Source organism: Streptomyces sp. NPDC003300, assembly GCF_040610915.1.
Taxonomy (GTDB): Bacteria; Actinomycetota; Actinomycetes; order Streptomycetales; family Streptomycetaceae; genus Actinacidiphila.
Map to the genome: position 1 here is coordinate 113,656 of NZ_JBEXNE010000020.1, position 40,975 is coordinate 154,630.

Annotated in this window: 39 protein-coding genes, 3 tRNA genes and 1 pseudogene (1 of these 43 cut by a window edge); 20 read left to right on the plus strand and 23 right to left on the minus strand. The window is 72.6% G+C overall.

Going from position 1 to position 40,975, the window contains the following annotated elements:
- The 3 genes from ABZX65_RS26245 to ABZX65_RS26255 form a co-directional block, all read right to left on the minus strand.
- Positions 1–193, minus strand: the 5' end (the start) of a protein-coding gene (locus ABZX65_RS26245; protein WP_355344731.1) for an ABC transporter ATP-binding protein. 1,541 nt of this gene lie to the left of the window's left edge; 193 of the gene's 1,734 nt are visible here — the first part of the coding sequence; the start codon lies at positions 191–193; the stop codon falls past the left edge of the window.
- A 188-nt stretch (positions 194–381) separates the two neighbouring features.
- Positions 382–1,827 (minus strand): FGGY family carbohydrate kinase, encoded by a 1,446-nt coding sequence (locus ABZX65_RS26250; RefSeq protein ID WP_355344733.1) that lies wholly within the window; start codon positions 1,825–1,827, stop codon positions 382–384.
- A gap of 116 nt (positions 1,828–1,943) precedes the next feature.
- Positions 1,944–2,243: a YtxH domain-containing protein gene (locus tag ABZX65_RS26255; protein ID WP_355344861.1), complete on the minus strand. Its 300-nt coding sequence runs from the start codon at positions 2,241–2,243 to the stop codon at positions 1,944–1,946.
- A gap of 210 nt (positions 2,244–2,453) precedes the next feature.
- Between ABZX65_RS26255 and ABZX65_RS26260 the strand changes: the two genes are divergently transcribed.
- The 3 genes from ABZX65_RS26260 (at position 2,454) to ABZX65_RS26270 (ending at position 2,834) form a co-directional block, all read left to right on the plus strand.
- Positions 2,454–2,526 (plus strand) — tRNA-Asn (locus ABZX65_RS26260).
- A 5-nt stretch (positions 2,527–2,531) separates the two neighbouring features.
- Positions 2,532–2,604, plus strand: a tRNA-Asn gene (locus tag ABZX65_RS26265).
- A gap of 156 nt (positions 2,605–2,760) precedes the next feature.
- Positions 2,761–2,834 (plus strand) — tRNA-Ile (locus ABZX65_RS26270).
- 237 nt (positions 2,835–3,071) lie between these two features.
- On the opposite strand, the gene ABZX65_RS26275 is transcribed toward ABZX65_RS26270, so the two are convergent.
- The 4 genes from ABZX65_RS26275 to ABZX65_RS26290 form a co-directional block, all read right to left on the minus strand.
- Entirely contained in the window at positions 3,072–3,338 is a 267-nt protein-coding gene (locus tag ABZX65_RS26275; RefSeq protein WP_355344736.1) for a DUF4235 domain-containing protein, read from the minus strand.
- Positions 3,335–3,955, minus strand: a complete 621-nt coding sequence (locus ABZX65_RS26280) for a DUF3618 domain-containing protein (RefSeq protein ID WP_355344739.1) — start codon at positions 3,953–3,955, stop codon at positions 3,335–3,337. Before ABZX65_RS26280 ends, ABZX65_RS26275 begins: the two co-directional genes overlap by 4 nt.
- Entirely contained in the window at positions 3,952–4,392 is a 441-nt protein-coding gene (locus ABZX65_RS26285; protein ID WP_355344864.1) for a phage holin family protein, read from the minus strand. Before ABZX65_RS26285 ends, ABZX65_RS26280 begins: the two co-directional genes overlap by 4 nt.
- 140 nt (positions 4,393–4,532) lie before the next feature.
- Positions 4,533–5,459: a hypothetical protein gene (locus ABZX65_RS26290; protein ID WP_355344742.1), complete on the minus strand. Its 927-nt coding sequence runs from the start codon at positions 5,457–5,459 to the stop codon at positions 4,533–4,535.
- Here ABZX65_RS26290 and ABZX65_RS26295 point away from each other — a divergent pair.
- Positions 5,436–5,639 carry a hypothetical protein gene (locus tag ABZX65_RS26295; RefSeq protein ID WP_355344745.1) on the plus strand — a complete coding sequence of 68 codons (204 nt, stop codon included), beginning with the start codon at positions 5,436–5,438 and terminating at the stop codon, positions 5,637–5,639. The genes ABZX65_RS26290 and ABZX65_RS26295 overlap by 24 nt on opposite strands.
- A gap of 174 nt (positions 5,640–5,813) precedes the next feature.
- Positions 5,814–5,990 (plus strand): hypothetical protein, encoded by a 177-nt coding sequence (locus ABZX65_RS26300; protein ID WP_355344748.1) that lies wholly within the window; start codon positions 5,814–5,816, stop codon positions 5,988–5,990.
- Between the two features lie 62 nt (positions 5,991–6,052).
- Here ABZX65_RS26300 and ABZX65_RS26305 read toward each other — a convergent pair whose 3' ends face one another.
- The 3 genes from ABZX65_RS26305 to ABZX65_RS26315 all read right to left on the minus strand — a co-directional run bounded on the left by ABZX65_RS26305 (position 6,053) and on the right by ABZX65_RS26315 (position 9,027).
- On the minus strand, positions 6,053–6,895 hold the full coding sequence (locus tag ABZX65_RS26305) for a helix-turn-helix transcriptional regulator (RefSeq protein WP_355344751.1): 843 nt from the start codon (positions 6,893–6,895) through the stop codon (positions 6,053–6,055).
- Positions 6,896–7,036: 141 nt separating this feature from the next.
- Positions 7,037–8,005 (minus strand): SDR family oxidoreductase, encoded by a 969-nt coding sequence (locus ABZX65_RS26310; protein WP_355344754.1) that lies wholly within the window; start codon positions 8,003–8,005, stop codon positions 7,037–7,039.
- Between the two features lie 215 nt (positions 8,006–8,220).
- The gene (locus ABZX65_RS26315) at positions 8,221–9,027 is read right to left on the minus strand and encodes an SDR family oxidoreductase (protein ID WP_355344757.1); all 807 of its coding nucleotides are present in this window, start codon (positions 9,025–9,027) and stop codon (positions 8,221–8,223) included.
- Between the two features lie 248 nt (positions 9,028–9,275).
- On the opposite strand from ABZX65_RS26315, the gene efeU reads away from it, so the two are divergent.
- The 4 genes from efeU (at position 9,276) to ABZX65_RS26335 (ending at position 15,616) form a co-directional block, all read left to right on the plus strand.
- Positions 9,276–11,402 carry an iron uptake transporter permease EfeU gene (efeU, locus tag ABZX65_RS26320; RefSeq protein WP_355344760.1) on the plus strand — a complete coding sequence of 709 codons (2,127 nt, stop codon included), beginning with the start codon at positions 9,276–9,278 and terminating at the stop codon, positions 11,400–11,402.
- Between the two features lie 131 nt (positions 11,403–11,533).
- Positions 11,534–12,784 carry an iron uptake transporter deferrochelatase/peroxidase subunit gene (efeB, locus tag ABZX65_RS26325; protein WP_355344867.1) on the plus strand — a complete coding sequence of 417 codons (1,251 nt, stop codon included), beginning with the start codon at positions 11,534–11,536 and terminating at the stop codon, positions 12,782–12,784.
- 149 nt (positions 12,785–12,933) lie between these two features.
- Entirely contained in the window at positions 12,934–14,448 is a 1,515-nt protein-coding gene (locus tag ABZX65_RS26330; protein ID WP_355344763.1) for an aldehyde dehydrogenase family protein, read from the plus strand.
- Between the two features lie 154 nt (positions 14,449–14,602).
- Positions 14,603–15,616: a hypothetical protein gene (locus ABZX65_RS26335; RefSeq protein ID WP_355344766.1), complete on the plus strand. Its 1,014-nt coding sequence runs from the start codon at positions 14,603–14,605 to the stop codon at positions 15,614–15,616.
- A gap of 28 nt (positions 15,617–15,644) precedes the next feature.
- Here ABZX65_RS26335 and ABZX65_RS26340 read toward each other — a convergent pair whose 3' ends face one another.
- Complete coding sequence (locus tag ABZX65_RS26340) at positions 15,645–16,151, minus strand: MarR family transcriptional regulator (protein WP_355344768.1); 507 nt, start codon at positions 16,149–16,151, stop codon at positions 15,645–15,647.
- Positions 16,152–16,300: 149 nt separating this feature from the next.
- Here ABZX65_RS26340 and ABZX65_RS26345 point away from each other — a divergent pair, with 149 nt between their 5' ends.
- Positions 16,301–17,311, plus strand: coding sequence for an NADP-dependent oxidoreductase (locus ABZX65_RS26345; RefSeq protein ID WP_355344771.1), 1,011 nt, complete (start codon positions 16,301–16,303; stop codon positions 17,309–17,311).
- Between the two features lie 118 nt (positions 17,312–17,429).
- Positions 17,430–17,858: an organic hydroperoxide resistance protein gene (locus tag ABZX65_RS26350; protein ID WP_355344774.1), complete on the plus strand. Its 429-nt coding sequence runs from the start codon at positions 17,430–17,432 to the stop codon at positions 17,856–17,858.
- A gap of 59 nt (positions 17,859–17,917) precedes the next feature.
- Here the strand turns inward: ABZX65_RS26350 and ABZX65_RS26355 are convergent, their stop codons facing one another.
- Entirely contained in the window at positions 17,918–18,628 is a 711-nt protein-coding gene (locus ABZX65_RS26355) for a TetR family transcriptional regulator (RefSeq protein WP_355344777.1), read from the minus strand.
- A gap of 149 nt (positions 18,629–18,777) precedes the next feature.
- Here ABZX65_RS26355 and ABZX65_RS26360 point away from each other — a divergent pair, with 149 nt between their 5' ends.
- Together ABZX65_RS26360 and ABZX65_RS26365 are read left to right on the plus strand one after the other, a co-directional pair.
- On the plus strand, positions 18,778–21,333 hold the full coding sequence (locus tag ABZX65_RS26360; RefSeq protein ID WP_355344780.1) for a glycoside hydrolase family 3 C-terminal domain-containing protein: 2,556 nt from the start codon (positions 18,778–18,780) through the stop codon (positions 21,331–21,333).
- A gap of 545 nt (positions 21,334–21,878) precedes the next feature.
- Positions 21,879–22,649, plus strand: coding sequence for an EI24 domain-containing protein (locus ABZX65_RS26365; RefSeq protein ID WP_355344783.1), 771 nt, complete (start codon positions 21,879–21,881; stop codon positions 22,647–22,649).
- A 75-nt stretch (positions 22,650–22,724) separates the two neighbouring features.
- Here the strand turns inward: ABZX65_RS26365 and ABZX65_RS26370 are convergent, their stop codons facing one another.
- Positions 22,725–23,642: an SGNH/GDSL hydrolase family protein gene (locus ABZX65_RS26370; RefSeq protein WP_355344786.1), complete on the minus strand. Its 918-nt coding sequence runs from the start codon at positions 23,640–23,642 to the stop codon at positions 22,725–22,727.
- 257 nt (positions 23,643–23,899) lie between these two features.
- On the opposite strand from ABZX65_RS26370, the gene ABZX65_RS26375 reads away from it, so the two are divergent.
- Both ABZX65_RS26375 and ABZX65_RS26380 read left to right on the plus strand, forming a co-directional pair.
- Entirely contained in the window at positions 23,900–24,394 is a 495-nt protein-coding gene (locus tag ABZX65_RS26375; RefSeq protein WP_188285125.1) for a DUF3145 domain-containing protein, read from the plus strand.
- A gap of 56 nt (positions 24,395–24,450) precedes the next feature.
- Positions 24,451–25,356 (plus strand): NAD(P)-dependent oxidoreductase, encoded by a 906-nt coding sequence (locus tag ABZX65_RS26380; protein ID WP_355344789.1) that lies wholly within the window; start codon positions 24,451–24,453, stop codon positions 25,354–25,356.
- 173 nt (positions 25,357–25,529) lie between these two features.
- On the opposite strand, the gene fabF is transcribed toward ABZX65_RS26380, so the two are convergent.
- From fabF to ABZX65_RS26405, 5 genes are all read right to left on the minus strand, one after another.
- Positions 25,530–26,798 (minus strand): beta-ketoacyl-ACP synthase II, encoded by a 1,269-nt coding sequence (gene fabF / locus ABZX65_RS26385; protein ID WP_355344792.1) that lies wholly within the window; start codon positions 26,796–26,798, stop codon positions 25,530–25,532.
- Between the two features lie 79 nt (positions 26,799–26,877).
- The gene (locus tag ABZX65_RS26390; protein ID WP_355344795.1) at positions 26,878–27,126 is read right to left on the minus strand and encodes an acyl carrier protein; all 249 of its coding nucleotides are present in this window, start codon (positions 27,124–27,126) and stop codon (positions 26,878–26,880) included.
- A 70-nt stretch (positions 27,127–27,196) separates the two neighbouring features.
- Entirely contained in the window at positions 27,197–28,207 is a 1,011-nt protein-coding gene (locus ABZX65_RS26395) for a ketoacyl-ACP synthase III (protein ID WP_355344798.1), read from the minus strand.
- A gap of 13 nt (positions 28,208–28,220) precedes the next feature.
- A complete protein-coding gene (locus ABZX65_RS26400) occupies positions 28,221–29,171 on the minus strand; it encodes an ACP S-malonyltransferase (RefSeq protein ID WP_355344801.1) in 951 nt (316 codons plus the stop codon).
- A gap of 89 nt (positions 29,172–29,260) precedes the next feature.
- The gene (locus ABZX65_RS26405) at positions 29,261–30,466 is read right to left on the minus strand and encodes a helix-turn-helix domain-containing protein (RefSeq protein ID WP_355344804.1); all 1,206 of its coding nucleotides are present in this window, start codon (positions 30,464–30,466) and stop codon (positions 29,261–29,263) included.
- A 369-nt stretch (positions 30,467–30,835) separates the two neighbouring features.
- Between ABZX65_RS26405 and ABZX65_RS26410 the strand changes: the two genes are divergently transcribed.
- Positions 30,836–31,552 carry a pirin family protein gene (locus ABZX65_RS26410; protein WP_355344807.1) on the plus strand — a complete coding sequence of 239 codons (717 nt, stop codon included), beginning with the start codon at positions 30,836–30,838 and terminating at the stop codon, positions 31,550–31,552.
- 18 nt (positions 31,553–31,570) lie between these two features.
- On the opposite strand, the gene ABZX65_RS26415 is transcribed toward ABZX65_RS26410, so the two are convergent.
- Entirely contained in the window at positions 31,571–32,389 is an 819-nt protein-coding gene (locus ABZX65_RS26415; protein ID WP_355344810.1) for a serine hydrolase domain-containing protein, read from the minus strand.
- A gap of 133 nt (positions 32,390–32,522) precedes the next feature.
- On the opposite strand from ABZX65_RS26415, the gene ABZX65_RS26420 reads away from it, so the two are divergent.
- Complete coding sequence (locus tag ABZX65_RS26420) at positions 32,523–33,032, plus strand: MerR family transcriptional regulator (RefSeq protein WP_355344813.1); 510 nt, start codon at positions 32,523–32,525, stop codon at positions 33,030–33,032.
- On the plus strand, positions 33,032–34,054 hold the full coding sequence (locus ABZX65_RS26425) for an aldo/keto reductase (protein WP_355344816.1): 1,023 nt from the start codon (positions 33,032–33,034) through the stop codon (positions 34,052–34,054). The genes ABZX65_RS26420 and ABZX65_RS26425 overlap by 1 nt, the downstream gene beginning before the upstream one ends.
- A 61-nt stretch (positions 34,055–34,115) precedes the next feature.
- On the opposite strand, the gene ABZX65_RS26430 is transcribed toward ABZX65_RS26425, so the two are convergent.
- The 3 genes from ABZX65_RS26430 to ABZX65_RS26440 form a co-directional block, all read right to left on the minus strand.
- Entirely contained in the window at positions 34,116–34,859 is a 744-nt protein-coding gene (locus ABZX65_RS26430) for a DUF4429 domain-containing protein (RefSeq protein WP_355344819.1), read from the minus strand.
- Between the two features lie 47 nt (positions 34,860–34,906).
- Positions 34,907–35,260, minus strand: a complete 354-nt coding sequence (locus ABZX65_RS26435; protein WP_355344822.1) for an MmcQ/YjbR family DNA-binding protein — start codon at positions 35,258–35,260, stop codon at positions 34,907–34,909.
- 77 nt (positions 35,261–35,337) lie between these two features.
- Positions 35,338–36,504 carry an alpha/beta hydrolase gene (locus ABZX65_RS26440; RefSeq protein ID WP_355344870.1) on the minus strand — a complete coding sequence of 389 codons (1,167 nt, stop codon included), beginning with the start codon at positions 36,502–36,504 and terminating at the stop codon, positions 35,338–35,340.
- 404 nt (positions 36,505–36,908) lie between these two features.
- On the opposite strand from ABZX65_RS26440, the gene ABZX65_RS26445 reads away from it, so the two are divergent.
- Positions 36,909–37,175, plus strand: coding sequence for a small hydrophobic protein (locus ABZX65_RS26445; protein ID WP_355344825.1), 267 nt, complete (start codon positions 36,909–36,911; stop codon positions 37,173–37,175).
- A gap of 113 nt (positions 37,176–37,288) precedes the next feature.
- Here ABZX65_RS26445 and aceE read toward each other — a convergent pair whose 3' ends face one another.
- Positions 37,289–40,036, minus strand: coding sequence for a pyruvate dehydrogenase (acetyl-transferring), homodimeric type (gene aceE / locus ABZX65_RS26450; protein WP_355344828.1), 2,748 nt, complete (start codon positions 40,034–40,036; stop codon positions 37,289–37,291).
- Between the two features lie 411 nt (positions 40,037–40,447).
- On the opposite strand from aceE, the pseudogene ABZX65_RS26455 reads away from it, so the two are divergent.
- Positions 40,448–40,876, plus strand: a pseudogene (locus ABZX65_RS26455) (DUF3052 domain-containing protein); the annotation flags it as partial.
- Between the last annotated feature and the right edge of the window lie 99 nt (positions 40,877–40,975).

The window sequence follows — 40,975 nt, forward strand, 5'->3', positions numbered from 1 at the left end:
TCACCCCGATCATGACGCCGCCCAGCCCCACGATGTAGCCGGTGTCGCCCTTCACCACCCCGTTGTCGATGATGTCGGCGTTGAGCGTGGGCAGGTAGAGCGTGGCTATGGTCTGGACGAGTTGGAGCAGTACCAAGAGACCGATGGGTCGCTTGTACGGGCCCAGGTGGGCCCGCAGGAGTCTGATCAGCACACTGAAACCTCGGTGTCGGCGGTACGGGCGCCGCGTACCCGGCGGGACGTACGCAGGCGGCGGAAGGCGCGTACGGAGACGCAGCGCGGGGGAGGGGACGTTGCCCCGGCCCGCCGAGCTTTGCCCGCCCTTTGCCCGTGTTGATCGGCGGAGGATCTTATCTTCCGACACCGCCGGGCCGCATGGGATTAAAGCGAGGCAAAGGCCCCCGGGTGAGTCTGCTCGCGCACCGCGACGTACTGCTGACGCACCGCTGACCCCACGGCCGAGTCGTCGCCCGGCTCCAGCAGTTGCGTGGCCGCCTCGGCCCACGGCGGCGGCTCGGTCTGCGACTGCGAGCCGAGCACCGCGCCCAGCGACCAGGCGGCCTGCCGCGCCGCGCCCAGCGCCGCGTACTCGGCGGCCGGCGGGACGACGACCTGCGTGCCGAACAGCGCGGGCGCGATGGCGCGCACCGCGGGCAGCTCGCCCGCCGCGCCCAGCAGGAACACCCGGCGCACCTCGACGCCCTTGTTGCGCAGCACGTCCAGCGCGTCCGTCAGCCCGCACAGCATGCCCTCGAAGGCGGCCCGCGCCAGGTGCTCCGGCTTCATCGAGTCGCGCCGCAGCCCGGCCAGCGTCCCCGCGGTGTGCGGCAGATCGGGCGTCCGCTCGCCCTCCAGATACGGCAGCAGCACCAGTCCGTACGCGCCGGGCGTGGACTGGAGCGCCAACTCGGACAGCCCGGCCAGGTCGGTGCCCAGCAGATCGGCGGTGCCGCGCAGCGTACGGACGGCGTTGCGCACCTGCACCACCGGCAGATGGCGGCCGGTCGCGTCGGCGAAGGCGGTGACCGTGCCCGTCGGGTCCTTCAGCGCCTCGTGGTGCACGGCGAAGACGGTGCCCGCCGCGCCCAGGGAGACCACCGCGTCGCCGGGGCCGAGGCCCAGGCCCAGGGCGGCGGCCATGTTGTCGCCGGTGCCCGCGGAGATCAGCAGGCCCTCGGGGGTCTGTCCCGCGGGTTCGGCGGGGGCCAGTACGTCGGGGAGCGCCACCTGGTGGCCGAGCGCCCGCTCGACCAGATCCGTGCGGTACTCGCCGGTGGCCGCCGACCAGTAGCCGGTGCCCGAGGCGTCGCCGCGGTCGGTCGTACGGCGCGCGGGCCGCCCCAGCAACTGCCACACCAGCCAGTCGTGCGGGAGCATCACCTGGGCTATGCGCGTGGCCGTCTGCGGTTCGTGCTGCGCGATCCAGCGCAGCTTCGCCACCGGATACGCGGCCTGCGGCACCGAGCCGACCGCCTCGGCCCACCCGGCCGCCCCGCCCAGCTCGTCGGTGAGGTCCACGGCCTGCGCCTGCGCCCGCTTGTCGCCGCGCAACAGGGCCGGGCGTACGGCCACCCCGCCCGCGTCCAGGGCCAGCAGCCCGTGCTGCTGCCCGGAGATGCCTATCGCCTGCACCCCTTCGAGGACGCCGTCCTTGGCCGCCTCGCCCAGCGACAGCAGCCACGCCTGCGGGTCGATCTCGGTCGGCTTCTCGCCGTCGTCCAGAGGGTGCGGCGCATGGCCCTGCCTGAGTACCGCCCCGGTCTCGCTGTCGCACACGACGACGGTCGTACCGGTGGTGGAGCTGTCTATGCCCGCGACTTTCCCCATGGACGAGATGATGCCCCACGGGGGGCGGGTACGGGGTGACAGCTGTGCATCAGGTTGCGTCAGGTGTTCGAGAAATGGGCGGGGTGCGGGCGGGATGCGGGCGGGGATGCCCTTCCTCAGGTGTTGGAGGTGCCCCAGTCGTCCTCGGGCGGCGCGCTGCGGTCGCGCAGTGCCTTCACCCGCTCGGTCACCGACTCCGGCAGCCGGTCGCCGACCTTCGCCGTCACCGTGTCCGCGGCCTTCACCGCGGCGTTCCTGCCGGTCTGCGCGGCGCTCTCCGCCGCGTTGCGCACCGCCGGGTTCTGCGCGACGCGCTGCGCGCTCTTGCGCAACTGCTCGTACCGCTCGCGCCCGGCGCGCGCGCCGAGCACATAGCCGACGACGGCTCCACTGATGAACGTCAGCCGGTAGCGCATGGGCTCCACCCTCTTTCCGTCGGACACGTCAGGCATAGGACAAGTCGGGCCAAGGTGCCGTGTGCTGCGCGCCTACCCTGTGCACCCGGGTGACAACCCTGGCGCAACTGGTTGGCGGAGCACCCCCTCACTTGCGCTAATGTATGTGTCGCAGCGAACGCGCGCCGTCCGGGGACACCCTGACGAGTGCATTCGGTGCACGCAGAGCGATCCCCTGTAGCTCAATTGGCAGAGCAGCCGGCTGTTAACCGGCAGGTTACTGGTTCGAGTCCAGTCGGGGGAGCTCGGTCCCCTGTAGCTCAATTGGCAGAGCAGCCGGCTGTTAACCGGCAGGTTACTGGTTCGAGTCCAGTCGGGGGAGCGCCGGATCAGGACCCCGTTGGGGTCCTTTTTCATGTCCCGGGGAACCAACTCCCCGCCCCCGCGAGTCCACCCAATGACGCGTCTGTGACCCGCGAGGGCGACAGATCGTATGAGCAGCTATGCTGCGGCAGACGGCGCGCGAGGCGCACCGTACGGGGCGGTAGCTCAGCCGGTTAGAGCAGCGGACTCATAATCCGTCGGTCGTGGGTTCGAGTCCCACCCGCCCCACCCTGCGCCGTGCCGCAAAGCCGGCACTTCGCGGACGGTCTCCGGGGGCGGCGATCATGGCGGCGACACCCCCCGCGCGAGCATCCGTCCGAGTGGCGTCCGCGGCACGTCCTTGACGGGGCCGGGTGCGGTCGCCCTGGCGGCCTTGTGGCACAACTCGGCGGGGGACAGGGCTGATCGGCGTGAGACCGCGCGGCGCGGCCCCGCTTTCCGCGTGCGCGGGGCGCGGGTCGCGGGTCAGGCCGGCCAGGTGCCGGTGAGCCGCCGGGTGGCGGTGGCGCCGCTCCGGCTGACCGCCGCCTTCACGACGGCGAAGATCAGCCCGTGCAGCGCGGCCGCGATCAGGACCTCCTTCCAGGCGCGCTCCTCGTCCAGCGCGTCCGGGGTGTCGTCGTCGTGCCCGACCACCTTCCACGTCTGCTTGAAGGCGGCTCCGGCCAACGCGCCACTGGCCACGCTGAGCAGGAGACCGACCGGGCGGTAGACGATCTTCGCGGCGTTCACTTGCGGCCCCTCTTCCAGCGGACGGTGAAGAACACCACGGCGGCGCCGATCGCCGCGGCGACGGCCGCGCCGGGGCGGCGCTTGACGGCGTCGGCGGCCTGCTGGGTCTTCTCGGCCAGGGGCTCGGGGGTCTTCTCGCTGACCTTGGCGGCCACTGCCGCGGTGCCCTCAGCGATCTTGGCCGAGGCGGCGGCGGCCTTCTCCCGCACCGGTTCCGGCGTCTTGTCACGGACCAGCGCGCCGACTTCGGCCGCCTTCGCCCGGGCCGAGGCCGACGCGTCGGCCGCCGTGTCCTGAGCGGTGTCCTGGGCCTCGTCCTTCGTGGTCTGGGCGCGGTCCTTCAGCTCGGTGACCTTGCTCTGGACCTTGTCCTTGACCTCGGCGGCCTTGTCGCCGACCTTGTCCTTGACCTCGGTGGCCTTGTCCTTCGCCTGGGCGGCCTTGTCGCCGACCTCGTCCTTGATGTCGGCGGCCTTGTCCTTGGCGCGGGCCTTCACGTCGGCCTTGGCGGCCAGTTCCTCCACCGTCTCGCCGAGCTGCTCACGGGTGCTCTCCACCTGGGCGCGCAGTTCCTCGGGGGTGGACGGGTCCTTCTCGTCATGCGGGTCGATGGTCATCGCTTCGTCTTTTCCTTGATGGTGGCGACATCGGCCTTGACACCGGCGATCGCCTGCTCGGGAGCCGGCGGCGTCGCGCGGCTCACTTCCTTCTTCCCCGCCAGCGCCAGCGTGGCGGCGAGCGCCAGCAGCGCCACCGCGACGATCAGCGCCGACAGCCACACCGAGAACGTGAGGGCGAGCGCCGCGACCGCCGTGGCGGCCAGCGCCTCCAGACCGATGAAGGCCAGCAGCCCCGCACCGCCGAACAGCCCGCCGCCCATGCCGAACCGTTTGCCCTTCTGGGCCATCTCGGCCTGGGCGAGCCGCATTTCCTCGCGCACGAGCTGCGACATCTGCTGTGTCGCGCGCGACACCAGCTCACCGACCGACGGCTCGCCCGAGCCGTCCGCCGCTCCGGAGCCGTCCCCTGCCGCCCGAGTTCCGACGGGATCCATCACCACTCACCGGTCCTTCCGTCTCCTATGCGCCCGGCTACCCGGGCCGGACGGGCGCACACGCGCTTCGGCAGGCGGCCGCGTGCCGGTCACATCGGTTCGGCTCGGGCGGGGGACGTACGGGGAAGGCGCGGGCACCCTCAGGCGAAGGTGTTCTTGTAGAAGAGGCTCGCGTCGAAGCTGGGGTCGGTCGTGGTGCCGGTCTTGCCGGAGAAGCCGAAGGCGAGGCGGGGCTGGCCGTCGGCCACCCAGATCGCGCAGCCCTGCGGCTCGCGGCCCGGGATCGTCGCCCCCGCGGTGGTGCGGAAGACCTCGCCGTGCTCGCCCCCGGCGTCGTTCATGCTGACGGCGGCGAGGTAGGACGGGCCGCCCGACCTGCCGTAGAGGAGGTAGGCGTACTCGCCGTACAGGGTGACGCCCTGGAAGGCGGCGTCGTCCGGGATCTTCAGTTGGGCGTTGGTGGGCAGCGCGCGTTCGGCCTTCCTGTCGTCCTGGGAGAGCCGTCCCGCCACCGCGTCCGCCAGCGGGAAGACCACCAGCCGCCAGGGGTTGGGCGAGGTGGACTGGGTGGCGTAGCGGACCAGCAGCATGTTGTTGACGGGGTCGATCGCGGGGCGGGGCAGGCCCGCGTAGGTGGTGATGGTGGGCGTACGGTCCTGGATCGGGATCACCGACGGGTTGCCGTAGGTGAGGGTGATGCCCTCGGTGTAACGGAACCGGGTGAGCCGGTAGCCGCTGTCCTCGTACGCCCCCTTGGCGACGTTGTAGTTGTCGCCCTCGATCCACAGGTACGGCGCGGAACCGGCGCCGGTGGGTTCGACGGCCATCGAGGAGCCGTGGCCGAACTGGTGCAGCGCCATGGTGCCGAGCACGTTGCCCGCCAGGTCGGTGCGGACGATCCAGATGTCGCCGTAGTGGATGTGCGCCTTTGACGGGTCCCCGTCGTCGGAGTCGTTCTCGTTGTCCCCGGGGCGGTGCTGGGCGAAGTAGATGTGGCCGTTGACGTTGTCGTAGGCGAAGGACTGCATGGCCCAGGACGTCTCGTGCAGCCGCTTGCGCCAGAACACCTGGTCCCCGCCGCCCTCCAGCGAGAAGGGCGCGGTGACCGGCAGGTCGGCGGCGGCCGGTCCCGCGGCGGCGAGGACTCCGGCCGCGCCGAGCGCCCCGGCGGCCGTGAGGCCCGCCCCCGCGCGCAGCAGCCCCCGGCGGCTCTCACGCTGCGCTACACGCTCTGCCCCGAACGCTGACCGGCGCTGACCGAACGCCGACCGAAGGCCGACCGGCGCTGAGAGGCGCCGTCCGGGGGCGCGGAGGGGCCGGCCGCGCGTCTGCCCGGAGTGGGATGGATTACACCCGGGGGGTCCGGGGGATGGGCTCGGCGTATACCGGGCGTTTATCGGATCGTGGATATGTTTGCGCCCATGCCCAGCACGCCTCCGGCTCCCGATTCCGCGTTCGCCGACGCGGCCGAGCTCAATGCCCGGATACGTCGGCTCAGCGCGGGTCGCACCTCGTGGACCCCGGACGAGCTGACGGAACTGGCCCGCCTCCAGGCGGAGTGGCAGCTCGCGGTGGAAGGCGAGTCGGAACAGGTCTGACCCCGGACCGCGGCGGTACGGGGCCGTACCCGTACGGGCCGTACCCGTACGTGACTCGCTGACTACGCCGTCGCGCCGCGCTCGCCCAGTGACGACAGCAGCTGGAGCTTCTCGTAGGAGTCGGTGCCGGGGGTGGCGGTGAAGACCAGGAGGGTCTGGGACTGGGCGGGGTCCTGGAGGACCTGGCAGTGCAGGTGGAGGATGCCGACCTCGGGGTGACGGATCCGTTTGAGGTCGTCGGGGTGGCGGACGCCGATCTCGTGGGCGCTCCAGAGGGTGGCGAATTCGGGGCTCACGGCGAGCAGGGCGTCGACGAGGGCGGCGGCCCGCGAGCCGGGACCCTGGCGGGAGAGCGTCTCGCGCAGCCCGGCGGTGAAGATCCGGCTGTGGGTGGGGTGGTCGGCCTCGGGGTAGATGCGGCGGGTGACGGGGTCGGTGAACCAGCGGTAGCCGAAGCTGCGGGCCATCCCGGTGTGCCCGGTCTCGTCGCCCAGCAGGGCGAGCGCCATCCGGGTCTGCGTCAGCGTCTCGCCGAGATCCGTCATGACCTGCGCGGGAGTGTCGTCCAGGCGCCCGAGAATCCGCATCAGGCCGGGGCTGACGTGGTCGCTGCCCGATCCGCGCTCCGGGGCGCTGTGCCCCGCCATCCGGAAGAGGTGGTCGCGCTCGTCGAGCGAGAGATGCAGGCCGCGCGCGATGGCGCCCAGCATCGGCGCGGACGGCTGCGGGCCGCGGGCCTGCTCGATCCGGCTGTAGTAGTCGGTCGACATGCCGGACAGCGCGGCGACCTCCTCGCGCCGCAGCCCCCGCGTACGCCGCCGCGGCCCGCGCGGCAGCCCCACGTCCTCGGGTTGCAGCGCCTCACGCCGGGTGCGCAGGAAGTCCGCCAGCTGTTCTCGGTCCATGACCCCAGTCTCCCGCCTGTCCGGTCGCGGTCTTCCGCCTGTACGTCCGCGCCCTCCCGCCTGTCCGGTCCCGGTCTCCCGCCTGTACGTCCGCGCCCTCCCGCCCGTACGGCCACGGCTTCCCCCCCGCACGTCCGCGGCTCAGCTCTCGGCGGCCACGCCGTCCGGGAAGCGCACCCCGGCCAGCTCCTCCGACACCTGCCAGACCCGCCGCGCCTCCTCCTCGCTCCGCGCCGACCGGTACAGCGGCTGCTCCACCACGGGGCCGGTCAGATGCCCGAGGCCGCCGGGACCGTAGAAGGCGCCGCCGACCGCCCCCGGCGCGGTCGCCGCGTACAGCACCGGCCGCAGCCCGTCGTCCACGGTCTGCACGAACAGCCCGAGCCTGGACTGCCAGCGGAAGGCGCGGTCCATCCAGGTCGTCCGCTTCGCGCGGCCCAGATTCGGCCCGGCCGTCTGGAGATTGGTCGAGGTCAGGCCCGGATGCGCGAGGGTGCTGGTGATGCCCCAGCCGCCCGCGACGCTGCGCCGGTGCAGTTCCAGGCCGAACATCAGCACCGCCAGCTTCGACTGGCTGTAGACCTTCATCGGCGCGTAGCCGCGCTCCGCCTGGAGGTCGTCCCAGGCCAGCGCCCCCTGGCGGGCGCCGATGCTCGACTGGGTCGCCACCCGCGCGCCGCCCGCGGCGCGCAGCAGCGGGAGCAGATGCGCGGTCAGCGCGAAGTGCCCGAGGTGATTCGTCGCGAACTGCAACTCCAGGCCGTCCGCGGAGGTCTGCCGGGTCGCCGGGGTCATCACCGCCGCGTTGTTGACGAGGATGTCGACCGGCCTGCCCTCGGCGACCAGCGTCCGGCCGAGCGCGGCGACCGACTCCAACGACGCCAGGTCCAGCTCCCGCGTCGACACCCGCGCGCCGGGCACCTCGGCCCGGATCCGCTCCACGGCCGCCGCGCCCTTCGCCGCGTTCCGCACCGGCAGCACGACCTCCGCGCCCGCCCGTGCCAGCCGCCCGGCGAGCCCCCGCCCGATCCCGTCGCTCCCGCCCGTGACGACGGCGAGTTTTCCGCTGAGATCGGGCACCGCGGTGTCCAGTGCGTTCTTACGTGTCATGACGGTTCGCTCCTGACGGTGAGTGGGGGCGGGCGATGCCGCATTCGCGGGGGCGGGCGAGCGCTTTCCAGCGGAGGGGGAGGGGTGGGGAGGAACACAAAGGGACGGCGTGCGGATACGTATCCCGTGCGGCGGGCGAGGGAACCGCCAGGTCGGAGGAGCAACCCGCCCGGCTGGAGCGGGAACCCGCCGGATCAGAGCGGGAACCCGCCGGGTCAGAGCAGGAACCCGCCCGACGCCTCGATCCGCTGTCCCGTGATCCACCCGGTCCCGTCGGACAGCACCGCGGCGATCACCCCGCCGATGTCCTCGGCGGTCCCGACCCGGCCGAGCGCGGCCTGGCCGGAGAGCGCGGCCCTGACGCCTTCGTCGTCCCGCATGAAGCCCCCGCCGAAGTCGGTGCCGGTGGGGCCGGGCGCGACGGCGTTCGCGGTGATGCCGCGCGGGCCCAGCTCCTTGGCCAGATAGCGGGTGAACACCTCCACGGCGCCCTTCATCGACGCGTACGCCGACAGGCCCTCGCTGGTGAAGCGGGTCAGCCCGGTGGAGAGGTTGACGATCCGGCCGCCGTCGGCGAGCAGCGGGACCAGCCGCTGGGTGAGGAAGTAGACGCCCTTGAAGTGGACGTTCAGCATCGTGTCGAAGCCTTCCTCGGTGGCTTCGAGGAAGGGTTCCGTCACGGCGGAGCCCGCGTTGTTGACGAGGTAGTCGAAGTCCGACCGCCCCCAGCCCTCCTTGAGCAGCCGCCGCACCTCGTCGGCGAAGTCCGCGAATCCGGCGGTTCGCGCGGTGTCCAGGCGGAGCGCGTACGCGGTGCGGCCGAGCGCCCTCGCCTCGGCGACCACGGCCGCCGCCTCGTCCTCGTGCGACCGGAAGGTGATGATCGGATCGACGCCGTCCGCGGCGAGCCGCAGCGCGGTGGCGCGGCCGAGCCCGCGGTTGGCGCCGGTGACGATCGCGATCCTGGCCGGTGCGGTGCTGTCCGTGGTCGTGCCGGTGGTCGTGTCCGTGTGCGTGGTCATGACTCCAGCGTGGGCGGCGGTGACGGCCGGATGAAGGCCCCACTTGTCCAGGGATCGCCGATCCCACCTTGAGCGGGGGAGCGGCCCGCGCGGCCCGCGCACATCCGGTGTCATCCGGTGTCACGTGGTGTCCTTTTTACCCAATACGGAACCGGAGCATAGAGACTTCGCGGGCCCCGATCCGCAGGATAGGTATGCCTAAGTCAGGCCAGGCACACCTAAGCACGGGTCCGGGAGGACGAACATCGATGTGGGACGACGCGTTTCCGAGCTTCCTGATCGGACTCAGGGAAGGTCTCGAAGCCGGGCTGATCGTCTCGATCCTGGTGGCCACCCTGGTGCGCGGCGACGCCAAGTCCCGGCTCCCGCAGGTGTGGACGGGCGTCCTGGCCGCCATCGCCCTGTCGATGAGCTTCGGGGCGGTCCTCACCTTCACCGCCGCGAATCTGTCGGCGACCGCGCAGGAGGCGTTCGGCGGCACGCTCAGCGTCGTGGCCGTCGCCTTCGTCACCGCGATGGTCTTCTGGATGCGCCGCTCGGCCCGCAATCTGTCCGGTGAGATCCGGGAGAAGGTGACGGCCGCGCTCGCCATGGGCGGCGGCATGCTGATCCTCACCTCCTTCCTCGCGGTCGGCCGCGAGGGCCTGGAGACCGCGCTCTTCCTGTGGACCACCGCCCGCGCCGCGGGGGAGTCCGGCGGCCCGCTGGCCGGCGCCGCGATCGGCCTGGTGCTGGCCGCGGGGCTCTGCTGGGGCCTGTACCGGCGGGTGCTCAAGATCAATCTGAGCCGCTTCTTCACCATGACCGGCGCCGTCCTGATCGTCATCGCCTCGGGCGTCCTCGGCTACGGCCTGCGCGACCTCCAGGAGGGCGGCGTGCTCGCCGGGAAGACGGCGTACGCCTTCGACCTCAGCGCGCACATCGACGCCGGTTCCTGGTACGCCGCCCTCCTCCAGGGCGTCCTCAACCTCACCCCGGCCATGACCTGGCTCCAGGTCGCCGCCTACGTCGGCTACCTCGCGATCGTCATGACGCTGTTCGTACGCGGCCTGCGCAAGCCCGCGCCCGCGCCCGTGTCCAAGAAGGCGGCCGAGGCACCGACGGCCGAGCCGACCGCGGCGGAGACGGCGCCCGCTTCCGCACCGGCCCCCGCCGCCGCACCGGACCCGGCCCCTGTGCCCGCTGTCACGGCGGCGCCCACCCGCAGCCGCACCCGCTCCCGTCCCGTATGGCTGCTCCCGGCCGCCGTCGTCGCGATCCCCGCCGTGATCGGCGGCCTGGTCGTGGCCTTCGGCGACGGCAAGCCCGCGGGAGCGCAGACCGTCGCCGTCTCGCCGACCGAGTGCGGCAAGGGCTTCAGCGCCCCCCAGCCCGGCCGCCGGACCTTCTCGATGCGCAACACCGGCGACAAGGCGTCCGAGGTCTATCTGATCAACCCCGCCACCAACGCCGTCTACGGCGAGATCGAGGGCCTGGCCCCCGGCACCACCCGCGACCTGGTCGCCACCGTCGGCAGCGGCGAATACGCCTGGCGCTGTGTGCCGACCAGCGGCAAGGCGGTCACCTCGACGTCCGTACGGGTCTCCGGCGGCAGCACCACCAAGGCCGTCCTGCCGCTGGCCGCGTCCGAACTCCAGCCGCCGCTCGCGTCGTACCGCGACTATGTGAACACCGGGCTCGGCACGCTGGTCGGCCAGACCGGCACACTGACGGCCGACCTCGCGGCGGGCGACCTCACCGCGGCGCGCGCCGACTGGCTCACCGCGCACGACACGTACTCCGCGCTCGGCGCCGCCTACGGGACCTTCGCCGACTTCGACGCGAAGATCAACGGCCGCAAGGACGGACTGCCGGGCGGTGAGAAGGACCCGTCCTTCACCGGCTTCCACCGCATCGAGTACGGGCTGTGGCACGGCGAGTCCGCGGCCTCGCTCAAGCCGCTCGCCGTCCGGCTCGGCGCCGACGTGGCGGGCCTGCGCAAGGCGTTCCCCACGCAGGACTTCGACCCGTCCGACCTGCCGCTGCGCAGCCACGAGATCCTGGAGAACACCCTCCAGTTCGAGCTGACCGGCGACACCGACGAGGGCAGCGGGACGAATCTGGCGACCGCGAACGCCAACCTGGCCGGTACGAAAGAGCTGTTGACGGTGCTGCGGCCGCTGATCACCCGGCGGGACCCGCGGCAACTGGCCCTGATCGACGCGGACATCGCCCGCCTTCAGAGGCTGCTCGACGGCGCGCACAAGGGCGCTGCCTGGACCCCGGTCGGCTCGCTCGACGCGGCGGCCCGCGCGACGATCGACGGCGCGACCGGTCAGCTCCTGGAAGACCTCGCGCCCGTCCCCGACCTGCTCGAAATCCGGAAGTCCGCATGAGGCGCGAGGACCGTACGGCGCCAGGACCCGAACAACTCCCCGAAGGGAAGCAGCAGATGCCCGCCGACTCCACCCGACCCGAAGGCCACGAGGGCTACGGGGGTGACGCGGCGGGCGGCGGCACCTGCCCGATGGGCGCGGGCCGCAGGTCCTTCGTGAAGACCGCGCTCGGCGCGGGCGCGGGCGCGGCGGCGCTGGCGGGCGGCGGCCTCGCGCTGAGCACGGCGGCCGGCGGGAGCAGCGCCCAGGCGGCCGACGCGGGTCAGCGCGGCCAGGCCGCTGCGGTGGACTTCCACGGCGCGCACCAGGCGGGCGTCATCACCCCGCAGCCCGCCGCGGCGACCTTCGTCTCGCTGAACGTCATCGCGGACACCAGGGCCGAACTCGCCGACCTTTTCAGGACGATCACCGAGCGGGCCCGCTTCCTCACCGCGGGCGGCACCCCCGACGACCTGGGCGTCGGCGCGCCGCCGTCCGACAACGGCATCCTCGGCCCGACCGTCCCCGCCGACGCGCTCACCGTCACCGTCGGCGTCGGCTCCTCGCTCTTCGACGACCGCTACGGCCTCGCGGGCGCCAAGCCGCGCCGCCTCACCCCGATGAGGACCTTCCCCAACGACAACCTCCAGGCCGCGCAGTGCCACGGCGACCTGTCGTTGCAGATCTGCGCGGGCAGCACGGACACCGTCCTGCACGCGCTGCGGGACATCGCCCGGCACACCCGCGGCGGCATGCAGATCAAGTGGCGCATGGACGGCTTCCAGAACGCGCCCCGGCCGACCGGCGCGCAGCGCAATCTGCTCGGCTTCAAGGACGGCATCGCCAACCCGGACGTGCGCTCCGGCCGGGAGATGGACCGGCTGGTGTGGGTGACGGACGCGCTCGGCGAGCCCGCGTGGGCGGCGGGCGGCAGCTACCAGGCGATCCGGATCATCCGGATGCTGGTCGAGTTCTGGGACCGGGTCTCGCTCACCGAGCAGGAGTTGATGTTCGGCCGCCGCAAGGACACCGGCGCGCCCCTGGACGGCGCGAAGGAGACCGACACCCCGCTCTACGCCAAGGACCCGCAGGGCAACGCGATCCCGCTGGACGCGCACATCAGGATGGCCAACCCGCGCACCGCCAGGACCGACGACTCCCGCATCCTGCGCCGCGGTTACAACTACGACCGGGGCGTGGACGCGGTCGGCAACCTCGACATGGGGCTGGTCTTCTGCTGCTACCAGCAGGACGTACAGCGGCAGTTCGAGGCCACCCAAACCCGGCTGATCGACGAGCCGCTGGTCGACTACATCTCCCCGGTCGGCGGCGGCTACTTCTTCGTGCTGCCCGGCGTCCGCGACACCAAGGACTGGCTCGGCCGCGGCCTGCTCTCCGCCTGAGCCTCCGCCCGACCCTCCGCCTGACATTTCGTCAGCACGCCGTCGGGCCGGGCGGATCAGGTGCCGTCCGCCTCTCCTCATCTGACGGTCCGTCAGGCATGCTGTGCCCGTGCCGGATTCCGGTGGGACCGGCGGCCGAGGAGGCGGGCATGGCGGTGGACAGGGCGGCGGACGGGCCGACGGATACGTCAACAGGTACGGACGGGACGGCGATCGAGGACGCGCTGTTCATCGGCGGGCGGTGGACCGCCCCGGAGCGCGGGCACTACGACGTGCTGAACCCGGCCACCGAGCGCGTGGTCGGGCGGGCGCCGGATGCGAGCCCGGAACAGGCGCTCGCGGCCACCGCCGCCGCCCGGCAGGCGCTCGACGGCTGGTCGCGCACCCGCCCCGAGGAGCGCGGCCGGATACTGGAGCGCGCCGGGCGGATCATCCTGCGCGAATTGAAGCCGTACGCGGCCCTGGCGGGCGCCGAGAGCGGCGCCACCGCCGCGACCGCCCGCGGCATGCAGGTCGGTGTGGCCGCCGCCCGCTTCCTGCGATACGCGCGCGGCGCGCTCGAACCCACCGAGACCGCGCTGCTCCCGCAGCTCAACGAGGCGTCCGCGATGGGCGCGGGCGGCGTCTTCGGCGCGCTGGCGGTCCGGCAGCCGGTCGGCGTCGTCGCCTGCGTCACGTCCTACAACAACCCCTGGGCGAATCCGGCGGGCAAGGTCGCGCCCGCGCTCGCGATGGGCAACACCGTCGTGGTCAAACCCGCCCCGCAGGACCCGCTGTCGGTCTACCGGATGGCGGAGGCGCTGACCGAGGCCGGGCTGCCGCCGGGTGTGCTCAACGTGGTGACCGGCTCGGGCGCCGACGTCGGCGAGGCGGTCGTCGGGTCGCCCGACACCGACATGGTGAGCTTCACCGGCTCCACGGCCGTCGGGCAGCGCATCGCGGAGACCTGCGGGCGCGGTATGAAACGGCAGTTGATGGAACTCGGCGGCAAGGGCGCCGCGCTGGTCTTCGACGACGCCGACCTCGACTCGGCCGTCGCCGGGATCGGCACCACCTTCAGCTTCTACAGCGGCCAGATCTGCACCGCCCCCACCCGCGTACTGGCCCAACGCGCGGTCTACCCACGGCTGGTGGAGCGACTGGCCGGGTACGCGCGACGGCTCGTCGTCGGCGACCCCGCCCAACCCGCCACCGTCGTCGGCCCGGTCATCTCCGCCGCCCACCGCGACCGCGTCGAGGCGTATGTCGCGCTCGGCCGCAAGGAGGGCGCCACCCTGCTGGCGGGCGGTGAACGCCCGCCGCTGGAAAGGGGGTTCTACGTCGCCCCCACACTGCTGGCCGACTGCGCGCCCGACATGCGGGTGGTCCGCGAGGAGATCTTCGGGCCCGTCGTCGTGGTGCTGCCGTTCGACGACGAGGACGAGGGCGTCGCGCTCGCCAACGACAGCGACTACGGCCTGATCGACTACGTGTGGTCCGCCGACGTGCCCCGCGCGTTCCGGGTCGCGCGGCGGCTGCGCGCGGGCGGCGTCGGGATCAACACCGTGGGCCGCAACATGGAGGCGCCCTTCGGCGGCTTCAAGCGCAGCGGCGTCGGCCGGGACGTGGGGTCGTACGCGCTGCACGCCTACAGCGAGACGCAGAGTCTCGTCTGGCCCGGCTGAGCCGCCGCCGGGCATCGGCCCGACGCTGTACAGACCGCCCCGACCTGGCCTGAGCTGCGGCGACTTGTCCGCAGGGGAGTTTCCCGGCGAAGCCGGGACAAGCGGAACTCCGGGGTTCCGCCGCACCGCGACGGTCCCTTACAGTCCATCCGCCATGAACTACTGCCACACGTGCCGACGACACCTCAACGGCGCCTTCTCCTGCCCCGGATGCGGCGCGATCGCGGACCGGTCGGGGCTGCCCGACGAGGCCGACACGGCGCAACTGCCGCCGGTCACCGAGGAGGCCGCCGCAGGGGACGGCGCCGACCCGGCGCCGCCCGCGAGCGCGGCGACACCGGAGGCCCCCGTCGAGGGCTCCCTCGTGGACGACCTCCTCAGGGACTCGGGCCTCGGCCCGGACGCGGGCCCCGCCGCCGTCCCGGCCGCCCCCGCCCCGACCGCCGCCGAGCCCGAGCCCGGCAGCGCGGGCACGGGTACGGGCAGTGCCGTCGGAGTCGGCCCCGGCGTCGGCGAGGGCCCGGACACGGACCCCGGCACGGCGGGCGACGACAGCGCGTACGGCGGGACGTACACCGCCCCGTACGCCGACCTGTACGTCCCCGCGTACGGCGAAGCCCCGCGACGGGACGCCCCCACTGCCCTGGCCGACAGCCTGCTTGGAGCCGGTGGCGGCGGCTACCGCGAGGACCACGACCTGCGCGGGACCGCCAGGCGCCGCCGCGGCCGTCACCAGCGGGCGGCGATCCTCGGCGTCGGCGCGGTCGCGGTCGTCGGCTCGCTGACGATGTTCGGCGTCGCGGCCTTCTCCGGCGGCTCGCCGAGCCCGTCCACCGATCCCGGCCCCGGCGTCTCCGCGATCTCCCCCTCGCCCGACGCGCCCCGGCCGTCCACCGGCGCGAGCGGCACCCCCGGCGTCCCGAAGGGCGGCGGCCGGACCAGCGGCAGCGCGTCGCCCTCGGCGTCCGACAAGGCGTCCGGCTCGCCGTCGGCGTCGGCCTCGCGTTCCGAGAGCGCGCCCGCGTCCAGCCCCGCGGGGAAGCCCTCGCGCACCGCGAGCGCGTCGCCGACGAGGACGACCGCCGCGCCGCCGACCACGACCGCGCCGCCGTCCTCGCCCGCGACGCCGTCGCCGACGTGCACGCATGTGCTCTGGTGGTGCCAGTAGGGTCTCCGCGGGGACGGATCAGCGGGCGTCAGCCGTCGCCCTCGCCCGGCTCGCGGCCCGCGCCCGGGGCGTCACCGAGACTGTGGTCGCGGTGCGCGCCGTCCGCCGGGTCGTCGCCCAGCATCTGCCGCAACAGGTCACGCAGCATGGTGCGTTCCTGTTCGGAGAGCCCGGCGAGCGGTTCACGGGCGAAGTCCAGGGAGTCGCGGAGTTTGTCGGCGACGGCGTGGCCCTCGGCGGTGGCCGCGGCCAGCTTGATCCGGCGGTCGGCCGGGTCGGTACGGCGCTCGGCCAGCCCCCTGACCTCCAGCCGGTCGATGATGCCGGTCACATTGGACGGCTCGCACTTCAGCCAGCGGGCGATCCGCCGCATGGGCAGCGGCCCCGAATTGAGCAGCGCGAGCACCTTGGCCTGCGCGCCGGTCAGCCGGTGGCGGGCGGCGGCCGACTCGTACTCCTGGTGGTAGCGGGCGGCGACGGTGCCGATCAGGCCGACGACCTCGACGGTCAGGGGATCGCTTCGGCGACGTGTCATGACCAACAGTTTACCCAAATGTTTGACATCATGAAACATCAAGGTCCATGGTTAGTTCAGCACCTGAATTATTTCCATGGTTGATCAGCGGTTGATCAGTGATCGACGCCGACCAGTGGTCGAACCGTCGCCGAAGGAGGACTTCCCCCATGCCGAAGAGCCGTGAATGGCACCTGGTCGCCCGCCCCAAGGGCTGGCCGGTGCCGGAAGACTTCGCGCTGGTCGAGACCGACGTCCCCGAGCCGGGCCCCGGCCAGATCCTGGTCCGCAATCTGCACCTGTCGGTCGACCCGTACATGCGCGGCCGGATGAACGAGGCGAAGTCGTACGCGCCGCCGTACGAGCTGAACCAGCCGATGCACGGCGGCGCCGTCGGCCGGGTCGTGGCCTCGCGGGCCGAGGACTTCGCGGTCGGCGACCATGTGCTGCACGGCCTCGCCTGGCGGGAGTACGCCCTGGTGGACGCCGCGCGCGCCGTCCGGGTCGACCCGGACCAGGCGCCGCTCACCGCGTATCTCGGAGTCCTCGGCATGACCGGGCTCACCGCCTACGCGGGTCTGCTGAGGGTCGCCGAATTCGCGCCGGGCGAGGTCGTCTTCGTCTCGGGCGCGGCGGGCGCCGTCGGCGGCCAGGCCGGGCAGATCGCCCGGCTCAAGGGCGCCTCGCGGGTCATCGGCAGCGCGGGCTCCGCGGAGAAGGTCCGGATGCTGGTGGAGGAGTACGGCTTCGACGCCGCCTTCAACTACAAGGACGGCCCGGTGGCCGGGCAGTTGAAGGCCGCCGCGCCCGATGGCATCGACGTGTACTTCGACAACGTCGGCGGGGAGCACCTGGAGGCCGCGGTCGGCGCGATGCGGGTGCACGGCAGGGCCGCCCTGTGCGGGGCCATCGCGCAGTACAACGCGACGGAGCCGGTGGCGGGGCCGCGCAATCTCGGCCTGATGGTCGGCAGGCGGCTCACCCTGCGCGGCTTCCTCGTCACCGACCACGAGGACCTTCGCCCCGAGTTCGTCCGCGAGGCCGCCGGCTGGCTGCGTGACGGCCGGCTGCGGTACCGCGAGACGGTGGTGGAGGGAATCGAGAACAATCTGGAAGCGTTCTTGGGCGTGCTGCGCGGTGACAACACCGGAAAGATGATCGTCTCTCTTCCGGCGGAGTGACCCGCCGTCCGGCCGCCGACCGACCGGCCGGGCTCGACACCCGGCCGGAAATTCAACAAAATGTTGCAGGCGTGCTCGCGTGCCTTGCGGGCCGCCCGCCCCTCAGGAGGACACTTTCATGAGCATCCAGCCCGTAGACGTCCTGTACACCGCCGTCGCCACCGCGGAGAACGGCCGTGACGGCCGCGTCGCCACCGACGACGGCAAGCTCGACGTCATCGTGAACCCGCCGACCGAGATGGGCGGCGCGGGCAACGGCACCAACCCCGAGCAGCTCTTCGCCGCCGGGTACAGCGCCTGCTTCCAGGGCGCGCTGGGCGTCGTCGCCCGCCAGGCCAAGGCCGACATCAGCGGCTCCCGCGTGACCGCCAAGGTCGGCATCGGCAAAATCGCCTCCGGCGGCTTCGGCCTCACCGTCGAACTGGCCGTCTCCATCCCCAACGTGGACGACGTCACCGCCAAGGACCTGGTGGAGAAGGCGCACCAGGTGTGCCCGTACTCCAACGCCACGCGCGGCAACATCACGGTGGACCTGAGCGTCGTCTGAGTTCTCCGCCGCTCACCCGGTCGGCCCCGGTAAGGACCGCGCTCCCAGGAGCGCGGTCCTTACGGCGCTCCGGCCGTCCCCGGCTCCGACGGCGCTCCGGCCGTCCCCGGCTCCGACGGCGCTCCGGCCGTCCCCGGCTCCGACGGCGCTCCGGCCGTCCCCGGCTCCGACGGCTGTCCGGCCGTCCCCGGCTCCGACGGCGGGGCCAGCAGCGCCAGGAAGTCGCGGAAGGCCGCCGACATGTCGACCGCGCCGGGGTCGAGGAGCCACTGCACCTGGAGGCCGTCCATCACCGCCGCCAGCAAGGTGGCCGCCCGCTCGGGGGTGAGGCCGCCCGGCAGCCGGTCGCCGTACTCGGCGCGCAGCGCCTGCGCGCCGCCCTCGCGGACCCGCGCGTAGCGCTCGCGGAAATACTCCTGCGCCGGGTGCCCCTCGGTGACGCTGTCGCCGACCAGCACCGTGAACGCCTGGACGATGCCGGGCCTGGTCGCGTTGTACTCGACCAGCTCCGCCACCACCTCCAGCGGCCACGACCGGCCGTGCAGCGCCGCCGACGCCATGTCCCACTGGTCGCGCGCCTCCAGCACGGACACCAACAGGGCGTCCTTGGTGGGGAAGTAGTGCATCAGCCCCTGCTGCGTCAGCCCCACCCGCTCGGCCACCGCCACCAATGTCGCGCCCCGGTAGCCGCGCTCGGCGATCACCTCCGTCGCGGCCTGGATGATCTCCGCCCGCCGGTCGCCCCGCCGTTCACTCCTGGTTCCCGCCACGCCACCCCGCCCCCTTCCCCTGCCGCTCGGGAGCCTTTGCCGCTCGGGAGCCTACAAGATTACGAAATGGCATCTATCCCTACCGTACGACAGGTAGCGTGGGCGCGGTGGGACGGGAGCGGTACGGGACAGGCGGAAGGGGACGGAAGATGACGGCGATCAGCGGGGCGGCGGCCGGAGCAGGGGACGAGGGCGTACGCGCGGACGCGCGCGGGGACGCGGAGCGCGAGCGGGCGGTCGACGCGGCGCTCGGCAAGCTCGACCTCGACGCCAAGACGCGGCTGCTGGCGGGCCAGGACATGTGGACGCTGCCCGCGCTGCCGCAGATCGGCCTCGGCTCGCTGGTGATGTCCGACGGCCCGATCGGCGTACGCGGCAAGCGCTGGACGGCGGGCGACCCGTCGACCGCGCTGCCCAGCCCCACCGCGCTCGCCGCGTCCTGGGACCCCGAACTGGCCCGCCGCGCAGGCCGGTTGCTCGCCCAGGAGGCGCACCGCAAGGGCGTCCACGTCCTGCTCGCGCCGACCGTCAACCTGCACAGGTCGCCGCTGGGCGGACGGCACTTCGAGGCGTACAGCGAGGACCCGTATCTCACCGGCGCCATCGGCACCGGTTATGTGCGCGGTGTCCAGGACGGCGGAGTGGGCGTCACCGTCAAGCACTTCGTCGGCAACGACGCGGAGACCGAGCGCTTCACCGTCGACAACCGGATCGCGCCCCGGCCGCTGCGCGAGCTGTACCTCGCGCCCTTCGAGGCGATCGTCGCGGGCGCCCGGCCCTGGGGCGTCATGGCCGCCTACAACGCCGTCAACGGCACGACGATGACCGAGCACGACCCGCTGGTCAACGGCGTGCTGCGCGGCGAGTGGGGCTTCGACGGCGTCGTCGTCTCCGACTGGCTGGCCGCCCGCGACACCGTCGGCGCGCTCCTGGGCGGCCTCGACGTCGCCATGCCGGGACCGGTCACCGTCTACGGCGAGGCGCTGGCCGCCGCCGTACGCGCGGGGGCCGTCGAGGAGGCGGCCGTCGACACCGCCGCCCGCCGGGTCCTGCTGCTCGCCGCCCGCACCGGCCTGCTGGAGGGCGCGCCGCCCGCCGTCGCCGTGGCCGACCGGCCCGCCCCGGCCGACGGCGACGCGCTGGCCCGCGAGATCGCCCGCCGCGGCTTCGTGCTCGTACGCAACGAGGTACGCGGCAACGCGCCCGTGCTGCCGCTCGCGCCGACCCCGCTCGGCGGCGGCATCGCCCTCATCGGCGCCGCCGCCCGCGACCCGCGCGTCCTGGGCGGCGGCTCCGCGCAGGTCTTCCCCGACCACGTCGTCTCGCCGCTCGACGGCCTGCGGGCCGCGCTGCACGCGGGCGTCGCCCTCAGCCACAGCGTCGGCGCCGACCCCACCGAGGAACTGCCCGTCGCCGGACCCGGATTCGCCCTCACCGCCGTCGCCCGCGACGAACACGGAGCCGAACTGGGCTCGGAGGAGCTGCCCAACGGCCAGCTCCAGTGGCTCGGCGAACTGCCGGAAGGCGTCGCGTACGACGCGCTGCACACCGTCGAGACCCGCGGCTGGTTCACCCCGCGGGTCAGCGGCGCGCACCGCTTCGGCACCCGCGGCACCGGCGGCTTCACCCTGACCGTCGGCGGACACGTGCTGTTCGACGGCGTCGAGGGCAGCGAGCACGAGGACCCGTTCGAGGCGTTCCTCGGCACGCCCGCCGAGCACGGGACCGTCGAACTGGCGGCGGGGGAGCGGGTCGAGATCAGCCTCGTGCACGCCGTGCCCAAGAGCGTCGAACTCCCCATCCTCGCTGTCGGGTTCGCCCTGCTGCACGGCGAACCGGCCCGCGACCCGGAGGAGTTGCTGGCCGAGGCCGTCGAGACCGCGCGGGCCGCGCACACCGCCGTCGTCGTGGTCGCCACCACGGAACGCGTCGAGTCCGAGGGCTTCGACCGGCGCGATCTGCGGCTGCCCGGCCGCCAGGACGAACTCGTCGCCCGCGTCGCCGCCGTCAATCCGCGGACCGTGGTCGTGGTCAACTCCGGCTCCCCGGTGGAGCTTCCGTGGCGCGAGGACGTGGCCGCCGTACTCCTCGGCTGGTTCCCCGGGCAGGAGGCCGGGGCCGCCCTCGCCGACGTCCTGCTCGGCGTGGAGGAGCCGGGCGGGCGGCTGCCCACGACCTGGCCGGTACGGCTCGCCGACGCGCCCGTCAGCCGGGTCACGCCGCAGGACGGCGTACTCGCCTACGACGAAGGGGTGTTCATCGGGTACCGCGCGTGGGAGCGGCAGGCCGTCGCCCCCGCCTATCCCTTCGGGCACGGGCTCGGGTACACCGACTGGGAGTACGAGTCGCTGGTCGTCGCCGAGAGTTCGGAGCCGGACGTGCTGGTCACCGCGACCGTGCGGGTGCGGAACGCCGGGGCGCGGGCCGGGCGTGAGGTCGTCCAGCTCTACCTCGACGGGGCGTCGTCCGAGGGGGCGACCTCGGACGTCGCGCGGCCCGGGCGGTGGCTGGCCGGATTCGCTTCCGTCGCCGCCGAGGCGGGGGAGGCCGTCGAGGTGACCGTCCGGGTGCCCCGGCGGGCCGCCGAGGTCTGGGACGAGGATGCCGCCGCGTGGCGGCTCGTGCCCGGCGCCTACGCCGTGGTCGCCGGCCGCTCCATCGCCTCGCCCCGCCTCACGGCCCCGCTCTCCGTCCCCGCCCCCTGACCCCGCCCTCCCCCTGCCTTCGCCGGGGGGACCCCCACCCGTGCAGGTGGGGATTCGGCTGCCGGCCTCCCTGCGGGGGTCCCCACCGTCGCCGACCGCGCGCCGTGCGATCCGAGATTCGGCGGTTGGCCGTCCCGCAGGGATCTCGCGTCCGGCGACGGCGGTCCGTGTGGTTCGGGTACCGGCGGTTGGCCGTCCCGCGGGTCTCTCGCGTTCGGCGACGGCGGTCCGTGTGGTTCGGGCTACGGCCAACGGCAGCCCCGCAGGAGCTCTCGTTGTTGGCGACTGCGGCCCGTGCGATCCGAGATTCGGCGGATGGCCGTCCTGCAGGGATCTCCCGTCCGGCGACCGTGGACTGTGCGGTTCGGGCAACGGCCAACGGCAGCCCCGCAGGGGATCTCGCCTTCGGCGAAGGCGAGTTGGGCGCTGCGCGTGGTGGCTGGCGGGCGGGTTGGGCCGAAGGCTGACCCGGCGGCGGCGGGTGTCGGGTCGCGCTTGTATGCCTCGCGGCGGCGGCCGACGTGCTTGTCCTCTAAGCTCCGCGCATGCGGGAGATCTGGGGTGGAGTGCGGCTGCTGTATCTGGGCCAGAAGTGGGCCGCAGGCCACGGGCGGGAGTGGCGGCTGGGGATGGTGCCCGCGCTGATCACGTTGGTCGGGTACGCGGCGGCGCTCGTGGCGCTGCTGGTGTGGACGGACGACATGGTCGCGTGGGCGACGCCCTTCGCGGATCACTGGGCGTCGCCGTGGTCCGGGGCGTTCCGGGGGCTGTTGGACGCGGTCGTGGTCGGGGGCGGGCTGCTGCTGGCGGTGATCTCGTTCACGGCGGTGACGCTGCTGGTCGGGCAGCCGTTCTACGAGACGGTCGCGGCGCGCGTGGACCGGGCCGAGGGCGGGGCGCCCGAGGGGCCCGAGCTGGGGCTGTGGCGGGAGTTGTGGGTCTCGACGGTGGACAGCGTCCGGGTCCTGGTGCGCGTCGCGGCCTTCGGGATCGTGCTGTTCGCGCTCGGCTTCGTGCCGGTCCTCGGCCAGACCGTGGTGCCCGCCGTCGGCTTCTGCGTCTCCGGCTTCTTCCTCACCCTGGAACTCGCCGCGGTCGCGATGCAGCGCCGCGACGTACCGCTGCGCGAACGCATCCGCGTCCTGCGCGCCCGGCTGCCGCTGGTCCTCGGCTTCGGCGTGCCGCTCGTCCTGGCCTTCCTCGTTCCGCTGGTGGCGGTCTTCCTGATGCCCGGTGCCGTCGCGGGCGCGACGCTGCTGGCCAGGGAAGTGCTGCCGCCGGGCGAGCCCGCCGAGGAGGGCCGGCCCGACGACTGAGGGCCGCCCCCCGCACCGTCCCCGGCCCCGCCGCCGAAAAGGCCGGATCCCTCCGCGAAATGACCGGTTCTGCCCCTACTCCGGACTCGCGCCGAAGGCGACTCGGGCCAGAATCCTGGCCAGTTGGGCCTGCCCCCGCTCGTTGGGGTGGAACCAGTCCCAGCGGCTCAGGTCGTCCGTGCCGAACGGGTACGCGAAGACCGCGCCGCCGTCGTAGCGGCAGCGCTCGTACTGTCCGCAGACCTGCCCGAGCACCTTGTTGTACGCGATCACGCGGTCCCGTACGGTGTCCCGCCGCTGTTCGGCCGCCGCGCTGTGCGAGTCCGCGTCGCGCAGCATCGAGGGGCACAGGCCGAGCTTCCAGACCTGCTTGCCCAGGACGTTGGTCCGCCCGACCGACCACAGCCGTTTGAGGTCGGGGATGCTGGCCACCAGCACCTGCGTTCCGGGCAGCACGCGGTGCAGATACGACAGCGCGCGGGCGAAGTCGGCCCGGAAGTCGGCGATCGAGGTCATCGCGGCGGCGGTGGCGGTGCACGCGTCGTTCGCGCCGATCAGCACGGTGACCATGGCGGGCCGGTGGGCCGCCGCGGCCTCGGCCTGGGCGGGCAGGTCCGCGACCAGGGCGCCGGACTGGGCGAGATTCCAGCTCCTGGTGGCGGGCACGGTCGCGGCCAGCCGGTGCGTCACGCTGTCGACCTTGTCGCGGTCGCCGGTGGACCACGACACGTCGGGGCAGTCCGACAGCGGCGAACAGGCGTCGAAACCGCGGGTGATGGAGTCACCGAGCGCGGCCACCGACGGCGGACGGACGTTCCAGGGGCGGGTCGGCGAGGGCTTCGGGGACGGGTCGCGCGGCCCCGAAGCGGAATGCGAGGTGTGTGCGGAGGGTTCACCCCGACCGCCGTCGGGCGGAGACCCGCTGACGGTGCATCCGCCCAGGAGAACGGCCCCTACGGCCAGTGCGAGGCCACGGCGCAGCATCGGTCGCATCCGGTGCTCCCTCCGACGAGTGGGTGACATCTCGTACCAGCACGACGGTACGTGACTCCCTCAAGGACGCCGCACGGTAGCTTTTTCCCTGACACCCGGGCGAAAAGACGGGAGATCGGCGACTGCCGGGCGTCAAACGTAGATTGTTGTCCTGATTGTGGTGAATAGTGCAGAATGTCTAATGTTGCCCCGAGAGCAGCCAGTTCGGGTGTGAGGCCGCTGGGGAAGGCGAACCTCGTCCCACACTGGAGGTACCGGTGACGACACGTGGAGTTCTGTACGTGCACGCCGCACCGCGCGCGCTCTGCCCACACGTCGAATGGGCCGTCGCGGGCGTCCTAGGCGTGCGCGTCACACTGGACTGGATCCGGCAGCCCGCCTCGCCGGGTACCTGGCGCGCCGAATTCTCCTGGCAGGGAGAGCCCGGCACCGCGTCCAAACTGGCGTCCGCGCTGCGCGGCTGGCACCAACTGCGCTTCGAGGTCACGGCGGAGCCCTGCGCGACCGCCGAGGGCGAGCGCTACAGCGCCACCCCCGAACTGGGCATCTTCCACGCCGTCATCGGCATGCACGGCGACATCCTGATCCCCGAGGACCGGCTGCGCGCCGCGATGCAGCGTGCCCGCATGGGCGAGGCCGACCTGGAGAGCGAGCTGTCCGGGCTGCTCGGCAAGCCCTGGGACGACGAGTTGGAGCCCTTCCGCTACGCGGGCGAGGGCGCCCCCGTCCGCTGGCTCCACCAAGTGGTCTAATCCCGTCGGCGGTACGTCGGCGCCCCGAGCGGGGCCGCGCGGCATAGCCTGCCGGTATGTCCGACACTCTCACCGTCGCGGTCCTCGGCACCGGAATCATGGGCGCCGGGATGGCCCGCAATCTGTCCGCCGCCGGGCACGAGGTCCGTGCCTGGAACCGCACCCGCTCCCGCGCCCAGCCGCTCGAAGCCGACGGCATCCGCGTCACCGACGACCCGGCCGACGCCGTACGCGACGCCGACGCCGTGATCACCATGCTCTTCGACGGGCCCTCCGTCCTGGAGGTGATGCGCGCCGCCGCGCCCGCCCTGCGCGAGGGCGTCGTCTGGGTCCAGAGCAGCACCGTGGGGCCCGACGCGCTGGCCGAACTGGGCGCGCTGGCGGCCGAGACCGGGGCGCACTTCCTCGACGCGCCCGTCCTCGGCACCCGGCCGGTCGCCGAAGCCGGGGAGCTGACCGTACTGGCCGCGGGCCCCGCCGCCGCCCGCCCGGTCGCGGAACGGGTCTTCGACGCGGTCGGCCGCACCACCATCTGGCTCGGCGACGAGGGTACGGCCGGGGCCGCCAGCAGCCTCAAGCTCGTCCTCAACACCTGGGTGCTGGCCGTCACCCACGGCACCGCCGAAGTCATGGCGCTCGCCAAGGGGCTCGGCGTCGACCGCGACCACATCCTCGAAGCCATCGGGGGCGGCCCCCTCGACCTGCCCTACCTCCGCGCCAAGTCCGCCGTCATCCTCAGCGGCGACTTCGCCCCCAACTTCACCGTGGACGCCGCCGCCAAGGACGCCGGACTCATCCTCGGCGCCGCCGACCGGCACGGCATCCGCCTCGACCTCACCGCCGCCGGGGCCGACCGCTTCCACCGCGCCTCCGCCCAGGGCCACGGCGACGAGGACATGGCCGCCTCGTACTTCGCGAGCTTCCCCGCCCCCGACCCCGACCTCGACCCCGAAGCGAAGTAGCGCCCCTCTTTTTTTGCCGCCGTCTCGCCTCCGGGCGCTTGGATCCGCCCTGTGGCTCGCCGGCTACCGGTGAACCCCGCCGCGCCAGTGCGCCCGGCGGTCCGACCTCACGCGTGTGCCCCTGCCGGACCGACCGGCAGGGGCACACGCGTCACAGCTCAGCGGGCAGCGCCTCAGCGGTTCCAGGAGCGGAGCGCCAGCACCACGTTGTGGCCGCCGAAGCCGAAGGAGTCGTTGAGGGCGGCGATGGTGCCCTCGGGCAGCGGGCGGGCCTCGGCGCGGACGATGTCGGCGTCGGCCTCCGGGTCCGGGTCGTTGAGGTTGATCGTCGGCGGGGCGATGCGGTGGTACAGCGCGAGAACGGTCGCGACCGTCTCGATACCGCCCGCGCCGCCCAGCAGGTGACCGGTCATGGACTTGGTGGCGGAGATCGCCATGTGGTCCACGTCGTCGCCGAAGACCTGGCGCAGCGCCTTGATCTCCGCGACGTCACCCTGCGGGGTCGAGGTCGCGTGCGCGTTGACGTGCACGATCTCGGCCGGCTTCAGGTCGGAGTTGTGCAGCAGATTGGTCAGCGCGGCGGCGATGCCACGGCCCGAAGGCTCCGGCTGGGTGATGTGGTGCGCGTCGGCCGAGATGCCCTGGCCGACCGCCTCGCAGTACACCCGGGCGCCGCGCGCGGTGGCGTGCTCCTCGGACTCCAGGATGATCACGCCCGCGCCCTCACCGAGGACGAAGCCGTCCCGCCCGGAGTCGTACGGCCGCGACGCGCCCTGCGGGTCGTCGTTGTTCTTGGACATCGCCATCATGTTGCCGAAGGCGACGATGGGCAGCGGGTGGATGGCCGCCTCGGTACCGCCCGCGACGACCACGTCGGCGCGGCCGGTGCGGATCATCTCGATGGCGTAACCGATGGCCTCCGCGCCCGAGGCGCAGGCGCTGACCGGGGTGTGCACACCGGCCCGCGCGTTGACCTCGATGCCGACGTTCGCCGACGGGCTGTTCGGCATGAGCATCGGCACGGTGTGCGGGGAGACCTTGCGGACGCCCTGCTCCTTGAGCACGTCGTACTGGCCGAGGAGCGTGGTCACGCCGCCGATGCCGGAGGCGACGACCGTACCGAGCCGGTCGGGGTCGACCGCCGGGTCCTCGCCCGCCTTCGCGGTGAAGCCCGCGTCCGCCCACGCCTCACGGGCCGCGATCAGCGCGAACTGCGCGCTGCGGTCCAGCTTGCGGGCCAGCGGGCGGGGCAGCACCTCACCCGGTTCGACGGCGATCTGCGCGGCGATCCGCACCGGCAGATCCGCCGCCCAGTCCTGGTCGAGCGTGCGGACGCCGGACCGGCCGGCCAGCAACGCCTCCCAGGTCGACGCGCTGTCGCCACCCAGCGGTGTGGTTGCTCCGATACCGGTGACGACCACGGTGCGATTGGTCGGACTCACAGGAATTGTCTCTCCACGTCTAGAAGGGCGGGCGACAGTCGCGTCGTCCCGGTAGGGCTTTCTGGCGGGCGGGGCCCGGTCAGACCTGGGCGGCCAGGATGTAGTCGACGGCGTTGCCGACGGTCTTGAGGTTCTTGACGTCGTCGTCCGGGATCTTCACACCGAACTGCTCCTCGGCCGCCACGACGACCTCGACCATGGACAGCGAGTCGACGTCCAGGTCGTCGGTGAAGGACTTGTCGAGCTGGACGTCCTCCTGCGGGATACCGGCGATCTCGTTGACGATGTCGGCGAGACCGCTGACGATCTCTTCCTTGGTGGCTGCCATTGACGGCGCTCCTTGATGTGTTGCTGGGTGAGCGGCGTGCGGGACTGCGGCGCCGCGAGGGTGTGTGTGACTAAGGGAGAGTAACCACAGTTGCCGCGTAGACCAGACCCGCCCCGAAGCCGATGACCAGCGCGGTGTCGCCGCTCTTGGACTTGCCCGTGGCGAGCAGCCGTTCCATCGCGAGCGGGATCGAGGCGGCCGAGGTGTTGCCCGTGGTCTCCACGTCACGGGCGACCGCGACGTGGTCCGGCAGCTTCAGAGCCTTGATCATCGAGTCGATGATCCGCATGTTCGCCTGGTGCGGGATGAACGCGTCGAGCTGGTCGGCGGTGATCCCGGCGGCGTCCAGCGCCTCCTGGGCGACCTTGGCCATCTCGAACACGGCCCACCGGAAGACCGACTGGCCCTCCTGCGTGATCGCCGGAAAACGGACTTCCCCGGCGGGCGTGTCCCGGTAGACCTCCCAGGAGACGGTCTGCTTGATCGTCTCGGACTTCTCGCCGTCGGAACCCCACACCGTGGGGCCTATGGCGGGTACGTCCGAAGGGCCGACGATGACCGCGCCCGCGCCGTCGCCGAACAGGAAGGCCGTGGCACGGTCCTCCTTGTCGGTGAGGTCGCTGAGCCGCTCCACGCCGATCACCAGGACGTGCTTGGCGGTGCCGTCGGTGACCATGCCCTTGGCCAGCGTCAGGCCGTAGGTGAAGCCCGCGCAGCCCGCCGAGATGTCGAAGGCGGGCGGCATGCCCGCGCCGATCCGGTGGGCGATCTCGGTCGCGATGGCGGGGGTCTGCTTGAAGTGCGAGACGGTGGCGACGATCACGCCGTCGATGTCGGACGCGCTGATCCCGGCGTCCGCGATGGCCTTGCCGCCCGCGGCCAGCGACATCTCGGCGACGGTCTCGTCCGGACCCGCCCAGTGCCGGGTGGCGATCCCGGACCGGGACCTGATCCACTCGTCCGTCGAGTCGATGTGCTCCAGAATGACCTCGTTGGGCACCACGCGGGTCGGCCGGTAGCCGCCGACACCGAGGATCCGCGCGTACGGCGCGCCCTTGCTCGGCCTGATCTTCGCTGTCATCTCTGCACGGCTCCTATTCGGCTGCGTCTACGGCTTCGGCGGGGGTGCCGTATTCGGCGACGAGGGCGCGGGCCGCTTCCAGATCGTCCGGCGTCTTCAGCGCGAGGGTTCGCACCCCGGGCAGCGCCCGCTTGGCGAGGCCGACGAGCGTGCCACCGGGCGATACCTCGATCATCGCAGTGACGCCGCGTTCCTTGAAGGTCTCCATGCACAGATCCCACCGAACCGGGTTGGACACCTGCGCGACGAGCCGCCGTACGATGTCCGCGCCGGACGCCACGAACCGGCCGTCGGCGTTCGACACATAGGGCAGCGCCGGGTCCGTGACGGCCAGCGAGGGCGCGAGTGCCTCCAGGGTCGCCACGGCCGGGGCCATGTGCTCGGTGTGGAAGGCGCCCGCCACCTTCAGCGCGATGACGCGGGCCTTCTCCGGCTTGTCCGCGGCCAGCGCCGCGAGCTGTGGCATGGTGCCGGCCGCCACGATCTGGCCGGCGCCGTTGATGTTCGCCGGGGTCAGACCGAGACCGGCGAGGTGGGCGAGGACCGTGTCCGGGTCGCCGCCGAGCACCGCGGACATGCCCGTCTCGGTGACCGCGGCGGCGTCCGCCATGGCCCGGCCGCGGGCCGCGACGAAGGTCATCGCGTCCTCGGCGGACAGCACCCCGGCCAGTACGGCCGCGGTGATCTCACCGACGCTGTGACCCGCCACCGCGTCCGGGGTCAGCGGGGAGGCCCCGCCGGTCAGTTCGCCCGCGGACAGCAGACCCGCGGCGACCAGCAGCGGCTGTGCCACCTTGGTGTCGCGGATCTCGTCCGCGTCCGCCTTCGTGCCGTAGTGGGCGAGGTCGAGGTTCGCCGCGGCGGACCAGCCGGACAGGCGGTCGGCGGCACCGGGGAGTTCGAGCCAGGGGGCCAGGAAGCCGGGCGTCTGCGCGCCCTGGCCGGGAGCGACGAGTACGAGCACCTTCACACTCTCTCTCGCGGACGGGGATGACCGCCCGTGGGGACAGGGACCAAGAACTGTCAGGCGATTTGTATGTGTCCAACAAAAGCTCAGTGCGTCCGGTCGGCGTCGGACAGTCGCCCCAGGATGAGCGCGATGCGCAGGGTGAACGCGGAGCGTACATCGGAGGGTGACCAGCCGGTGACATCGGTCACACGTCGGAGCCGGTAGCGAACGGTATTGGGGTGTACGAAGAGCATGCGGGCCGCACCTTCGAGGGATGACGCCTGCTCCAGATAGACACTCAGCGTCTCCAGCAGCGCCGAGCCCGCTTCCTCCAGCGGTCTGTAGATCTCCTCCACCAACTGTTCACGAGCGTAGCGGTCGCCCGCCATCGCCCGCTCCGGCAGCAGGTCGTCCGAGAGCACCGGGCGCGGCGCGTCCGGCCACGCCGCGCACGCCTTGAGTCCGGCCGCCGCCGCCTGCGCGGAACGCGTCGCCGTCAGCAGGTCGCCCACGACCGGGCCCGCGACGACCGGGCCCGCCGCGAACGGGCCGATCAGCGCCTTCGCCACCCGGATCGGGTCGTCGTCGCCGCCGGCGACCACGACCAGGCGCTCGCCGAGCACCCCGGTCAGCACCTGGAGCTTCGCGTGCCGGGAGGCCCGCCGGATGGCCTCGACCGTCAACTCGCTGTCCCCGGTGGGCGCGGTGCCGAGCACCACCACGATCTTGTCCGGCGAATTCCAGCCCAGCGCGGCGGCCCTGGACAGCACGCCCTCGTCCGCCTCGCCCGACAGCACCGCGTTGACCACCAGCGACTCCAGCCGCGCGTCCCACGCGCCGCGCGCCTCCGCGGCCTGCGCGTACACCTGCGCCGTCGCGAAGGCGATCTCCCGCGCGTACACCAGCAACGCCTCGCGCAGTACGCCCTCGTCGCCCGGGGCGGCGACCTCGTCGATCGCCGCCTCCATCACCTCGATGGTGGTCCGCACCATCTCCACGGTCTGCCGCAGCGAGATCGCCCGGGTCAGCTCGCGCGGCGCCGTGCCGAACACGTCGGTGCTGATCGCCTGCGGCGCCTCGGGGTGCCGGAACCACTCCGTGAACGCGGCGATGCCGGCCTGGGCCACCAGGCCGATCCACGACCGGTTCTCCGGTGGCATCGCCCGGTACCACGGCAACTGCGCGTCCATCCGCGCGATGGCGTTCGCGGCGAGCCTTCCGGCGGATTTCTCCAGCCGCCGGAGCGTGGCGGCATGGCTGCCGCGGCCTGTCTCTGCGGGAGGTTGCGGGCTTTGCGAGGGCTCGGGCACGAGGACAAGCCTGCCTTATCCCCTGCGGGGCGCGCTCCAGGGGTACGGCGATCACCCCCACCGTCCTCGCCCCGGCCCCGGTCCCGTACGTCCACCTTGCGCAGGACGTGGCTTTTAGGGGCGCGGGGACTGCGCGGCCCGCCCCCACCGGCCCGGTGGTCCGGAGACAACCGAACTGCCCCGCCGGGGCGGGTGGTGACCTGCGGGAGCGTCGTGGCTGGCCGCGCAGTTCCTCCCCCCACCTTCGGCCGGGGGTGCCCCCCAGCGCCCCAGACGGGGCACAGGTCGTGCGGACAGCGGGCCCACGCGGCGGCAGCCGCACGGGCAGGCCCACGGCCCGGCGGGGTGGGGTCTGGGTATCGTGGGGCGGTGATCGACGTGCGGCGGGCCGCGAGCAGGATGCGATCGGTGCCGGAGAAGGGCATCGTGACGCGGCACGCGTTCTCGTTCGGGGGTCACTACGACCCCGGGAACGTCCGGTTCGGCCTGCTGCTGGCGTGCAATGAGGAGAGCCTGGAACCGGCCGCGGGGTTCGGGGAACACCCGCACCGGGACACGGAGATCGTCACCTGGGTGGTGGAAGGCGAGCTGGAGCACCGGGACGAGGGCGGCGCGCCGCACCGCCTCGGCCCCGGCGGGCTCCAGCGGCTGAGCGCGGGCAGCGGCGTACGCCATGTCGAGCGCAATGCGGGCGGGACGCGGCTGACGTTCGTTCAGATGTGGCTGCACCCCGACACGTTCGGGGAAGCCCCGGCCTACGCGAGCGTGAGCGACCCGGCCCCGCCGGGCCCCGGTCTGACGCTGCTGGCCACGGGCGCCCCGGACGCGCCCCCGCGGGCGCTGCGGCTGCGGCAGCGCGCCGCCGCGCTGTACGTGGGCCGCCCGGTGACGGCGGACAGCGCGCCGCTGCCGTCGGCCCCGTACCGCTATGTGCATGTCGTCCGCGGCGGTGTGCGGCTCGGCGACGAGCTGCTGACGGCGGGGGACGCGGCCCGGATCACCGGCGCGGACGCGCTCACGGCGCGGTGCGAGGGCCCGGCGGAGTACCTGGTGTGGGAGATGCACGCCGAGCCGTCATACGGCTGACCGCCCTCCCCGAAAGCCCTAGCGCAGCTCGGTGAGGACGGCGTCGGTGAAGCGCGGCCACAGCGGCAGCGCCCACTCCCCGAAGTCGCGGTCGGTGAGCGCGACGCAGGCGGCTCCGGCGACCGGGTCGACCCACAGGAAGGTGCCGGACTGGCCGAAGTGGCCGAAGGTCGCGGGGGAGGAGAGGGCGCCGGTCCAGTGCGGGGACTTGGCGGCGCGGATCTCGTAGCCCAGGCCCCAGTCGTTGGGATTCTGATGGCCGTAGCCCGGCAGGACGCCCTTGAGGCCGGGGAAGACCACCGAGGTGGCGGTGGCCACGGTGGAGGGGTGCAGCAGCCGCGGGGCCTGGAGCTCGGCGGCGAAACGGACGAGGTCGTCGACGGTGGAGACACCGTCGGCGGCGGGGGAGCCCGCGCCGGACAGGCCGGTGGCGGTCATGCCCAGCGGTTCGAGCACGGCCTGCCGCAGATACTCCGCGAAGGGGATGCCCGCGGCCTTGGCCAGGTGCTCGCCTAGCACGTCGAAGCCCGCGTTGGAGTACAGCCGCCGGGTGCCGGGCGGCGCCGTCACCCGGTCCTCGTCGAAGGCGAGCCCGGACGCGTGCGCGAGCAGGTGCCGCACAGTGGAGCCCTCGGGACCCGCCGGGTCGTCCAGTTCGAAGACGCCCTCCTCGTACGCCACCAGCGCCGCGTACGCGGTCAGCGGCTTGGTGACCGAGGCGAGCCGGAACCGCTGTCCCGTCGGCCCGTGCGACCCGGCCACCGTCCCGTCCTGTCGCACCACGGCCGCCGCCGCGTTCGTCACCGGCCACTGCTCGATCAGGCGCAAGCTCTCCATGCGTGCGAGCTTAAAGCGTGTCCGTGCCGCGCTTCGGGGCGGGACCGGAGCGAGGCCGGGGCGGGATCAGAGCGGGCCCGGCGCGCGGAGCCCACTTGCTTGGAGTGCACTCCAAGGTCTTAGCGTGGTGGGTATGACGGTCGTGCAGGTGGCGAAGAGCAAACCGAGTAATACGACGAGCTGCGCGGATGACGACGGGCACCTGCGGCCCGACGGCCAGGACCAGTACACGATCAGCGAGGTGGCCGCTTTCACCGGCCTCAGCGCGCACACCCTGCGCTGGTACGAGCGGATCGGCCTGATGCCGCACGTGGACCGCTCGCACACCGGCCAGCGCCGGTTCACCAACCGCGATCTGGACTGGCTGGCCTTCGTCGGCAAGCTGCGGCTGACCGGGATGCCGGTCGCCGACATGGTCCGGTACGCCGAGCTGGTGCGCAGCGGCGACCACACGTTCCCCGACCGGCAGGCGCTGCTGGAGTCCACCCGGCTGGACGTGCTCCAGCGGATCGCCGAGCTCCAGGACACCCTGACGGTCCTCGACTTCAAGATCAGCACGTACGCGTGCTCCACCGTGCAGGACCCCGCGCCGCGGACCCCCGCCGTGCGGCACCCCGCAGTGCAGGAAAGGACAGGCGCCTGATGAGCGACGACACCTCACGTATCGCCACCACGACCCTCGGCACCGGAGGACCCGCGGTCGGTGTCCAGGGGCTGGGCTGCATGGGCATGAGCGAGTTCTACGGCGACACCGACGAGGCCGCGGCCCGCGAGACGCTGGAGACGGCCCTGGGCGTCGGCGTCACCCTCTACGACACCGCCGACATGTACGGGATCGGCGACAACGAGGAGTTCCTGGCCCCCTTCGTCAAGGCGCACCGCGACGAGATCGTCCTGGCGACGAAGTTCGCCAACGAGCGCAAGCGCGACGACTCCTCGTACCGGGCGATCCGCAACGACCCGCCGTACATCCGGCAGGCCGTCGAGGGCAGCCTGCGCCGCCTCGGCACGGACGTCATCGACCTGTACTACATGCACCGGCGCGACCCGGCGGTCCCGCTGAGCGAGTCGGTCGGCGCGATGGGCGAGCTGGTCACGGAGGGCAAGGTCCGCTGGCTGGGGCTGTCCGAGGTGACCGGCGCGGAGCTGCGCGAGGCGCACGCGGTGCACCCGATCAGCGCGATCCAGTCGGAGTGGTCGCTGTTCAGCCGGGACGTGGAGCAGTCCGCGGTCGGCGCGGCGGCCGAACTGGGCATCGCCTTCGTGCCGTACTCGCCGCTCGGCCGCGGCTTCCTGACCGGTTCGTTCACCGACGCGGCCACCGAGCTGGGCAGCGGCGACTTCCGGCAGAGCCAGCCGCGCTTCACCGGCGAGAACGCCCGGCGCAACGCGGACCTGCTGGCCCCGGTCCGCGCCGTCGCCGAGGCGCACGGCGCGACCCTCGGCCAGATCGCGCTGGCCTGGGTGCAGCAGCGCGCCGCCGTGCACGGCCTGCCGGTGGTGCCGATCCCGGGCACCCGCAAGTCCGCCCGCGTGCTGGAGAACACCGCGGCCACCCGGATCACGCTCACCCCGGCCGAGCTGGAGCTGCTCGAACCGATCGCCGCGCAGGTGGCGGGCGACCGCTACCCGGACATGAGCAGTACGTCGGCGGCGCGCGAGTAGCCGTACGGATCCAGCCACACGCGGCGCTACACGGCGCCTCCCGCCCGCGTACGACCGCGCCCTACGGCTGCGGCCGTACGCGGGCGGACTTGATCGCGGCGAGCACCGCCGCGGCGAAGGGCAGCGACTCGTGCACGGGTCCGTAGCCGAGGCCGAAGACGACGGCGGCCGGGTCCTGGTCGGCCTCGCCGGGCTGCTCCTGCCGGTCGGCGTCGCGGCGCAGCAGCCGCAGATGGCCGTGGAGGAGTTCGGGCGAGCGCCAGTCGAGGCCGCTGAGCTGTTCCACCGGGAAGCTCTGGTCGCCCGCTTTCCACTTCGCGGACGACGCGCCCGTCCAGAACCAGCGGAAACTGACGGTGCGGCCGTCGAACAGCGCCTTCGCGTCGTACGCCTTGAAGGAGCGCGGCGCCGCAGGTGGGGCCACGAGGAAACGTTCCGCCGGGCCGTCGTCGAGGCTGTGCCGCACGTGGGGGCCGAGCAGGGGGCGCAGCTCGTCCCGGTAGTACTCCGCGAGCGTGCGCGACTGCGCGGGCAGCACCAGACGGTACGGGTCCGCGCTCTCCTTGAGCTGGCCGCCGGCCGCCTCGATCACCGGATCGGCGCCGGGCCTGGGCAGCGCCCGCAGGACGACGGTGCCGCGCCGCCCGTCCAGCAGTTCGATCCCGTCCAGCGCCTCATGCGGAATCCGGCGTTCCCCGAGGGCCTGGAGAAACCTCACGCCCCGTACGCCTCTGCTGTACCGGATCACCACCGCTTCTGGTTCGAACTCCCATTCAGCGTTGTTTCCGGCCAGCACATCACCCATACGGGCCATCGTAAGCGGCCTCCCGCTTGGCGGTACCCCGTCAGGAACTACGCGCGTCCCGCGGCCTCGTCGAACTCCTTGACCAGGCGGCGCGGAGCCGTGCGGCGCCAGGCCTCGGTGAGGAGTTCCGCGAGCTCGTCCGGGTCGACGGAGTCCAGGGCGGCGCGCACCCAGCCGAAGCGGCCGACGTAGGGGGCGGGCGAGAAGGTGCCGGGGTCGGCGGCGATCAGCTCGGTCTGATCCTCCTTGGACGCCTTCAGCGACACATGGGCGCCGTCGGGGTTGCCCATGGCGAAGATCTTCTCGCCGACCCGGAAGGTGTGCTCGCTGCCCCAGGTGATCTGCCGGTGCGCTCGCGGCAGCGCCAGGGCGCTGTCCGCGAACTCCTCGAAGGTGGCCATGCGGCCAGCGTAGGGCGGCCCTGTGACAGCCCGCCCCCGCAGCCCGCCCCCGGCCGGGCCGAGGCCCGGCCCGGCCCTCAGGCGAGCCCCGAGGTGCAGCCCTCGTCCGCGTCCTGACAGGCGACCGCCGCGTAGTTGCCCAGGGCGATCTGCGTGAAGTTGGCCAGGCTGGTGGTGCCGGGTGCGAAGTAGCCGGGGTGCCCGCTGGCTCCGGCGGCGCTGATCACCCGGGCGCCGAAGGAGTCGTTGACCGGGTCGGCGCCGTGGCCGAGCCCGGCGATCTCCAGGTGCGGCACATCGCTGATCCAGTCGGAGCTGTCCCGCGCCGCCCACACGTGCGCCGACGTGTGGAGCTGCGAGGCGCGCTGCACGCGCATGCCGGGACTGCCGAAGACCGTGATGTCGGAGACCGAGCGGCCCGGCAGGTCGGGGGCGGCCACCCCGCACAGCACCGAGCCGTAGGAGTGGCAGAAGAGCGACACCTCGGCGTGCTGCGGCAAGGCGCTGAGCAGCGCGTTCAGCCGGGTGGCGCCGCGCTCGGCCATGTTGCCCGTCGAGGCGTCCAGGCCGAGCCCCGTCGGCGTGGTGTAGTCCGCCCACGCGATCACGGCCGTCCGCACGCCGGGGTCGGCGGCGCGCTCCGCGTCGTACAGCGCCGTCGCCATGCCGACCGGGGCCGCGTACGACTTGGTGGCGCGCTCGAACGTGAGCAGGTTGGTGTCGACGCCGGGGACGACGACGGAGACCCGCTTGGCGGCCTTCAGGTCGCCGAAGACCTCCGCGACCCGGCCGGAGCCCGTCGGGTCGAAGGAGAGGATCTGCCGGTGGCCGCTGAGCAGCGAGGTGTAGCGCGCGGCCCGCCGCGCCGCGTCGATCCGGCCCGCCACGGTGAACTGGTCGCTGTGCGAGCGCGCGGTCTCCGCGGTGCGGGCCTGCTCGATGGCCGCGTGGTTGGCCCGGTAGCGCAAGGTGAGCGGCGCGCCGTTGAGATTGCCGACGATCAGCGGGTACCGCTCGGTGAGCGCGAGCCGCTGGCCGCCGGTGAGCGACGCGAAGAAGCGCGCGATCGTCCGGGCGCCGCTGTCGGGGTCCGGCAGCTTGTGCGAGGCGATGGTGCCGTGCCGCCAGGACGACAGGGCGGCGGCCCGCGGGTCGCCGGCCCCGCCGGGGCGCAGCGCCGTCCAGCCGGTGGTCGCCAGCATGATGAAGACGACCGACAGGGCCAGCAGGGCGCGGATCGACATGGGGCTCAGTCGCGCTTCGAGAAGGCTCACTCGCAGATGCCTCGCGGATTCGTCCCGGGTTCAACCGGGCGGCGGGGATATGGGGGCGGGAGGTGGGGCGTCAGGTGCTGTGGGGCAGTACGTGCGGACAACGGCGTCCCTGGGCGCGGCTCCGCGGTCCAGCGTAGAAGACCCGGACGGGTGGCCGGGTCAAGGGTGAGTCAGATCACGTTTGGAAACGGAATGATCTGACCGGAGGTTACGCGGCTGCCGCCAGTCGGACGCACCCCCCGGTGCCCGCCTCCCGCCGGAAGGCACTCACAAGGCGATACGCGGCCGGTAGGCGGCCTCCGCGCGGCATAGCGGTGCCCGCAGCGGGCAATCGAACCGGCAGGACCCGAGGACGGGACCCCGAGGAGGGAACCATGGCTCGACGTTTCGCCACGACCGAACGCTCCCGCGGCACCCGAGTCGAAGTGGAGCGCACCGGCGGCAGGCTCGGCATCATCGGAGTCATCAGCGCGGTCGTGGGCTTCTTCGTCCTGGGCATCGTGTTCGGCCCCGTGGCGGTCGTCTGCGGCTGGCTCGCGATGGGCCGCCGCTGGAGCGGCCGCAAACCCCTGCTGGCCCTGATCGCGCTGTTCCTCGGCGCGCTCGACACACTCATCGCGCTGCTCTACGTAGCCCAGTAGCCCCGCCCGCGCCGCGCGGGCGTACAGAACGGCCTCCGGGCCGAGAGGGAGAGCCCTCTCGGCCCGGAGGCCGTTGTCGCGCGGAGCCCGGGCGAACCCGAGGCGGAGCCGAACTACGCGTCGCCGCCCGCCGCGCCCGGGTCGGCCGAGGCCACGTCCAGGAGCTGGTAGCGGTCGACGGCCTGCTTCAGCACGGACCGGTCGACCTTGCCGTCGCGGGCCAGCTCGGTGAGGACCGCCAGGACCACCGACTGCGCGTCGATGTGGAAGAAGCGACGGGCCGCGCCACGGGTGTCCGCGAAGCCGAAGCCGTCCGCGCCCAGCGAGGAGTACGTGCCGGGCACCCAGCGCGAGATCTGGTCGGGCACCGCCCGCATCCAGTCCGAGACGGCCACGAACGGCCCCTCGGCCCCGGACAGCTTGCGCGTCACGTACGGCACGCGCTGCTCCTCCTCCGGGTGCAGCAGATTGTGCTCCTCGATCGCGACGGCCTCGCGCCGCAGCTCGTTCCAGGACGTCGCGGACCATACGTCGGCCCGTACGTTCCAGTCCTCGGCGAGGATGCGCTGCGCCTCGACCGCCCACGGCACCGCCACACCCGACGCCATGATCTGCGCGGGGATCGTACCGGCCTCGCCGGTCTTGAAGCGGTAGATGCCCTTGAGGATGCCGTCCACGTCGACGTCCGCGGGCTCGGCCGGGTGCTGGATCGGCTCGTTGTAGACGGTGAGGTAGTAGAAGACGTCCTCGCCCGGCTTGCCGTCCGCGGTCTCGCCGTACATCCGGCGCAGACCGTCCTGCACGATGTGCGCGATCTCGTAGCCGAAGGCGGGGTCGTACGCGACGCAGCCGGGGTTGGTGGAGGCCAGGAGCTGCGAGTGGCCGTCCGCGTGCTGGAGGCCCTCACCGGTCAGCGTGGTGCGGCCCGCGGTCGCGCCCAGCACGAAGCCGCGCGAGAGCTGGTCGGCCATCTGCCAGAACTGGTCGCCGGTGCGCTGGAACCCGAACATCGAGTAGAAGACGTAGACCGGGATCAGCGGCTCGCCGTGCGTGGCGTACGCCGAGCCCGCCGCGATCAGCGACGCCGTACAGCCCGCCTCGGAGATGCCGTCGTGCAGCATCTGCCCGGTCGGCGACTCCTTGTACGCCAGCAGCAGCTCGCGGTCGACCGACTCGTACTGCTGACCCATCGGGTTGTAGATCTTCGCGCTCGGGAAGAACGCGTCCATGCCGAAGGTGCGGTACTCGTCGGGGGCGATCAGCACGAAGCGCTTGCCGATCTCCTTGTCCCGCATCAGGTCCTTCAGGACGCGGACGAACGCCATGGTGGTGGCGATCGACTGCTGGCCCGAGCCCTTCTTCGCGGTCGCGTACGTCTTCTCCGGCGGCAGCGGCAGCGGCTTGGCCCGCACCACGCGCGTGGGCACGTAACCGCCGCACGCCTTGCGGTGGTCGTGCATGTACTGGATCTCTTCGGAGTCCCGGCCGGGGTGGTAGTACGGCGGGTAGCCCTCGTCGAGCCGCTGGTCGGTGATCGGCAGGTGCAGCCGGTCGCGGAAGCGCTTGAGGTCGTCGACCGTCAGCTTCTTCATCTGGTGCGTCGCGTTGCGGCCCTCGAAGTTCGGACCCAGCGTCCAGCCCTTGATGGTCTGCGCGAGGATCACCGTCGGCTGGCCCTTGTGCTCCTTGGCCGCCGTGTAGGCCGCGAAGACCTTGCGGTGGTCGTGGCCGCCGCGCCCGAGGTGCAGGATCTGCTCGTCGGACATGCCTTCGACCATCTTGCGCAGCCGCTGGTCGTCGCCGAAGAAGTGCTCACGGATGTACGAACCGGTCTCGGTCGCGTACGTCTGGAACTGGCCGTCCGGGGTGGTGTTCATCTTGTTGACCAGCAGACCGTCGCGGTCCTGGGCCAGCAGCGGGTCCCAGGAGCGGTCCCAGATCAGCTTGATGACGTTCCAGCCGGCGCCGCGGAACTGCGACTCCAGCTCCTGGATGATCTTGCCGTTGCCGCGCACCGGGCCGTCGAGGCGCTGGAGGTTGCAGTTGACGACGAAGGTCAGGTTGTCCAGGCCCTCGCGGGCGGCGATCGAGAGCTGGCCGAGCGACTCCGGCTCGTCCATCTCGCCGTCGCCGAGGAACGCCCACACGTGCGACGTGGAGGTGTCGGCGATGCCGCGCGCCTCCATGTAGCGGTTCATCCGGGCCTGGTAGATCGCGCCCAGCGGGCCGAGGCCCATCGAGACGGTCGGGAACTCCCAGAAGTCCGGCATCAGCCGCGGGTGCGGGTAGCTGGAAAGGCCGTTCGGCGCCTTCGACTTCTCCTGGCGGAAGGCGTCGAGCTGCGCCTCGCTCAACCGGTCGAGCAGGAAGGCGCGGGCGTAGATGCCGGGGGAGGCGTGGCCCTGGAAGAAGATCTGGTCGCCGCCGAGGCCGTCGTCCTTGCCGCGGAAGAAGTGGTTGAAGCCCACGTCGTAGAGCGAGGCGGAGGAGGCGAAGGTGGCGATGTGGCCGCCGACGCCGATCCCGGGACGCTGGGCGCGGGAGACCATGACCGCCGCGTTCCACCGGGTGGCGTTGAGGATCTTGCGCTCGATCTCCTCGTTGCCCGGGAAGAACGGCTCGTCCTTGGTGGCGATGGTGTTCACGTAGTCGGTGCTGCGCATCTCGGGCACCGCGACGCGCTTCTCGCGCGCGCGCTCGATGAGGCGGAGCATCAGATAGCGGGCCCGCTCACGGCCGCGCTCGTCGATGGCCGCATCGAGCGAGTCGAGCCATTCCGCCGTCTCCTCGGGATCGAAATCCGGGACCTGGCTGGGAAGGCCGCCAATGATGATCGGGTTGCGATCGGATCCGGAAGCCACGCTGTTCCTTCGCTGCTAGGTGGAGCTCTGCTGGGTCGCGCCGCCTCCATCGTGTACCGCGTCGTTCGATACGTCATCTCTACCGAGCGGTAACCGCAGCTCATGAGCCGCGCGGCCCCAGGGCCGGTGGTCGGCCGGGAGCCTCCCGGCCTGAGGTTGGGGGAGGCCAAACCTGAACTCTACGCCCAGTCGCTCGTACGACCGACTCGCGGCTCCAATCACGCACAACACCGGCAAACCGCCGTGATGTACGTCACCATTGAGTGTGCGGGTTGCGGTGACACGGTCGAATCGTCACCGTTTCGACGGTCTCGTACGCCGGGTACTTGCGCGATCCGCCCAGCCCGTGTGGACTACCGCCAATAACCCGCACAGGCGCGGGCAGATTTTCCCCATGACAGGAGGCAAAGCGTGAGCGCGACCGCGGACCACGCGGAGGAGCGGACCAACCCGGCGAGCCGGCTTGGTTTCGAGCCCGGACAGGTGGTCCAGGAGCTCGGGTACGACGAGGATTGCGACCAGGAGCTTCGAGAGGGTATCGAGGAGCTCACGGGCGAGGAGCTCGCCGATGAGGAGTACGACGACGTGCCCGACGCCGTCCTGCTGTGGTTCCGCGAGGACGACGGCGACCTCACCGACGCACTCGTCGACGCCACGTCGACGGTCGACCCCGGCGCCCCGATCTGGCTCATGACCCCGAAGACCGGGCGTGACGGCCACGTCGAGCCCAGCGAGATCGGAGAGGCCGCGCAGACCGCGGGCCTCGCCCAGACCAGCAGCGTCAACGCCGCCAAGGACTGGACCGGCAGCCGTCTCGTGACACCCAAGACGGCCCGCGCGGGGACCGAGGCGCTGGCCGCCGTCGTCGCCGACGAGCTCTCGCCGCAGTGCGTCATCCCGTCGCCCTTCGACCCGCGGGTCGCCCCCGCCGTGACCGCG

What these genes read in the sequence shown, in the direction of transcription:
- ABZX65_RS26310 (WP_355344754.1), bottom strand. Translation starts at nt 8,005, where the DNA reads ATGACACGTAAGAACGCACTGGACACCGCGGTGCCCGATCTCAGCGGA.
- ABZX65_RS26335 (WP_355344766.1), top strand. Translation starts at nt 14,603, where the DNA reads ATGAACTACTGCCACACGTGCCGACGACACCTCAACGGCGCCTTCTCC.
- ABZX65_RS26365 (WP_355344783.1), top strand. Translation starts at nt 21,879, where the DNA reads ATGCGGGAGATCTGGGGTGGAGTGCGGCTGCTGTATCTGGGCCAGAAG.
- ABZX65_RS26360 (WP_355344780.1), top strand. Translation starts at nt 18,778, where the DNA reads ATGACGGCGATCAGCGGGGCGGCGGCCGGAGCAGGGGACGAGGGCGTA.
- ABZX65_RS26440 (WP_355344870.1), bottom strand. Translation starts at nt 36,504, where the DNA reads ATGTCGATCCGCGCCCTGCTGGCCCTGTCGGTCGTCTTCATCATGCTG.
- ABZX65_RS26435 (WP_355344822.1), bottom strand. Translation starts at nt 35,260, where the DNA reads ATGGCCACCTTCGAGGAGTTCGCGGACAGCGCCCTGGCGCTGCCGCGA.
- ABZX65_RS26300 (WP_355344748.1), top strand. Translation starts at nt 5,814, where the DNA reads ATGCCCAGCACGCCTCCGGCTCCCGATTCCGCGTTCGCCGACGCGGCC.
- ABZX65_RS26280 (WP_355344739.1), bottom strand. Translation starts at nt 3,955, where the DNA reads ATGACCATCGACCCGCATGACGAGAAGGACCCGTCCACCCCCGAGGAA.
- ABZX65_RS26315 (WP_355344757.1), bottom strand. Translation starts at nt 9,027, where the DNA reads ATGACCACGCACACGGACACGACCACCGGCACGACCACGGACAGCACC.
- ABZX65_RS26425 (WP_355344816.1), top strand. Translation starts at nt 33,032, where the DNA reads ATGAGCGACGACACCTCACGTATCGCCACCACGACCCTCGGCACCGGA.
- ABZX65_RS26255 (WP_355344861.1), bottom strand. Translation starts at nt 2,243, where the DNA reads ATGCGCTACCGGCTGACGTTCATCAGTGGAGCCGTCGTCGGCTATGTG.
- ABZX65_RS26350 (WP_355344774.1), top strand. Translation starts at nt 17,430, where the DNA reads ATGAGCATCCAGCCCGTAGACGTCCTGTACACCGCCGTCGCCACCGCG.
- efeU (WP_355344760.1), top strand. Translation starts at nt 9,276, where the DNA reads ATGTGGGACGACGCGTTTCCGAGCTTCCTGATCGGACTCAGGGAAGGT.
- ABZX65_RS26390 (WP_355344795.1), bottom strand. Translation starts at nt 27,126, where the DNA reads ATGGCAGCCACCAAGGAAGAGATCGTCAGCGGTCTCGCCGACATCGTC.
- ABZX65_RS26415 (WP_355344810.1), bottom strand. Translation starts at nt 32,389, where the DNA reads ATGGAGAGCTTGCGCCTGATCGAGCAGTGGCCGGTGACGAACGCGGCG.
- ABZX65_RS26340 (WP_355344768.1), bottom strand. Translation starts at nt 16,151, where the DNA reads ATGACACGTCGCCGAAGCGATCCCCTGACCGTCGAGGTCGTCGGCCTG.
- ABZX65_RS26370 (WP_355344786.1), bottom strand. Translation starts at nt 23,642, where the DNA reads ATGCGACCGATGCTGCGCCGTGGCCTCGCACTGGCCGTAGGGGCCGTT.
- ABZX65_RS26250 (WP_355344733.1), bottom strand. Translation starts at nt 1,827, where the DNA reads ATGGGGAAAGTCGCGGGCATAGACAGCTCCACCACCGGTACGACCGTC.
- ABZX65_RS26395 (WP_355344798.1), bottom strand. Translation starts at nt 28,207, where the DNA reads ATGACAGCGAAGATCAGGCCGAGCAAGGGCGCGCCGTACGCGCGGATC.
- ABZX65_RS26345 (WP_355344771.1), top strand. Translation starts at nt 16,301, where the DNA reads ATGCCGAAGAGCCGTGAATGGCACCTGGTCGCCCGCCCCAAGGGCTGG.
- ABZX65_RS26380 (WP_355344789.1), top strand. Translation starts at nt 24,451, where the DNA reads ATGTCCGACACTCTCACCGTCGCGGTCCTCGGCACCGGAATCATGGGC.
- ABZX65_RS26420 (WP_355344813.1), top strand. Translation starts at nt 32,523, where the DNA reads ATGACGGTCGTGCAGGTGGCGAAGAGCAAACCGAGTAATACGACGAGC.
- efeB (WP_355344867.1), top strand. Translation starts at nt 11,534, where the DNA reads ATGGGCGCGGGCCGCAGGTCCTTCGTGAAGACCGCGCTCGGCGCGGGC.
- ABZX65_RS26445 (WP_355344825.1), top strand. Translation starts at nt 36,909, where the DNA reads ATGGCTCGACGTTTCGCCACGACCGAACGCTCCCGCGGCACCCGAGTC.
- ABZX65_RS26330 (WP_355344763.1), top strand. Translation starts at nt 12,934, where the DNA reads ATGGCGGTGGACAGGGCGGCGGACGGGCCGACGGATACGTCAACAGGT.
- ABZX65_RS26430 (WP_355344819.1), bottom strand. Translation starts at nt 34,859, where the DNA reads ATGGGTGATGTGCTGGCCGGAAACAACGCTGAATGGGAGTTCGAACCA.
- ABZX65_RS26285 (WP_355344864.1), bottom strand. Translation starts at nt 4,392, where the DNA reads ATGGATCCCGTCGGAACTCGGGCGGCAGGGGACGGCTCCGGAGCGGCG.
- ABZX65_RS26305 (WP_355344751.1), bottom strand. Translation starts at nt 6,895, where the DNA reads ATGGACCGAGAACAGCTGGCGGACTTCCTGCGCACCCGGCGTGAGGCG.